At 64.2% G+C, this 57,671-nt stretch carries 47 protein-coding genes, 1 tRNA gene and 1 pseudogene (1 of these 49 running past the window's edge); 29 read left to right on the top strand and 20 right to left on the bottom strand.

Annotated elements, in window-relative coordinates:
* Positions 1 to 1,254 carry the 5' portion of a TonB-dependent siderophore receptor gene (locus tag FFY45_RS11675; protein WP_176340555.1) on the bottom strand. The gene continues 888 nt to the left of window position 1, outside the view, so only the first 1,254 of its 2,142 coding nucleotides appear in the window; its start codon is at positions 1,252 to 1,254; its stop codon lies off the left edge, out of view.
* Between the two features lie 469 nt (positions 1,255 to 1,723).
* A complete protein-coding gene (locus tag FFY45_RS11670) occupies positions 1,724 to 4,132 on the bottom strand; it encodes a penicillin acylase family protein (protein WP_176340554.1) in 2,409 nt (802 codons plus the stop codon).
* A 145-nt stretch (positions 4,133 to 4,277) separates the two neighbouring features.
* On the opposite strand from FFY45_RS11670, the gene bfr reads away from it, so the two are divergent.
* A complete protein-coding gene (gene bfr, locus FFY45_RS11665; protein ID WP_043889738.1) occupies positions 4,278 to 4,763 on the top strand; it encodes a bacterioferritin in 486 nt (161 codons plus the stop codon).
* Positions 4,764 to 5,044: 281 nt separating this feature from the next.
* On the opposite strand, the gene FFY45_RS11660 is transcribed toward bfr, so the two are convergent.
* The 3 genes from FFY45_RS11660 to FFY45_RS11650 form a co-directional block, all read right to left on the bottom strand.
* The gene (locus tag FFY45_RS11660; RefSeq protein WP_176340553.1) at positions 5,045 to 5,701 is read right to left on the bottom strand and encodes a thiopurine S-methyltransferase; all 657 of its coding nucleotides are present in this window, start codon (positions 5,699 to 5,701) and stop codon (positions 5,045 to 5,047) included.
* Positions 5,702 to 6,135: 434 nt separating this feature from the next.
* Positions 6,136 to 8,379, bottom strand: coding sequence for a DNA topoisomerase IV subunit A (parC, locus tag FFY45_RS11655; RefSeq protein ID WP_176340552.1), 2,244 nt, complete (start codon positions 8,377 to 8,379; stop codon positions 6,136 to 6,138).
* A 62-nt stretch (positions 8,380 to 8,441) separates the two neighbouring features.
* Positions 8,442 to 9,293 carry an AraC family transcriptional regulator gene (locus FFY45_RS11650; protein ID WP_176340551.1) on the bottom strand — a complete coding sequence of 284 codons (852 nt, stop codon included), beginning with the start codon at positions 9,291 to 9,293 and terminating at the stop codon, positions 8,442 to 8,444.
* Positions 9,294 to 9,416: 123 nt separating this feature from the next.
* Between FFY45_RS11650 and FFY45_RS11645 the strand changes: the two genes are divergently transcribed.
* The 7 genes and pseudogenes from FFY45_RS11645 to FFY45_RS11620 all read left to right on the top strand — a co-directional run bounded on the left by FFY45_RS11645 (position 9,417) and on the right by FFY45_RS11620 (position 16,454).
* The gene (locus FFY45_RS11645; protein WP_006453275.1) at positions 9,417 to 9,857 is read left to right on the top strand and encodes a MarR family winged helix-turn-helix transcriptional regulator; all 441 of its coding nucleotides are present in this window, start codon (positions 9,417 to 9,419) and stop codon (positions 9,855 to 9,857) included.
* A gap of 23 nt (positions 9,858 to 9,880) precedes the next feature.
* Positions 9,881 to 11,368 (top strand): AdeC/AdeK/OprM family multidrug efflux complex outer membrane factor, encoded by a 1,488-nt coding sequence (locus tag FFY45_RS11640; RefSeq protein WP_176340696.1) that lies wholly within the window; start codon positions 9,881 to 9,883, stop codon positions 11,366 to 11,368.
* 10 nt (positions 11,369 to 11,378) lie between these two features.
* Complete coding sequence (locus tag FFY45_RS11635; RefSeq protein ID WP_115038055.1) at positions 11,379 to 12,572, top strand: HlyD family secretion protein; 1,194 nt, start codon at positions 11,379 to 11,381, stop codon at positions 12,570 to 12,572.
* A gap of 6 nt (positions 12,573 to 12,578) precedes the next feature.
* Complete coding sequence (locus tag FFY45_RS11630) at positions 12,579 to 14,159, top strand: DHA2 family efflux MFS transporter permease subunit (RefSeq protein ID WP_176340550.1); 1,581 nt, start codon at positions 12,579 to 12,581, stop codon at positions 14,157 to 14,159.
* A 729-nt stretch (positions 14,160 to 14,888) separates the two neighbouring features.
* A pseudogene (locus FFY45_RS22310) lies at positions 14,889 to 15,404 on the top strand (serine hydrolase domain-containing protein); the annotation flags it as partial.
* A gap of 91 nt (positions 15,405 to 15,495) precedes the next feature.
* Positions 15,496 to 15,843, top strand: a complete 348-nt coding sequence (locus FFY45_RS22150) for a serine hydrolase domain-containing protein (RefSeq protein ID WP_306432064.1) — start codon at positions 15,496 to 15,498, stop codon at positions 15,841 to 15,843.
* Between the two features lie 38 nt (positions 15,844 to 15,881).
* A complete protein-coding gene (locus FFY45_RS11620; protein WP_176340549.1) occupies positions 15,882 to 16,454 on the top strand; it encodes a hypothetical protein in 573 nt (190 codons plus the stop codon).
* 29 nt (positions 16,455 to 16,483) lie between these two features.
* Here FFY45_RS11620 and FFY45_RS11615 read toward each other — a convergent pair whose 3' ends face one another.
* The 4 genes from FFY45_RS11615 to FFY45_RS11600 form a co-directional block, all read right to left on the bottom strand.
* A complete protein-coding gene (locus tag FFY45_RS11615; RefSeq protein ID WP_255171938.1) occupies positions 16,484 to 17,512 on the bottom strand; it encodes a DUF2884 family protein in 1,029 nt (342 codons plus the stop codon).
* 44 nt (positions 17,513 to 17,556) lie between these two features.
* Positions 17,557 to 17,643: transfer RNA gene (locus FFY45_RS11610), tRNA-Leu, on the bottom strand.
* 142 nt (positions 17,644 to 17,785) lie between these two features.
* Positions 17,786 to 19,966 carry a beta-glucosidase family protein gene (locus tag FFY45_RS11605; protein ID WP_439333528.1) on the bottom strand — a complete coding sequence of 727 codons (2,181 nt, stop codon included), beginning with the start codon at positions 19,964 to 19,966 and terminating at the stop codon, positions 17,786 to 17,788.
* 180 nt (positions 19,967 to 20,146) lie between these two features.
* A complete protein-coding gene (locus FFY45_RS11600) occupies positions 20,147 to 21,916 on the bottom strand; it encodes a M14 family metallopeptidase (protein ID WP_176340547.1) in 1,770 nt (589 codons plus the stop codon).
* A 296-nt stretch (positions 21,917 to 22,212) separates the two neighbouring features.
* On the opposite strand from FFY45_RS11600, the gene FFY45_RS11595 reads away from it, so the two are divergent.
* Positions 22,213 to 23,778: a POT-type proton-dependent oligopeptide transporter gene (locus FFY45_RS11595; RefSeq protein ID WP_176340546.1), complete on the top strand. Its 1,566-nt coding sequence runs from the start codon at positions 22,213 to 22,215 to the stop codon at positions 23,776 to 23,778.
* 7 nt (positions 23,779 to 23,785) lie between these two features.
* Entirely contained in the window at positions 23,786 to 24,394 is a 609-nt protein-coding gene (locus FFY45_RS11590; protein ID WP_006450868.1) for a rhomboid family intramembrane serine protease, read from the top strand.
* Positions 24,395 to 24,541: 147 nt separating this feature from the next.
* On the opposite strand, the gene FFY45_RS11585 is transcribed toward FFY45_RS11590, so the two are convergent.
* Complete coding sequence (locus tag FFY45_RS11585; RefSeq protein ID WP_006450869.1) at positions 24,542 to 24,730, bottom strand: hypothetical protein; 189 nt, start codon at positions 24,728 to 24,730, stop codon at positions 24,542 to 24,544.
* Between the two features lie 227 nt (positions 24,731 to 24,957).
* Here FFY45_RS11585 and FFY45_RS11580 point away from each other — a divergent pair, with 227 nt between their 5' ends.
* The 3 genes from FFY45_RS11580 to FFY45_RS11570 all read left to right on the top strand — a co-directional run bounded on the left by FFY45_RS11580 (position 24,958) and on the right by FFY45_RS11570 (position 26,707).
* Complete coding sequence (locus tag FFY45_RS11580) at positions 24,958 to 25,245, top strand: GNAT family N-acetyltransferase (RefSeq protein ID WP_115038067.1); 288 nt, start codon at positions 24,958 to 24,960, stop codon at positions 25,243 to 25,245.
* Positions 25,246 to 25,294: 49 nt separating this feature from the next.
* The gene (locus FFY45_RS11575; protein ID WP_176340545.1) at positions 25,295 to 26,140 is read left to right on the top strand and encodes a DUF3298 and DUF4163 domain-containing protein; all 846 of its coding nucleotides are present in this window, start codon (positions 25,295 to 25,297) and stop codon (positions 26,138 to 26,140) included.
* Positions 26,141 to 26,206: 66 nt separating this feature from the next.
* Positions 26,207 to 26,707, top strand: a complete 501-nt coding sequence (locus FFY45_RS11570) for a MarR family winged helix-turn-helix transcriptional regulator (protein WP_115038071.1) — start codon at positions 26,207 to 26,209, stop codon at positions 26,705 to 26,707.
* Between the two features lie 99 nt (positions 26,708 to 26,806).
* Here FFY45_RS11570 and FFY45_RS11565 read toward each other — a convergent pair whose 3' ends face one another.
* Positions 26,807 to 29,005 (bottom strand): M3 family metallopeptidase, encoded by a 2,199-nt coding sequence (locus FFY45_RS11565; RefSeq protein ID WP_176340544.1) that lies wholly within the window; start codon positions 29,003 to 29,005, stop codon positions 26,807 to 26,809.
* Positions 29,006 to 29,502: 497 nt separating this feature from the next.
* Between FFY45_RS11565 and FFY45_RS11560 the strand changes: the two genes are divergently transcribed.
* The gene (locus tag FFY45_RS11560) at positions 29,503 to 29,988 is read left to right on the top strand and encodes a glutathione peroxidase (RefSeq protein ID WP_176340543.1); all 486 of its coding nucleotides are present in this window, start codon (positions 29,503 to 29,505) and stop codon (positions 29,986 to 29,988) included.
* A gap of 162 nt (positions 29,989 to 30,150) precedes the next feature.
* Here the strand turns inward: FFY45_RS11560 and FFY45_RS11555 are convergent, their stop codons facing one another.
* Together FFY45_RS11555 and FFY45_RS11550 are read right to left on the bottom strand one after the other, a co-directional pair.
* A complete protein-coding gene (locus tag FFY45_RS11555) occupies positions 30,151 to 30,930 on the bottom strand; it encodes a ferredoxin--NADP reductase (RefSeq protein WP_176340542.1) in 780 nt (259 codons plus the stop codon).
* 201 nt (positions 30,931 to 31,131) lie between these two features.
* Positions 31,132 to 33,012 carry an ABC transporter ATP-binding protein gene (locus FFY45_RS11550; RefSeq protein WP_176340541.1) on the bottom strand — a complete coding sequence of 627 codons (1,881 nt, stop codon included), beginning with the start codon at positions 33,010 to 33,012 and terminating at the stop codon, positions 31,132 to 31,134.
* Between the two features lie 264 nt (positions 33,013 to 33,276).
* Here FFY45_RS11550 and FFY45_RS11545 point away from each other — a divergent pair, with 264 nt between their 5' ends.
* From FFY45_RS11545 to FFY45_RS11530, 4 genes are all read left to right on the top strand, one after another.
* Positions 33,277 to 34,794: a FumA C-terminus/TtdB family hydratase beta subunit gene (locus tag FFY45_RS11545; RefSeq protein WP_176340540.1), complete on the top strand. Its 1,518-nt coding sequence runs from the start codon at positions 33,277 to 33,279 to the stop codon at positions 34,792 to 34,794.
* A gap of 194 nt (positions 34,795 to 34,988) precedes the next feature.
* Positions 34,989 to 35,414, top strand: a complete 426-nt coding sequence (locus tag FFY45_RS11540) for a hypothetical protein (protein ID WP_176340539.1) — start codon at positions 34,989 to 34,991, stop codon at positions 35,412 to 35,414.
* A 14-nt stretch (positions 35,415 to 35,428) separates the two neighbouring features.
* A complete protein-coding gene (locus tag FFY45_RS11535; protein ID WP_176340538.1) occupies positions 35,429 to 36,064 on the top strand; it encodes a glutathione S-transferase family protein in 636 nt (211 codons plus the stop codon).
* Positions 36,065 to 36,251: 187 nt separating this feature from the next.
* The gene (locus FFY45_RS11530; RefSeq protein WP_176340694.1) at positions 36,252 to 36,890 is read left to right on the top strand and encodes a carbonic anhydrase; all 639 of its coding nucleotides are present in this window, start codon (positions 36,252 to 36,254) and stop codon (positions 36,888 to 36,890) included.
* Positions 36,891 to 37,282: 392 nt separating this feature from the next.
* Here FFY45_RS11530 and FFY45_RS11525 read toward each other — a convergent pair whose 3' ends face one another.
* The 3 genes from FFY45_RS11525 to FFY45_RS11515 form a co-directional block, all read right to left on the bottom strand.
* On the bottom strand, positions 37,283 to 38,458 hold the full coding sequence (locus FFY45_RS11525) for a sterol desaturase family protein (protein ID WP_255171937.1): 1,176 nt from the start codon (positions 38,456 to 38,458) through the stop codon (positions 37,283 to 37,285).
* 171 nt (positions 38,459 to 38,629) lie between these two features.
* Positions 38,630 to 39,763, bottom strand: coding sequence for a phospholipase A (locus tag FFY45_RS11520; RefSeq protein ID WP_074057080.1), 1,134 nt, complete (start codon positions 39,761 to 39,763; stop codon positions 38,630 to 38,632).
* A 225-nt stretch (positions 39,764 to 39,988) separates the two neighbouring features.
* Complete coding sequence (locus tag FFY45_RS11515; protein WP_176340537.1) at positions 39,989 to 40,474, bottom strand: DUF456 domain-containing protein; 486 nt, start codon at positions 40,472 to 40,474, stop codon at positions 39,989 to 39,991.
* Between the two features lie 227 nt (positions 40,475 to 40,701).
* On the opposite strand from FFY45_RS11515, the gene FFY45_RS11510 reads away from it, so the two are divergent.
* The gene (locus tag FFY45_RS11510; RefSeq protein ID WP_003483561.1) at positions 40,702 to 40,917 is read left to right on the top strand and encodes a cold-shock protein; all 216 of its coding nucleotides are present in this window, start codon (positions 40,702 to 40,704) and stop codon (positions 40,915 to 40,917) included.
* Between the two features lie 88 nt (positions 40,918 to 41,005).
* On the opposite strand, the gene FFY45_RS11505 is transcribed toward FFY45_RS11510, so the two are convergent.
* Both FFY45_RS11505 and FFY45_RS11500 read right to left on the bottom strand, forming a co-directional pair.
* Positions 41,006 to 41,485: an outer membrane lipoprotein gene (locus tag FFY45_RS11505; RefSeq protein ID WP_006451916.1), complete on the bottom strand. Its 480-nt coding sequence runs from the start codon at positions 41,483 to 41,485 to the stop codon at positions 41,006 to 41,008.
* Between the two features lie 121 nt (positions 41,486 to 41,606).
* A complete protein-coding gene (locus FFY45_RS11500; RefSeq protein ID WP_176340536.1) occupies positions 41,607 to 42,035 on the bottom strand; it encodes a hypothetical protein in 429 nt (142 codons plus the stop codon).
* 75 nt (positions 42,036 to 42,110) lie between these two features.
* Between FFY45_RS11500 and FFY45_RS11495 the strand changes: the two genes are divergently transcribed.
* A complete protein-coding gene (locus tag FFY45_RS11495) occupies positions 42,111 to 42,947 on the top strand; it encodes a tRNA threonylcarbamoyladenosine dehydratase (RefSeq protein WP_176340535.1) in 837 nt (278 codons plus the stop codon).
* A 36-nt stretch (positions 42,948 to 42,983) separates the two neighbouring features.
* Here the strand turns inward: FFY45_RS11495 and FFY45_RS11490 are convergent, their stop codons facing one another.
* Together FFY45_RS11490 and FFY45_RS11485 are read right to left on the bottom strand one after the other, a co-directional pair.
* Positions 42,984 to 43,766 carry a TatD family hydrolase gene (locus FFY45_RS11490; RefSeq protein WP_176340534.1) on the bottom strand — a complete coding sequence of 261 codons (783 nt, stop codon included), beginning with the start codon at positions 43,764 to 43,766 and terminating at the stop codon, positions 42,984 to 42,986.
* Positions 43,766 to 43,981, bottom strand: a complete 216-nt coding sequence (locus FFY45_RS11485; RefSeq protein ID WP_006451920.1) for a DUF6116 family protein — start codon at positions 43,979 to 43,981, stop codon at positions 43,766 to 43,768. Before FFY45_RS11485 ends, FFY45_RS11490 begins: the two co-directional genes overlap by 1 nt.
* 145 nt (positions 43,982 to 44,126) lie before the next feature.
* Between FFY45_RS11485 and FFY45_RS11480 the strand changes: the two genes are divergently transcribed.
* The 9 genes from FFY45_RS11480 (at position 44,127) to FFY45_RS11440 (ending at position 57,257) form a co-directional block, all read left to right on the top strand.
* Positions 44,127 to 44,918 carry a glycine zipper 2TM domain-containing protein gene (locus tag FFY45_RS11480; protein ID WP_176340533.1) on the top strand — a complete coding sequence of 264 codons (792 nt, stop codon included), beginning with the start codon at positions 44,127 to 44,129 and terminating at the stop codon, positions 44,916 to 44,918.
* A 172-nt stretch (positions 44,919 to 45,090) separates the two neighbouring features.
* On the top strand, positions 45,091 to 46,266 hold the full coding sequence (locus FFY45_RS11475) for an acyl-CoA dehydrogenase family protein (RefSeq protein ID WP_176340532.1): 1,176 nt from the start codon (positions 45,091 to 45,093) through the stop codon (positions 46,264 to 46,266).
* A gap of 58 nt (positions 46,267 to 46,324) precedes the next feature.
* Positions 46,325 to 48,892 carry a transglutaminase family protein gene (locus FFY45_RS11470; RefSeq protein WP_176340693.1) on the top strand — a complete coding sequence of 856 codons (2,568 nt, stop codon included), beginning with the start codon at positions 46,325 to 46,327 and terminating at the stop codon, positions 48,890 to 48,892.
* 267 nt (positions 48,893 to 49,159) lie between these two features.
* Positions 49,160 to 49,804: a glutathione S-transferase family protein gene (locus FFY45_RS11465; RefSeq protein ID WP_176340531.1), complete on the top strand. Its 645-nt coding sequence runs from the start codon at positions 49,160 to 49,162 to the stop codon at positions 49,802 to 49,804.
* 40 nt (positions 49,805 to 49,844) lie between these two features.
* Positions 49,845 to 51,785, top strand: coding sequence for an asparagine synthase (glutamine-hydrolyzing) (gene asnB, locus FFY45_RS11460; protein ID WP_176340530.1), 1,941 nt, complete (start codon positions 49,845 to 49,847; stop codon positions 51,783 to 51,785).
* Between the two features lie 258 nt (positions 51,786 to 52,043).
* Entirely contained in the window at positions 52,044 to 52,598 is a 555-nt protein-coding gene (locus tag FFY45_RS11455; protein WP_176340529.1) for an NADPH-dependent FMN reductase, read from the top strand.
* A gap of 220 nt (positions 52,599 to 52,818) precedes the next feature.
* Positions 52,819 to 54,249 carry a replicative DNA helicase gene (locus FFY45_RS11450; RefSeq protein WP_006451927.1) on the top strand — a complete coding sequence of 477 codons (1,431 nt, stop codon included), beginning with the start codon at positions 52,819 to 52,821 and terminating at the stop codon, positions 54,247 to 54,249.
* A gap of 729 nt (positions 54,250 to 54,978) precedes the next feature.
* Positions 54,979 to 56,397 (top strand): cryptochrome/photolyase family protein, encoded by a 1,419-nt coding sequence (locus FFY45_RS11445; protein ID WP_176340528.1) that lies wholly within the window; start codon positions 54,979 to 54,981, stop codon positions 56,395 to 56,397.
* 134 nt (positions 56,398 to 56,531) lie between these two features.
* Positions 56,532 to 57,257 (top strand): YiaD family glycine zipper/OmpA-like lipoprotein, encoded by a 726-nt coding sequence (locus FFY45_RS11440; protein ID WP_023903499.1) that lies wholly within the window; start codon positions 56,532 to 56,534, stop codon positions 57,255 to 57,257.
* The last annotated feature ends 414 nt before the right edge of the window (positions 57,258 to 57,671 follow it).

Genomic DNA, 57,671 nt, shown 5'->3' with positions numbered 1-57,671 from the left:
GTCCAGACCATAGTCGTAGAAGCCGCTGCGCCCGTACACCGGGTTGAGCAGATCGATGCCCGGCACCGGGCCGCGCGTGCGTCCGGTGTCGGCGGTGTTGGCGGTCTGCGCGCGGAAATCCGCATCCAGCCGGTAATAATCCGCGCCCATCAGTAGCTTGTGTTCGATCGCGCCGATGCTGGTGCGGAAGATCGCGTTGACGTTGCTGGAGATCGCATCGTTGTCGCGGAACTGATTGCGCAACTGGCGCGTCATCCATTCGGCGGTGCCGTCGCCATCACGGTCGATCAAGCCCATCGGCTCGTGATAGATCTGATGCTCGTCGTTCTTGAACCAGCGCAGCGCCATGTCCACGTCCCACGCATCCGACGGCGCAAAGCGGTACTGCGCAAACGCCACCTTGGCGCGCATGTCGAGGAAATCGGTGGGCTCGTTGTGGTTCCAGCGACGGTCGGTGAGGAAGTTGCCGGCGTCATCCACCGGCACGCCACGCAGGCGATTGCCGCCCAGGTTCTGGGTGATGTCGGTGTACTGCAGCGTGAGCTCGCCGGTCTGGCCGATGTCGAACGCCACCGACGCATCGCCAATCTGGCTCTGGCTATCGGTGTTGCGGCGAAAGCCATCCTCGCCATCGGCATAAGCACCGATGCGGTAACGGATGCGCCCATCGTCGCGTGCCGGGCCGGTGGCTTCGAACGAGGCCGCACCGAAGGATTGATTGCCTACCTGCAGCTCCACCCGACGCGCAGCCTGATGGCCAGGTTTGCGGGTGACGTAGTTGATGACGCCACCAGGCTCACCACCGCCGTACAACGCACCGGCCGGGCCCTTGAGCACTTCCACGCGTTCGATATTGAACAGCTGCGGCACCGAGAAGCCCGCATACGGATCGCCGCGCAATCCGTCGTACAACACGTTTTCCTGGCGGAATCCGCGCAGGGTGACGCCGGCATAGCTGAAGAAACTGATGCCGCTGATGCTGCGATACAGATCGGTGATCTGCCGCGCGGCCTGGTCGTCGATCAATTCGCGCGGCAGCACCTGCACCGATTGCGGCACCAGCGCCAGCGGCGTATCGGTGCGCGTGGCAACTGCGGCGTCTTCGGACTTGTAGAGTGTTTGCGCACGGCCGATGACATCGACGCCATCCAGGTCGGTGACGGCTGCTGAGGTGCTGGTGTGCTGAGCGAAAGCGGATGGCGAGTGCAGGGCGAGCGCAGCGGTAAGCGCGGTGACAAGGAGCGTGGGGCGCATTGGTCACTAATGGGAATGGTTATCAAATGCATCTTAGCATGATGTGCTCGCTTCGCTGCGTGGACCGCTAGGGCCGGGTGTAGGTGTTGAGCCGGGCGTAGGTTTTGAGAGGTGCAGGGTGGAGATTTGCAGACGTGCAGATTTGTAGAACGCAGAACTTCAGACATGTGGACACGCAGACGTGCAGCGCATCCCTTCTCCCACCGGGAGAAGGTGCCCGAAGGGCGGATGAGGGTGCGAGCGCAGCCGCGTGCCGTCTGTCATGCAGGGAGCCGCTTGACGCTAGTGCAGGATGAGCTGCATCGCATGCAATCGGTAGCACGGCGTGCGCCCGTACCCTCACCCCAACCCCTCTCCCGGCGGGAGAGGGGCTACTGCAGCCCACCTCTTCCTGCGCTTCATTTCTATACTTCTTTTTCTACGCTTCCGCCGAGACCCGTACCCGACAGATCTGACAACGCAATCACGCCTAATTCGGCTGCAGTCGCAGCGTGTAACGCGTAGTCGTCGGCAAAAACGGCGTCGGCCGGCCATGCACCCAATCGTCATGCCCCGCGCCCCAGAAGGGCGACAACGGATGTCCGCTCTGGCCGCCGGGCATATGCACGATGCCGTCGCGTTCGTGGCCGGGCGAGACCACCATGCGTTCGGAGGCGCCGAAGGCCGGGCCTTGTACGCGCGGCATGTCGCGATCGCCGGGCAGTTGATCCGGCGGCATGCACAGCCAGCGCTTGGCGAGGGCAGGCAAGGCGCGCGCGATCGGGTGGCAGATCGCGGCGGTATTGCGCTCGCCCCAGGTACGCTCGCTCAAGGGGCCGTCCTGCGCAGCTAAATCCGTCTGCGCACTGCGTGCAGCATCGGCAAGCAACTGATACCAACTGGTGTACGTGGGCGGCAACAAATGTGCAGGGCGCTGCTGCAGCAACGGCCAGACGATGCCTTCCAACTGCGCGCGACGCGGCGGCAGGAAGTCATCGCCAAGTGCAGCGTTTGCCGGTGCCAGCAGTCCGGCTTCCACGGCATCGATGGTCATGCTGCGAAAACCGCGCACGATGCGATAGCTCACCGAGCCGGTGGACGCATGCCCGTCCCACTGCCGCGTGGCGACTTCGATCTGTTGCAGCGCCGGGTCCTTGCTGTGTTCGACCACGCTGCGCAACAACTGCCACCACCGCGTGAGCAGCACGGCGCGATCGTCGAGCTGGATGGCGAGCAGATCCAGTTCGTTGAAACGCTGTTTGGCGAACAAATCGTCGCGGATCTGCTGCGCGCGCGCGCCCAGGTCGTAGCCGGCATTGCCGAGTGTCGCCAGCTGTTGCGCATCGACGATGCGGCTGTTGGCAGTCCAGAGCCGGTGCGCGGGTGGGTCGATCAAGGCGGGTGCATCGTCACTGCGCACGGGCCATGGCACGCAGCCGGTCGGCGCAGGTTCGGAGGCGACCGCGCCGGCAGCCGCAGGCAACGCCTCGTTCGACTCCTGCGCCGAGGTCCCAAGTTCGGCAATACCGCTCGGGCTGCACCCCGCATTGCGTGCCGGGCGTGCACCGATCAGCCGCCAGGCGATGCGCCCGCTGCGATCGGCCAGTACGAGATTTTGCGCGGGAATGCCCGAGCGATCCGCCACCGCAAAGGCCGCCTGCAGATCCGCCGCGCTGCTCATCTGCGCGAAATCCAGGCGGATTGCGCCGGGAAGCTGCGCGGCCCAGCGCAGTGCGAGCAAACTGCCGTCGGCATTCTCGTGCAGGATCGGGCCCCAGACCGCCTCGCGAACGGGAAAACTTACCGGTGCAGCGCCTGCCACACGAATCGTTTCGGCATGCGTGGTGAGCGCTTGCGGATGCCCGGGCGTGGCTGGCGCAATCCGCGCGAAATCCGCCGTATCGATGTAGCTGTTGGTGAACGCCCAGGCCACGTGCCCATTGCTGCCGACCACCACCGCCGGCAGGCCGGGCAGGGTGAAGCCGGTGACATCCACCTTGCCCTCGGGCGCGCTGGTATCCGGATACCGCAAGCGCGCGCGGAACCAGATGTTGGGCGCACGCAGGCCCAGGTGCATGTCGTCGGCGACGATGGCGCGACCATCGCGGGTGAGGCTGCCGTCCACGGCGAAGTTGTTGCTGCCCGGGGTCGGTTGTTCGGCGCGTGGTGCAGCGGCTGGATGCGGCAAACGGCGCAGATCCAGCGTTGCCGCATCCGGAAGCGCCGCATCGCCCAGTGCCGGCCCGAACAGCGGTGCATCCCAGCTGGAGCCCTGATGATCGAGCAGCGCCGCCAGTGCGGGCGGCACCACCGCGCGGATGCGTGCGATGGCCAGTTCGGTCTGGTTGTCGTTGTCCTGCAGGTCGGCGTACATCGCCATGCCGGTGAGGATGGAATCGTCCAGCGTCCATGCGCGCGGCGTCTGCCGCAGCAGCAGGTACGGCCATGGACGCACACGCAAGGCCGCCAGCCCCGCATTCACGCCGTCGGTATAGGCCTGCAATGCTGCGCGCTGGCTGCCTGCAGCAATGTCCAGGCTGGCATGCACGCGTGCACGCAACCGATGCACGCGATTGCGTTTGTCCAGGTCCAGCGCTGCGGCGCCAAACAGCTCGGAGAGTTCGCCGGCCGGCGCGCGGCGCATCAGATCCATCTCGAAATAGCGCTCCTGCGCGTGCACATAGCCGAGCGCGCGCATGGCATCGACCTGGCTGGCCGCATCGATGGTGACCACGCCCAATCGGTCGCGCTGCACGCTGACCGGCGCCGCCAGGCCGTGCAGTGCGTTATTGCCGTCCAGCTGCGGCAGGCTGCCACGCATCAACAGATACACGGCCAACACGGCCGCCACGACCAACACCACGATTGCCAGCAGCAGCCGGCCCAGCCATTTGCGCATTGTCGATTCCTTGAGCTCGGTCAAAGTGTGGCGCGCCGTCATGACCGTGGCGGGTCTGGTGGCAACGCAACTGAAAGTGATTCCGATTAGATCATTGCCCGGCTGCTTAGGGCACCATGCGCGCATTGCGTCGCTGGAGCACACCATGAAAGGCCATCCCGAAGTCGTCGATTACCTCAAGCAGCTGCTGCGCGGCGAGCTGGCGGCACGCGACCAGTATTTCCTGCATTCGCGCCGTTACGAAGATCAGGGCCTGATGGCGCTGTACGAGCGCATCAATCACGAGATGCAGGAAGAGACCGAGCACGCCGACGCGCTGCTGCGGCGCATCCTGTTCCTGGAAGGCGACCCGGACATGCGGCCGTCTGAGTTTGCGCCCGGCAAGACCGTGGTGGAGATGCTCGAGCGCGATCTGGTGGTGGAATACGAAGTGCGCGCTGCGCTCGCCGCCGGCATGAAGCTGTGCGAAGAGCACGGCGATTACGTCAGCCGCGACATGCTGCTCAAGCAGCTGCAGGACACCGAAGAAGATCACGCCTGGTGGCTGGAGCAGCAGCTCGGCCTGATCAAGCGCATTGGCCTGGAGTTGTACCAGACCTCGAAGATCGACAAGGGCCACGTGGCCGGCTGAGTCGGGCGACTGGGCGCTGCGCAGCCGAAGAGCTGGCGCAGCACAGCTTCGCAGTCGGCAGGTGCCGCGCTGTGCATCGCGATTGCTGCGCGGCCTGCGTCATCTACCGACCGTCTGCTGCGGTGTGTTGCTTGGCGCATCACGCGCGCGTGCAGAACCACCGCGTGGTGCAAGGCCACGCGGTCTCGATTGGCTTGCGACTCGCGCATTGTGCGACGCATGCAGCGGCCGACTGATGCGAAGGCGGCGTTCGGGCGCGACAGCGCGTTCGAACGCAATCGTCAGTTACGTTGCAGGCGATACACCCCGGTCGACAGCGCAGTAACGCCATCGGCACGGAAGCGCGGCTCCTGATCCAGGATGTCGCGGTGTTCCAACGCCTGCACCTGCCACTGCGCGTCGAACAATGCGTACACCTCGGCGGCATCCACCGAGAAGGGTGGGCCGGCTTTTTCGGCTTGCGGATACTCCAACGTGATGAGCAGACCGCAGCAGCCTGTGGACAGGCGCGCATAGACGGTCTCCAGATAGCGCCGACGTAGCGCCGCGGGCAGGGCGATCAATGCAGCGCGGTCATAGACAGCGCTGCAATCGGCCACCACGCTTGCGTCCAGTGCAAAGGCATCGCCGCAGATGATTTCGATCGGGCCGGCAATAAAGTGCTCGCCGGCGCTGCTGGTGTGTCGCTGCGGTTGCAGGCCTGCGTCATCGAAGAACTGCGTGACGGCCAACGGCGATACTTCCACACCCAGCACGCGATGGCCTTGCGCGGCCAACCAATGCATATCCAGTGTCTTGCCGCACAACGGCACCAGCACGCGGGCAGCCTTCGGCAACTGCAACGCCGGCCAATGCTTTTGCAGCAGCGGCATCACCTCGTCCTGATGGAAGCCGGTCTGACCGTCCCGCCACCGCTGCAGCCAGAAATCTGTATCCATGATGTTGTCTTGTTGTCTTGCGTTGACCAGTGAAGTGACGTCGGGGATGGCAGTGACATTGCAGATCGAAAGGAGCCGATCAGAAAGCAGCGCATCGGACAGCCGCGCGACGTGCACTGCTTGCACCATGCAAACCGACCCTCTCGACTGGTCCTTGCCGGCTCACCATCGTGGGACCTTACGCGGCATGGATGCCGCGTAAGAGCCTACATGGACGTACTTGCGGCGTGTCCCGCGATGGTGGGCCGGCAAGGGCCCTGCAGCCAAGCCGCAGATCATCCGCTCTACAACAGACGCATCCGCACCGTTCGATGACCTCTCAAGGCGACGCAGAGCTTGAGCTTCAGCGTCGTTTGGATGTTCCAAGCCGAACTAATCGAGGGCGCGACGACAGCATCGAACGCGCCGCCGCGCGTCGCTTAGGTGAACAAGCGTTACTGCACTTCCAGTCCATCTACTTTCTGCCACCCGCGCGGCAACAACGCCCCGCGGCTCGCACGCGCGCCCACATACGTATCCAGATCCTTGAACGACAGGCTCATGGTGCGTGCGCCGCTGCGTACCAGTAGCGTGTTGCCCGGCGCCACCGCCACCACCGCCACCACGCGCTCGGTGCCGAGCTTGGCCTTGGGGATCTCGATGATCTTGTTGCCTTTGCCCTTGTCCAGCTCGGGCACATCGCTGGCCGCCACCGCCAACAGATTGCCGGCGCTGGTGACCGCGACAATGCGATCGCTCTGCGGGTTGATCACCTGCGCCGGCGTCAGCACTTGCGCGCCGGTGGTCAGATTGAGCATCGCCTTGCCGGCCTTGTTGCGGCCGGTGAGGTTTTCGAAGCGGGTGACGAAGCCATAGCCGTGCGATGAGGCCAGCACAAAGCGGACGGCGTTGTCGGCGCTGGCCATGACCTGGAACGACGCGCCGGAAGCGGGCGAGAAACGCCCGGTCAACGGCTCGCCATTGCCACGCGCCGAGGGCAGGGTGTGCACTGCGGTGGAGTAGGCGCGGCCTTCCGAATCCAGGAACGCCACTTGATGGGTGCTACGGCTGCGCACTGCGGCCAGCAAGCTGTCGCCATCGCGGTAGGACATGCCGGCCGGATCCACTTCGTGGCCCTTGGCCGCGCGCACCCAGCCCTTTTCCGACAACACCACGGTCATCGGTTCACTGGCGACCATTTCGGTTTCGTCGATCGCCTGCGCCGCGCCACGCTGCACCAGTGGCGAGCGACGCGCGTCGCCGAACTTCTTGGCGTCGGCGGTCAGCTCGTCCTTGATCAGCTTCTTCAGCTTGGTCTTGCTTTCGAGAATGGCCAGGATCTGCGCGCGTTCCTTGGCGAGTGCTTCCTGCTCGCCGCGGATCTTCATTTCTTCCAGGCGCGCCAGCTGGCGCAGCTTGGTTTCCAGAATGTATTCGGCCTGTTCCTCGCTGAGTGCGAACTTGGCCATCAGCACCGGCTTGGGTTCGTCCTCGCTGCGGACGATGCGGATCACTTCGTCCAGGTTGAGGAAGGCGATCAACAAACCTTCCAACAGGTGCAAACGACGCTCGACCTTTTGCAGGCGATGGTTGAGGCGGCGGGTGACGGTGTCGCTGCGGAAGGTCAGCCACTCGCTCAGCAACTGGCGCAGATTCTTCACCTGCGGGCGGCCATCCAGCCCGATCACGTTGAGATTGACGCGGTAGCTGCGCTCAAGATCGGTGGTGACGAACAGGTGGCCCATCAGCTGTTCGGCATCGACGCGGTTGGAGCGCGGCACCAGCACCACCCGCACCGGGCTGGTGTGGTCGGATTCGTCGCGGATGTCTTCCAGCCACGGCAGCTTCTTGGCGCGCATCTGCTGGGCGATCTGTTCGATCACCTTGGACGGCGACACCTGATACGGCAACGCGTCGATAACAATGTTCGCGTGTTCTTTTTTGTAGGTGGCGCGCGCACGCACGCTGCCGTGGCCGGTCTCGTAGATGGCGCGCAGGTCGGCCACCGGGGTGATGATTTCGGCGGTGGTCGGGTAGTCCGGACCGAGCACGTGCTCGCACAGTTCGGCGACCGTGGCATCGGGGTTGTCGAGCAGGCGCAGCAGCGCGCTGACGATCTCGTTGAGGTTGTGCGGCGGCACGTCGGTGGCCATGCCCACCGCAATGCCGGTGGTGCCGTTGAGCAGCAGGTGCGGCAGGCGTGCCGGCAACCAGGTCGGCTCTTCCAGGGTGCCGTCGAAGTTGGCGGCCCAGTCGGTGGTGCCCTGGCTGATTTCGCCCAGCAGCACCTCGGCGATCGGGGTCAGCTTGGATTCGGTGTAACGCATCGCCGCGAACGACTTCGGATCGTCGGTGGAGCCGAAGTTGCCCTGGCCTTCGATCAGCGGGTAACGGTACGAAAACGGCTGCGCCATCAGCACCAGCGCTTCGTAGCAGGCGCTGTCGCCGTGCGGATGGTACTTACCGATCACATCGCCCACGGTGCGCGCGGATTTCTTCGGCTTGGCGGCGGCGTTCAGGCCCAGCTCGCTCATCGCGAAGATGATGCGCCGCTGCACCGGCTTCAAGCCGTCACCCAGGAACGGCAGGGCGCGGTCGAGCACCACGTACATCGAATAGTCGAGATAGGCGCGTTCGGCGTACTCGCGCAGCGGCAGCTGCTCGAAGCCATGGAAGGTGGGGCGGGTCAGATCGGTCATTGCGAAGCCAGGTCCTACGAAAGAGGAACCCGCGCGCCAGGCGCGAGCTCGAAGAGCGCCGATTATCCGGATGCGGCGGGGGATGCCAAGCCGGGCGCGTGGCCACCGGCCAGATAACGCGTGGGCGGGGCGCCGAAATGGCGGTGGAACACGCTGACGAAAGCGCTGGGGCTGCTGTAGCCGAGCTGGTCGGCGACCTGTGCCACCGCGCTGCCCTGACTCAAGCGCCGCAGGCCTTCGGCGAGCCTGGCCTGCTGCCGCCACTGCGCGAAACTCAGCCCGGTCTCGCTGCGGAAGTGCCGGCTCAGACTGCGCGGCGACAGCCCGCCCCAATCGGCCCAGGCATCCAGCGCGCGCGGGTCGGCGGGGTTATCGAGCAGCTGGCGGGCGATACGCAGCAGCCGGCGGTCGGCCGGCATGGGCAGGTGCAGGTGGTCGATCTGCACCTGGCACAGCTCGTCCAGCAGCACGGCGGCCAGCCGTTGCTGGGCGCTATCCAGCGGCTGATCCAGCGGCCAGCCGGCCGCGCGCATGATGACTTCGCGGGCGAGCCCGGTCAGGCGAATCACCCCGCCTTGGGCGGGCAGGGCGGCGCAGGCATCCGGCCGCACCACCACGCCCCAGCCGCGCATCGGCCCGGCCAGCTCCACGGTGTGCTGCTGGCCGGGCGGCATCCAGCCGGCGCAGCCCGGCGGCAATGAGAGGGTGCCCTGTTCGGTATGCACGATCAGTACGCCGTGCTCCACATACATCAGCTGGCCGCGCACATGCGCGTGCGGGGCGGTCTCCGGTGCCCATACCGCGTGCAGATCGGCCAAAAAAGCGATCACTTCCGGACCATCGGCCCACTCGAAGCTGGCGCGCACGCCCGGAGGCAAGGCATCGACCGTCGTTGGCGGGTTTTCGATAGTCATTGGCGCAATTGTATTACCAGGCCAGCCAGACCCGCGCGTATCGTGGCGATCCTTGCTTGCGGTTTAATCCCTTTCGACATATTTGCATTGACAAATATATATTTCGGAAGAAAATGGCCGGCCATGAACGATCTCTCCTCCACCTCCCCGTCGTTCGGCTTATTGCTGCGCCAAGTGCGCGACGCGCTGATGCGGCAGCTCGATGCCGAGATGAAGGGCGAACTGCCCGACTTCGGCTTCAGCCACTACGTCGGCTTGAAGATTCTGGCGGTGCGTTCGCCGTGTACGGCCAACGAACTGGCGCTGGCGCTGGACCAGACCCCGAGCGCGGTGACCCGGCTGCTCGACAAGCTCGAAGCGCTGGGCGCGGTGCGGCGCGAGCCGCATGCGCAGGACCGGCGCGCGTTGCAGATCGTCATGACCGAACAGGGCGTGGCCTTGTGGGAGCGCCTGAAGCTGCGCGGCGAACGCGCCATCGAGCACGGCTTGCGCGATCTGGCCGCGCCCGAGCGCGAACAACTCACCTCTCTTCTCATCCGTGTCCGCGATGCACTCAACTCATGAACGCTGCTAGTTCCTCGATCCAGATGTTGCGCCTGCGCTCAACGCGCTTTGCGCGGCCGCTTGTGCTCACCGCCTTGACTTTGGCATTGGCCGCCTGCGCGAGCAGTCGTGGTCTGGCCCCGCAAGGCGCCGTGCTGGAACCGGGTGCGCTGCATGTCGAGCGCACCCTGGCGCAAACCCCCCTGAGCCCGGCGGCGTGGCCGGCCAGCGATTGGTGGCGCGCCTTGGGCGATCCGCAATTGAACGCGCTGATTGCCGAAGGCCTGCAGCACAGCCCCAGTCTGGCGGCGGCCGATGCGCGCCTGCGCCAGGCGCAGGCGCGCATCGGCACCGCGCAGGCCGATCGCGGCCCGAGCCTGTCGGTGTCCGGTGGCTATGCCGGCGTGCAGTTGCCCGAATCGGTGGTGGGCGACGAACGCGGCGGCAAGTTCGGCGGCAACGGCCAGGTAGTGCTGGATTTCCGCTACGGCGTGGACCTGTGGGGCGGCAAGCGCGCCGCCTGGGAAGCCGCAGTGGACCAGGCGCATGCGGCCGATGTGGATGCGCAGGCGGCACGTTTGAACCTGTCGGCGGCGATCGCCGAAGCCTATGCCCAGCTCGATTACGCGTGGCGTCTGCACGATGTGGCCAACGATGAGCTGACGCGCGCGCAGAAGACCCTGGACCTGACTCGGCAACGTCGCGGCGCCGGCATCGATAGTGAACTGCAGGTGCGTCAGTCGCAGGCGCGCGTGCCGGCTGCGCAACAGCAGCTGCAATCGGCGCAGCAGCAGATCGACGAAGCGCGCACGGCGCTGGCCGCGTTGGTCGGGCAGGGCCCGGACCGCGGGCTGGATATCGCGCGCCCCACCTTGAGCAGCGCAGGCGCACTGCAATTGCCAAGTGCGTTGCCGGCCGAGTTGTTGGGTCATCGCCCCGATGTGGTCGCCGCGCGCTGGCGCGTTGAAGCGGCCGATAAAAACATTGCGGTCGCCAAGACGCGCTTCTATCCCAGCTTCAACATCACCGCTTTGGGCGGGCTGGTGAACCGGGATGTCGGCCAGTTGCTGGAAAGTGCATCGCTGTTCGGCGTGGTCGCCCCGGCCTTGAGCCTGCCGATCTTCGATGGCGGCAAGCTGCGCGCCAATCTGGCCGGCAGCGATGCGCAATACGACCTGGCGGTGGCCGACTACAATCAGAAGGTGCTCGATGCGCTGCGTGAAGTGGCCGACCAGGTCAACGCAGTGCGTTCGCTGGAGCAGCGCGCACGCTCGCAGGACGAGGCAGTGCAGACCGTCACTGCCGCCTTCGATCTCGCACAGCAGCGCTACCGCGCCGGCATCGGCAGCTATCTGGAAGTGCTCAGCGTGCAGGAGCAATTGCTGCTCGCACGCCAGCGCATGGCCAGCCTGCAATCGCAACAACTGTTGGCCTCGGTGAGGTTGCAGCGCGCCTTGGGCGGCGGATTCACGCCGGAACCTGCGCGCGATACCGCACACGCCGCGACCACTTCCGCACAACCGAATTCCTGAGACAGCGACGATGAGCCAGACGACTGCAACTTCTTCCCAACCTGCGCCGGCCGCGCCCAGCAAGCGCCGTGCGGCGCTGCGCATCGTGGCCATTGTGGTGATCCTGGCGATCATCGGTCTTGTGGTGTGGTACTTCCTGGTCGGCCGCTGGCACGAAGACACCGACGACGCATACGTGCAGGGCAACCAGGTGCAGATCACCCCGATGGTGGGCGGCACCGTGGTCAGCATCGGCGCCGAAGACGGCATGCGCGTGGAACGCGGCCAGTTGCTGGTGCAGTTGGACCCGGCCGATACCGCAGTCGCACTGCAGCAGGCCGAAGCCAACCTGGCCAAGACCGTGCGTCAGGTGCGCGGTCTGTATCGCAGTGTGGAAGGCGCGCAGGCCGAATTGTCCTCGCGCGAGGTCACGTTGCGCAGTGCGCGCGCCGACTTCGCACGGCGTAAGGATCTGGCTGCCAGCGGCGCGATTTCCAACGAAGAACTGGCGCATGCCCGCGAAGAACTCGCTGCTGCCGAAGCGGCGGTGAGCGGTTCGCGCGAGAGCTTCGAACGTAATCGCGCCTTGGTGGATGACAGCGCGGTGGCCAATCAGCCGGACGTGCAGACGGCCGCCGCGCAGCTGCGTCAGGCCTATCTCAACCACGCGCGCACCGGTGTCATCGCGCCGGTGTCCGGCTACGTGGCGCGTCGTTCGGCGCAGCTCGGCCAGCGTGTGCAGCCCGGTAGCGTGCTGATGGCGGTGGTGCCGCTGGAGCAGGTGTGGGTGGAAGCCAATTTCAAGGAAACCCAGCTCAAGCACATGCGGCTGGGCCAACCGGTGGAACTGCATTCGGATCTGTACGGCGGTGGCGTGAACTACACCGGCCGCATCGAAAGCCTGGGCCTGGGCACCGGCAGCGCGTTCTCGCTGTTGCCGGCGCAAAACGCCAGCGGCAACTGGATCAAGATCGTGCAGCGCGTACCGGTGCGCATCGCGGTGGATGCCAAGCAACTGGCCGGCAATCCCTTGCGCATTGGCTTGTCGATGAAGGTCGAGGTCAATCTGCACGATCAGCAGGGCAGCGTGTTGCCGACCAAGTTCGCCAATGGCGCGGTGTTCTCCACCGACGTCTATGCGCAGCAATTGCAGGCCGCCGACGCGGACATCCAACGCATCATCCAGGACAACCTGCCCGCGCAGGCTGTTTCCAAGGCGGGCTAAGCCAGCATGTCTTCGCAAGCACCCAGCGCGCCCGGCGGCCCCTCGGCGCCTGCGCCCGCCGCCGGCTTTCGCCCGGCGAGCGTGGCGTTGTGCACCGTGGGCCTGGCGATGGCCTCGTTCATGCAGGTGCTGGACACCACCATCGCCAACGTGTCGTTGCCGACCATCGCCGGCAATCTCGGTGCCAGTTCGCAGCAGGCCACCTGGGTCATCACCTCGTTTGCGGTCAGCACCGCGATTGCCTTGCCGCTGACCGGTTGGCTGAGTCGGCGTTTTGGCGAGACCAAGTTGTTCGTGTGGTCGACACTGGCCTTCACCGTTGCTTCGTTGCTGTGCGGGCTGGCCCAGAGCATGGGCATGCTGGTGGTGTCGCGTGCGCTGCAGGGGTTTGTCGCCGGGCCGATGTACCCGATCACCCAGAGTCTGCTGGTGTCGATCTATCCACGCGAAAAACGCGGGCAGGCGCTCGCCTTGCTGGCGATGATCACCGTGGTGGCACCGATCGCCGGCCCGATCCTGGGCGGCTGGATCACCGACAACTACAGTTGGGAATGGATCTTTCTGATCAACGTGCCGCTTGGCATCATCGCCAGCAGCATCGTCGGTTCGCAGTTGCGCCATCGCCCCGAGCAGCTTGAAAAGCCGCGCATGGATTACATCGGTCTGATCCTGTTGGTGGTCGGTGTCGGCGCGCTGCAGCTGGTGCTGGATCTGGGCAACGACGAGGATTGGTTCTCCTCCGACAAGATCGTGGTGCTGGCCTGCGTCGCTGCGGTGGCGCTGGTGATATTCGTGATCTGGGAGCTCACCGACAAGGACCCCATCGTCGATCTCAAGCTGTTCCGGCATCGCAATTTTCGCGCCGGGACATTAGCGATGGTGGTGGCGTATGCGGCGTTCTTCAGTGTGAGTCTGCTGATCCCGCAATGGCTGCAGCGCGACATGGGCTACACGGCGATCTGGGCTGGCCTGGCCACCGCGCCGATCGGCATCCTGCCGGTGCTGATGACGCCATTTGTGGGCAAGTACGCGCTGCGGTTCGATCTGCGCATGCTCGCCACCGTTGCCTTCATCTTTCTGTCGTTCACCAGCTTTTTGCGCTCCAACTTCAACCTGCAGGTGGACTTCAACCACGTGGCTACCGTGCAGTTGGTGATGGGCGTGGGTGTGGCGTTGTTCTTCATGCCGGTGCTGCAGATTCTGCTGTCGGATCTGGACGGGCGCGAGATCGCGGCAGGCTCTGGCCTTGCCACCTTCCTGCGCACCTTGGGCGGCAGCTTTGCCGCATCGTTGACCACCTATCTGTGGGCACGTCGCACCCAAGTGCACCACGCGCACATCACCGAGCACATTTCGGTGTACACGCCGGGCATGCAGGAGCAGGTCGCCGCAATGGGGCAGGGCGACCTGCAACGCGGCGCGGCATCGCTCAACAACATGATCAATCACCAGGCCTCGCAGATGGGCTTCAACGACATCTTTTATCTGCTCGGCTGGACGTTCCTGGCGATCATCTTCTTCCTGTGGCTGGCCAAACCGCCGTTTGGTGCGGGTGCCGGTGGTGCGGCGGCGGCTGGTGGGCATTAGGCGCGGCTGACAAGGCGCGCAGCTGTATTACGAGCGGCTAAGAAAACGACTACACGCTGGTCTACTGCAGAGCGGGTGATTTGTGAGTTGGCTGCAGGGCCCTTGCCCGCCCACCATCGCGGGACACGCCGCAAGTACGTCCGTGCGTGCTGTNNNCGCCGCAAGTACGTCCGTGTAGGCTCTTACGCGGCATCCATGCCGCGTAAGGTCCCGCGAGGGTGAGCGGGCAAGGACCAGTCGAGATGGTCGGTATGCATGTTTTTAAAGCAACCGACTCACTCTCTGGTGAGGACACCGCGCCCTCGACTCACCCTGGCTTTGACTGTTGATCTGGCGCTTGGCTGCAGGGCCCTTGCCCGCCCACCATCGCGGGACACGCCGCAAGTACATCCTTGTAAGCTCTTACGCGGCATCCGCGCCGCCTAAGGCCCGGCGACGGTCCCGCGACGGTGGGCGGACAAGGGCCAGTCGAGATGGTCGGCGTGCATAGTCGGTGTGCGTGGATCTTCTCAAAGCAATCAGCAAACCGCGTGGAGCGGTCAGGGCACCGCAGCCTGGACCAGGTCAGTGTTTGACTTGGGCTTCCGACTGCGTCCAACAAGATTCGGCTGACAAAACCACTGCGCACCACCAGCCGGGGGGCTCGCTACGGTTTATGAGCCGTTCCAACAATCGTGCTGTGCCTGTCAACACCCTCTAGACTGATGCTCTCCAAGTGGGAGCAGTCCAATGGCAGTGACGCCTTCTAAGACCGGTTTACCGCAGTCCTTCTGCCTCATGGATGCGACGCAGCGCCAAGGCAGGCGCACGCTGGATCAAGAGGTCCATCGTCATCGTGAGTTACGACCTGCAGCGACGGCGATGGGACGTCTGTTGCAGACTGTGCTCCTTCTGTGGCTGTGTTTGCCGTTGATCGCGGCGGCCGATGCATTGAGCGACAACGTGACACGGCAGATGCAGCTCAATCGGCAGCGCTACGGCATCGTAGGGCAGGCTGTGTACGTCTCCCACAACGGGAAGCTGCTGTTTTGCGGTGGCGATGGGCTTGCCGATCTCGATAGCCAACAGCCGGTCACGCGCGAGCAGATCTTTCCAGTGTTCTCGGTAAGCAAGCTGTTGGTCAGCACGCTGATCATGCAGCTGGTCGAAGCTGACCAGATCGATCTGGATCGACCTGCACGGGTCTACCTGCCAGAGTTGCCGCAGCGCTGGAACAAGATCACGGTGCGCCAGCTACTCAACCACACCTCCGGGTTGCCCGAGTACTTTACCCAGGAGCAGGTGAGCGGCTCGCCGGAGGCCAACGCATCGTTTCCTGCAACTGCGCACGCTGTCTTTGCAACGCTGGGGCAGTCAACCGTTGCTCTTTCCACCCGGCAGCGACACGCGCTACATCAACACCAATTATCTGGTGCTGTCGCAGCTGCTTCAGGCGCATTACCGCAAGCCGTATTCGCAGATCGTGTCCGAGCGGATCATCGAGCCGTTACAGCTGGCGCATACCTTCCTCGGACGCTCCCGATTGCCGGCTGATGAGGTGGTCAGTGCTTACGTTGGCAAAGACGGAAAGCTGCAGAAACAGCCACAGATCGCCTGGCCCGATTACGCCCTCGGGCATGCCGAGCTGTACACCGGCATCGACGATCTGGCTACTTTCATGGACGCGATGCGCACCGGGAATTAGTCGGCAAGGCAACGCTGCAACAGCTCTGGCAACCGCAGGTGTTGCCCAACGGACAGCGTGGCTGGTTTGCCAGCGGCTGGGAGCGTGGGGCAAGTGATGCCTACCAGTATGTTGGTCATGATGGCGGCGCGATGGTGAGAGTGCGGTTGCTGTTCGCCGGTTCTCTGGATGACGATAGCTACACCATCCTTTACCTGACCAATGGCAGCGCGCGTGGTGTGTGGTCCAGGGTGCTGGTCGACAGCATCATGGCCACCATCGCGCCGCAGATGTTTCCCGCCGAAGCTGTGTCGGAGAAACTTATCGCCTTCGCGCTGCAATCGCCTGCCGATCACGACACGCAACTGGTGGCCGATGCGCTGCGTGCCGACAAGAGCATCCCCCTGAATCAACTCGAGGCCGTGGTCAACACGACGGGCTACACCGTTCTGTCCAATCTCGGCGCAGAAGCGGCGATTCGTGTGTTTGCACTGAATGTGCTGCTGTTTCCAACGTCCAGCAATGCGCTGGACAGCCTTGCCGAGGCATATGAGGCAAATGGGGATCTCATCCGTTCGAGCGCCATCAGGCAGACCATCAAGAGCATATCTGCCACGCCTGACAATCAATGATGTGCCTGAGCCCATTGCGTAAGACATCATCAGTTCGTTATCGGTTGCACTTCGATTGCCTTGTCCGGCGGTGCGTCGCCGTTGTCGGATGGTGATCCTGAATTCCCGGTGTCATTGCGCGACTTGTCTTGCTGCAGCGGTGCAAGCATTTGCAGCGGCTTGCCTTGATAGCGGAACTCCAGCGCGTCCTGTCGCTGGCGTAGTTTTTCCACCTCGGTGCAGAGCGCGTTAGCTTTGGCCTCGATGGTGGATGCTTGGGCGTCGAGCCTTGCATCCAGTTGGCCTTCCATCTGCTGGGCGCGTTTGTCGATTCCGTCCGAGCGCCCAGTGACGATCTGCCAGAGCAGATGGCGCGCGATGCTGCCTTTGAACTCTTCGGCTTCATGTTCGACGTAGTTCGCGAAGTTGCCGTCGAACGCCTTCTGATCCCAACGCCCTTTGCCCAGGGTGCCGTCGACATACGCGCTTGCGCGTTTGCGCAGCCTCTCGATCTTGCGGGCATTGAGCGCGCTGCCTGTCATGACCTCGATGACACCGCCGAGTGCGTCGTAACTGAGGTCGATCACGTCGTGCGCAATGCCGGCGACCTGCGGCATCAGTGCGCGGGTCTGCTGTTCCATCTCCCACAAGCGTCGTGCATCGGCCGCACTGATCTGCTGCACCTTGTGGTCGATGCTCAGTTCGCCGCCGTGGAAGAAAATTTCGCGCGGCCAATCGCTGTCGCGGTAAAGCCAGATACCGCCGCTGTCGGCGAGCACATTGAACGGCGTGCTGAGACCGCATTGGTGCGAAGACACATGCGCGCGATGGCGAGGAGCATCGTGCTTGTCGGTCTGGTCTGCCCGTGCATGCGGGCTGAAAACGGCAGCTAGCAAGGCAAGCCAGAGGAGGGTGCGCATGGAGCGGGCTGCGGTCGTGAAGGCGTCAAGCATCGTCGCCAAAGCCGCAACAGGTGGTCGCGTGTCGAAAGTCACTGCCAGCGCAGTCCTGGCGCTGCCTATCGGCATGCTCAGCAATGCCGACAGACCATCGTCCACCATCGTATGGATCAAACGCAAAAAACCCCGCCTGAGCGAGGTTTTTTACGATCTACCGTGAGTCGTGGTGCCCAGGAGAGGACTCGAACCTCCACGAAGTTGCCCCCGCTAGCACCTGAAGCTAGTGCGTCTACCAATTCCGCCACCTGGGCGACTCAGGGGGCGAATTGTGCAAGTTGCGCACGAAGCTGTCAACGCATCTCGCACAAATTCTTCGTGGTGGCTCGCGCCTGCCGGCGACGTGAGAAGACGGCGTGGCGGACGCGCGCAATGCACGCCCGCCGCGACGCCGGTTTACGGCAGCTGCGCGGCCTGCAACGTGACCTCCGCACTCTGCACCGGTTCGCTTGCCGAACGCGCCAGCTGCACGCGGTAGGTGCCGGCCGCGATGTTCAAGTGACGTGCCTTGGCATCGAAGTCGGCCAGCGTCTTCGGCTCGGCGATCACCTGCACGCTGCGCTTTTCGCCCGGCTTGAGGGTGAGCTTCTGCCAGCCGATCAGGCGCAGCGGGGTGGCATGACCATCGGGCAGGGTGACGTAAAGCTGCGGCACGGCGGCGCCTTCGCGCGGGCCGATGTTTTCCACTTCGAAGCTCGCCGTGAGCTGGCTGCCGTTGGCCTCCACGCGCAGCCCGCCCATGCGGAACTGGGTGTACGACAGGCCGTGGCCGAACGGGTAACGCGGGGTCAGCTTGCGCGCGGCGAACCACTTGTAGCCGACGTTGGCGCCTTCGATGGCGTAGTCGATGGTGTCTTCGCCCGGCTTGGCCGGCTTGAAGCCCAGGCCCGGGATCGACGGGCGCGGCAGCTGCGATTCGTCCACCGGCCACGTCACCGGCAGATGGCCGGAAGGATTGACCTTGCCGGTCAGCAGGTTGGCGATCGCCTCGCCGCCGCCGATGCCTGGATACCACGCCTGCAACACCGCCGGCACGCGCTCGGCCCACGGCATGCGCACCGGGCCGTTGGTTTCCAGCACCACGGTGGTCTTGGGGTTGGCCTTGGCCACCGCTTCGATCAGTGCGTCCTGGTTGTCGGGCAACTGCATGTCCGGCAGGTCTACCGATTCGGCGGCCCATTGGGTGGCGAACACGATGGCCACATCGGCGGCCTTGGCGGCGCGTACAGCGGCAGCGCGGTCCTTGCCGTCGACATAATCGATCTGCACGTTCGGCAATGCGGCGCGCAGCGCCTGCAACGGCGAGGACGGGTGGATGATCACCGGGCCGGGCCAGGTGGTCGGGGTGAGGCCGGGCACCGCGTTGCCGCCGTTGATGGTGTAGTCCACCCGCGAGGAACCGCCGCCGGACATCACGCCCTTGTCGGCGTACCCACCGATCACAGCGATGCGGCGCACGTCCTTGGACAGCGGCAAGGTGGCCTGCTCGTTACGCAGCAGCACGCTGCCTTCCTCGGCAACATGCTGCGCGGCCAGCAGCCCGGCCTTGCCATCGATCGGCTGGCGCTGGGTTGGGTGATCGAACGCGCCATGCGCGAACAGGCTGCGCAGCACGCGCTTGACCATATCGTCGAAGCGCGCGCGTGGCACCACGCCGGCCGACACCGCCATCCGCAGCGGCGCATCGAAGAACACCGCCGCATCGAACACCTCGCCGGCCGATTGTTGGTCCAGACCGGCCAGCGCCGCCTTGGAGCCGCTGTGCACGCCGCCCCAGTCGGACATCACGTAACCGGGGTATTTCCATTCCTGCTTGAGCACCTGATTGAGCAGGTAATCGTGCTCGCAGCCGTAGATGCCGTTGATCTTGTTGTAGGAGCACATCACCGATGCGGGGTCGCCGATCTTCAACGCGATCTCGAATGCCAGCAGGTCCGATTCGTGCATCGCCTGCTCGCCGATCTCGGCGCTATGGAAGTTGCGCCGGGTTTCCATATCGTTGAGCGCGAAGTGCTTCATCGTCGACAGCACGTGCTCGCTCTGCACGCCGCGAATCGATTCGCCGACCATCGTGCCGGCCAGCAGCGGGTCTTCGCCGGCATATTCGAAATTGCGCCCGTTGCGCGGGTCGCGCTGCAGGTTGACGCTGCCGGCTAGCAGCACATTGAAGCCCTGCTGCCAGGATTCGCGGCCCATGGTCTTGCCGCCGGCATAGGCCAGCTGCGGATTCCAGCTCGATGCCGTGGACGGGCCGGATGGCATCGCAGTGGCGAAGTCGCCCTTGCGAATGCCGCCCGGATTGGTCACGCCCACGCCAGCGTCGGCCAGCTGCTGCGCCGGGATGCCCAGGCGCGGGATGCCGGGCACGTAGCCGGCCGAGCCCAGCGCGCCTTCGGGCTTGGGAATCTTGTCGGTGCCCAGGCCGAAGTAGCTGCGCAGCATCCGGAATTTTTCGTCTTCGCTCATCTGCGCCAGCAGGCGGTCGGCGCGCTGGTCCGCAGTCAACGCGGCGTCCATCCACGGCTGCGCTGCAGCGGCGGGTTGTGCGCTGAGCGGGGCGGCAAACGCGACGCTCATACCGAGTGCAATGGCGAGCGCGAGACGGCGCGGCGTGGTGCGTGTAAACGTTTTCATATCAGGGTGTGGCACGGGTGGTCCTTGTGGTGCGGTTGCAATCAGGGGAGGGCACCGCAGTGCCCAAGTTCGAATGGCGCGCGTGCGCGCCGAATCAGGGGGTTGCCGTAATCGGGCGCTGCATCAGAACTGCGTCTGTGCCGTGCGCAACACCGGATACAAGCGGTAGCGCTCGTCCCAGGAGGAATGCAGGCGGGCGAAGAATTCCAGCCTTGCCTTCGGGTCGGCGGCGAAGGCGGCATCGCTGGCCAGGCGTTGTTCGAATTGCGCCTTCACTGCCGGGTCGCGTTCGAGCATGTCGCGGGCGACATCCTCGGCGACGTAGTCTTCCATGTATTCCTTGCGCTCGAATGCGGTGTTGAACACACCCCACTGCAGCAGCGAGTCCGGCGCCTGCGGTTCCAGCATCGCCATCACCAGGCGCGACCTGGCCTGGGCGATCGGGACGAACAGCGAGCCGGCTGGCACGCTGCGGGTTTCATCGCGCCAGTGGCCGGCGATTTCCAGGTTTTGATGGCCTTCGTTGGAGCGTGCGGCAAATGTTGCCTTGTCGGCACGGAAGCTCTGCACCGGATACTCGCCAGCAGTGGCGATGGTGTCGAAGGCGATGCCGTGCAGGCGTAGTTTCTCCGCCACCAGAGCAGCTTGCGCGGCAGGTACCAGATAGCCGCCGCGCGGCGCGTCGACCACCACGTCGGGGGTGATCTGATCGCGTAACGGCACCTTCCAGATCTGTGGTTTGGTCTCGTCGTAGCGCGTCATCAACGCGCCGGAAATCGGCGAAGGCGTGCGCGTGTAGGCGTAGCCGCGGAAGGCAACAGTGCGTGCGGCCGGGCCGGCAGCGAAGCTCAATGGCTCCATTTCGTTAGCCAGTTTGGTGGCACGCTGATCGGCTGCCAGCGCATCGGCGCGCCACTTCGTACCGTTGCGCGCGGTCTGCTGCAGCACCGAGACGATCGCGTTGCGGGTGACGCGCACACGCACCGGGTAGGTCTTCCACGAATGCGTTTCCACCAGCATGCCGAAGCGGTTGCGCAGCAGGAAATAGCCATGCGAAAAACGCGGCGGCGAGACGTCGTCGGCAAAGCCGGAGGTCGGGTCGTCTTCGTGCACGAACGAGGGGTAATACGGCAGCGGCAGCGAGCCCTGTTTGGCCAGATCGGCAATCACCGCATCGCGCCAGCGCGTACCGTCGCGTTGCAGCATGGCATCGCCGGCATGCACCGGCTCCACCTGCACCGAGACATCGTGTTCGAACTTGGCGCCATCGGTGACATGCAGGTCCACGTACATCAACGGATCCCACTGCTGCACCAGCCGAAGCATCGCCTGCATTTCGGGTGCGTCGGCCTTGAGGTAGTCGCGATTGAGATTGAGGTTCTGCGCGGTGGTGCGCCAGCCCATCTGTTCGGGGCCGCGCTGATTGGGGCGGTTCCAGGCGCCGAAGCGCTCGTGACCGTCGACGTTGAACACCGGCACGAACACCCACACCAGCTTGTCGAGCACGCCTTTGCCGGCCTTGCCGTCCAGCAACTCGCGCAGCGCCAGAAAGCCCGCATCTTTGCCGTCGATCTCGCCGGCATGGATGCCGCCTTGCACCAGCACCACCGGCAACTTGCGCTGCGCGGCACTGGTCGCATCCAGCGCGCCGCTGGTGGAGACGATCAGCGCCTTCATCGGCCGGCCTTCTGGGGTGGTGCCGAAGTCGATGCAGCGCACCGCCTGCGGGTAGCGCTGGGCGAAGGCATCGCACAGCGCGATGACTTCATCGTAGCGTCCGGTTTGCGCAAAGCCGCTGCGCTCGGCCTGGGTGGTCAGCGGTTCGGTGGCCAGTGCGGCGGGGGCGGTGGTCAGCAGCAACAGGCTCAGGGCCAGGCGGGTGAAGCGGGGCATCCAGCGGTCCAGTGTTCCAGGAAAACGTTTGCAATGTAGCCGAGCCGGCGCAGCAGGCCAATCTGCACTGCGTCATGACTTGCGCGTGATCGGCTTGGCGGCGGAGTTTCGATACGTGTTTTTCAGCATGCGCCTGGCCGGACGACTTTCCGAACTGAGCCACGACCGTAGCAACGGCCGCAGCGGGGTCGACGCATGCAACGTCCTACACCGATGCCTTATCCAATGGTCGCGATGGCGGCCAGCCACTGCCCGCCGGTACGATAGCGCGTGTTTTCTGCTCGACCGGACTGCCTTTGACCACTACCACCTTGCCGGGCTCTACTGCCGCGGCGCAACTGCCGCGCCAGATTCCTTTCATCATCGGCAACGAGGCCTGCGAGCGTTTCAGCTTCTACGGGATGCGCAACATCCTGGTGCAGTTTCTGATTACCTCGCTGTTGTTGCAGGAAGTCGGCGGGCCCGGCCGCGAGGCCGAGGCCAAGCACATCCTGCACAGTTTCATGATCGGGGTGTTTTTCTTTCCGCTGCTCGGTGGCTGGTTGGCCGATCGCTTCTTCGGCAAATACAACACCATTGTGTGGTTCAGCCTGGTGTACTGCGCCGGCCATGCGTGCCTGGCGCTGTTCGAGGGCAGCCGCAACGGATTTTTCGTCGGGCTTGGCTTGATCGCATTGGGCGCGGGCGGCATCAAGCCGCTGGTGGCCTCGTTCATGGGCGACCAGTTCGACCAGTCCAACAAGCACCGGGCCAAGGTGGTATTCGACGCCTTTTACTGGATCATCAACTTCGGCTCGTTGTTCGCTTCGTTGTTGATTCCGCTGGCGCTGAAACATCTGGGCCCGGCGTGGGCGTTCGGCATTCCCGGCATCCTGATGTTCGTGGCCACGCTGGTGTTCTGGCTGGGTCGCAAGCGTTACGTGCGGGTGCCGCTGCCGCCGACCGACCCGCATGGCTTCGGCGCGGTGATGCGCACCGCCTTGCTGGCGCATGCGCCGGGGCAGGGCCGTCCCGGCCTGATGCTGGCAGTGGTGTCGGTACTGCTGGCGCTGGCCTGCTTCGCGCTGGTCGAACAGCTCGGCATCGTCATCTGCCTGTGTATGGCGCTGGTGTTGCTGCTGGCGGGCATCGGTGGCGGCACCTGGTGGCAGCTGGAGCGTGCACGCGGTATCCATCCCGATACGGCGGTCGAAGGCGTGCGTGCGCTGCTGCGGGTATTGGTGATCTTCGCGCTGGTGACGCCGTTCTTCTCGCTGTTCGATCAGAAGGCTTCGACCTGGGTGCTGCAGGGACGCGAGATGACCATGCCGGCCTGGTTCACCGCCTCGCAGATGCAGGCGCTCAATCCGCTGCTGGTAATGCTGCTGATCCCGTTCAACAACCTGGTGCTGTATCCGCTGCTGCGGCGTGGCGGCTGGGAGCCGACTGCTTTGCGGCGCATGACCTGCGGCATCGCCTTCAGCGGCCTGGCCTGGATCGCGGTCGGTGCCATCCAGATCGGCATGGACGGCGGCGAGCCGATGCATATCGCCTGGCAGATTCTGCCGTACGCGCTGCTGACTTTTGGCGAAGTGCTGGTGTCGGCCACCGGTATCGAATTCGCCTACAGCCAGGCGCCGCCATCGATGAAGGGCGTGGTGATGAGCTTCTGGTACCTGACCACCACGGTGGGCAATCTATGGGTGCTGTTGTCGAACGTGGCGGTGCGTAACGAGACGGTGACCGCGCATATCGCCGATACTGGGCTCAGCGAAGCGGCATTTTTGATGTTCTTCTTCGCGGCCTTCGCGTTTCTGGCGGCACTGGCCTTCGGCCTGTACGCACGCCGGTATCGCATGGTCGACAATTATCGTTCTGCCTGAGGTCCGCATGATTACCCTGATCCTGATCGCCATCACCGGCATCGTCTCGTGGATGGCGTTCAACAACCGCAAGCTGGCCGACCGGCTGGTGCTGTGGCCGCCGGCGCTGGACAAGCAAAAGCAATACGACCGCCTGGTGACCTATGGCTTCATCCATGCCGACCTGGGCCATCTGGTCTTCAACATGATCACGCTGTTCTTCTTCGGCCGGTACATCGAAGACGTGATGACGCGGCTGAGCGGCAGCGTGCTGACCTATCCGTTGTTCTATCTGAGCGCCTTGGTGGTCTCGATCCTGCCCAGCTATCTGAAGAATCAGAAGAACCCCAATTACCTCAGCCTGGGCGCTTCCGGCGCGGTGTCGGCGGTGTTGTTCGCCTTCATCCTGCTCAAGCCGTGGACGATCATCCTGGTGCTGTTCATTCCGGCGCCGGCGATCATCTATGCGGTGTTCTACGTGGGCTACAGCTTATGGATGGACCGCCGTGGCGGCGATCGCATCAACCACAGCGCGCATCTGGCCGGTGCGGCCTTCGGTGTGATGTTCATGCTGATCATGGAGCCGCGGGTGTGGCAGGTGTTTCTGGAGCAGCTGTCCAATCCGCGCTTCGGATAAGCGCGTCGGTCTAGCAAGGCTTGCCGAAGGAAAGCGTGGCCGTCAGGCGGCGCGGCGGTGATCGGAAATCGTGATGGCTGGGTTGCCTGAGGCAACCGGCCAGGGCCATCGATGCGATTGGCCCTGGCGGGTAACGCGACGCGTGGCTCAGGCCGCGTTGCGTTCCTGGTCGGCAACGGCCGTGCTGCCGTAGGCCTGCTGCAAGCGCTCGTACACCGTATCGTTGAGTTGCGCGAAGTCCGGGTTGTGGGTATCGCCGTTGATGGCGAACTGGAACAAGCCCTCCAGCAACGAGCTATCGCTGTCTGTGCTGTGTCCTGCCGAATCGTTGTTCATGCGGTGACTCCTCGTAGGTAAGGCGAAGACGTCGGCAGATGGCCGGCAACCCGTGCCAGCCGGCCATGCGCAGCGAATGCCTTCGGCTCAGCTATCGGCGCTACGCGAACGAACTTAAGTGCGCCTTCGACGCGCTGCGCTACGTGTCACAGCATCGATTCATTTTCACGCAGGCGCGGCGCCGCGCTGGTCACACTCATCGTCACATTCACTGCCAGACGCAGACCATGATGGAGGCCGCGACAGTGCAGGCAGAACACGATCCGACCCAGCAACGCTTCAGCGTAGACACCGATGGACAACGCGCCGAACTGGCCTACCGTCTTGAGGGCGAGCGCATGACCATCACGCATACGCATGTGCCGGAGGCGATCGGTGGGCGCGGCATCGCTGCCGTGCTGGTCGAGGCCGCTTTGCATTACGCGCGCCAGGCGGGGTGGAAGGTCGTACCCGAGTGCAGCTACGCCGAGGCGTATGTACGTCGGCATCAACAGTTTCAGGATCTGCTGGCCTGATCGCCGGCAGCGTGTCTTTGCAGCGTGACTTCGATGAGGGGCAGGTGGGATGGGGCGGTTGTTTGCAGTGAATGGAGTGCGGGGCGTGCTGATGCTGGCTCTGCTGGCGGGGTGTACACAGCGCGCACCTACAACGGCAGAAACGACGGAGCCGGCAGCGGACGCAACAGCGCAAGCGATGCCGGCTCCGGAGCCCGTTGTCGTCCAGAGCGGCCCATTGGAAGATGTGATCGAGCATGCGCCTGCCTATATGGTCGGCATCAGCTATCCACGTGGGCTGGATGCGTACCCGGAATTGGCCGCGCTGATCCGCAGCTATTCGCAGGACGCGCGCACCGAATTGATGGAAGCCGTCTCTGGTCTTGGTAACGACAAACCTGCCGCACCCTATGAGCTGTCGCTGGCGTTCGAGACCGTGCTGCAGACTGCCGATCTGATCGTGGTGTCTGCCGATGGCAGCCGCTACACCGGCGGCGCGCATGGCGAGCCGTTGGTGGCGCGCTTCGTCTGGTTGGTCAAGGAGCGCAAGCAACTGACGGCGCAGGCGCTGATTCCCGATCCGGCGGGCTGGGAAAAGATCGCACGCGAGGTCGCCGCGCAGTTGCATAACGCTGCCGCCCAGCGCGTGGAGGCCGATCGCGTACCGGTCGAGGAGCAGGCCGAACAGGTGGCCTCGGCCGATCGCATGATTGCCGAAGGCACCGCGGCGCAGGTCGACAACTTTGCGCAGTTCGTGCCGGTGCTGAACCCGGCAGGGCAGATCACTGCGCTACGGTTCGTGTTTCCGCCGTATCAGGTGGGGCCGTATTCGGACGGCACGCAGACCGCCGATGTCGCTGCCTCCACATTATTGGCCTGGGTCGCGCCGGAATATGCACATCTCTTCGCTCGCTGAGATGTCACCCCGCAGATGATGTGATTGAATGGCTTGGCCATTCAGTAATGTAATCAAACGGGTGATATGAGTAGTTTCGATCCAACCGCAAGTCGCGTGGACCACACCTGCGTGCGTTACCCGGCGTTCCCACGGGAGCCGGCTGTCCTGGTGAGGTTGATCAAGCATCTCTACAAGCGGCTGCATACGCAGGGCTGCATAACGCTCAAGCCGTATGGGATCAGTCCACCGGAATACGAAATTCTGATGATGCTCTACGGCACGCCGGAGCAGGCGATCACGCCTACTGAAGTGGCCGAAGCGGCCAGCGAGAAGCCGGCCAACATCACCCGGCTCACCGATCAGCTCTGCGAAAAGGGCTTGATCGCGCGTGGCAGCAGCCCCGACGATAGGCGCAAGATCGTGTTGACGTTGCAGCCGGCAGGCCTGGCCTTGATCAACAGTCTGCTTCCCGATGCCTGCACGCTGTTGAATGCAGAAACTGCCTGCATGAGCGAGGCCGAGCAGGTGCGTCTGGAAAAACTGCTGAGGAAACTGTTGGAAGGTGTGGATGCTGTCGAGCTCTGAGCAACAGGCGTCTGGCTTGCCGCAGGACGCGCCACCGCACGCATGAAAAAACGCCGCCCGGATCGCTCCGGGCGGCGTTTTTATTTTCTGCAGGTCCCTTTACGGCTTGGACTGCGGTGCTTCCGGCGTAGCACCATCGCCGCCTTGCGCGCTCAGGCCGCGCTTTTCGAGCAGGGGCTCGATCTGCGGCGCATGCCCGGCAAAGTTCTGGAACAGCTCCATCGCATCCACGCTGCCGCCACGCGAGAGCAGGGTCTGGCGGAAACGATCGCCATTGGCGCGGCTCAACCCGCCATGCTGCTTGAACCACTGCTGGGTGTTGGCGTCGAGCACTTCTGACCAGATGTAGGCGTAGTAGCCCGCCGCGTAACCGCCCATGATGTGGCTGAAATACGGGGTCTTGTAGCGCGGCGGCACCGGCGCGTAGGCAATGCCGTCCTGCTGCAGGGCCTTGGCTTCGAAGGCCATGACGCCGGCTGCGTCGGGCACCTGGTTGGCGCTGAGTTGGTGCCAGTTCTGATCCAGCATCGCCGCACCCAGATATTCGGTGGTGGCAAAGCCCTGGTTGAACTTGGAGGCAGCAATCACCTTGTCCAGCAATGCCTGCGGCATCGGCGTGCCGTTCTGGTAATGCTTGGCGTAGTTCTTCAGGATGGATGGCTCATCGGCCCACATTTCGTTGACCTGCGAGGGGAACTCGACGAAGTCGCGCGGCACGCTGGTGCCGGAGAAATACGGGTATTTGACGTCCGAGAACATGCCGTGCAGCGCATGGCCGAACTCATGGAACATGGTGGTCACTTCGTCCCAGGTCAGCAACGTGGGCTGGCCGGCCGGCGGCTTGGGAATATTGAGGTGATTGGCCACCACCGGCTTGAAACCGGTCAGATCCGATTGCGAGACATACGAGTTCATCCACGCGCCGCCGCGCTTGGATTCGCGTGCGTACATGTCGGCGATGAAGATCGCCAACTGCTTGCCGTCGGCATCGAACACGTCGTAGACGGTGATGTCGTCGCGATAGGTCGGCAGGTCGGTGCGCTGCTTGAAGGTCAGGCCGTATTCCTGATTGGCCGCATAGAACACGCCGTTTTCCAGCACGTTCTTCAGCTCGAAATACGGCTTGAGCTGCGACTCGTCGAAGTTGTACTTGGCCTGGCGCACTTTCTCGCTGTAGTAGGCCCAATCCCAGGCTTCGAGCTTGAAGCTCGGCTTGCGCGCGGCTTTTTGTTCCTTGTCGATCATCGCCTGCAGATCGGCCGCTTCGCGCTTGGCATTGGCCACTGCCGCCGGCGCCAGCTTGCCCAGCATCGCGTTGACCGCTTCCGGCGTCTTGGCGGTCTGGTTTTCCAGCGAATAGGCGGCGTAGGTGGGGAAGCCGAGCAGCTTGGCCTTGTCTGCGCGCAGCTTCATGATGCGTGCGACCAGCGCGGTGTTGTCGTACTGGCCGCCGTGGCTGCCACGCGACACCGACGCGTCGTAGATCTTCTTGCGCAGCTCGCGATTCTTCAGCTGGGTCAGCGGCGGCTGGCCGGTGGTGTTGAGCAGCGCGATTACATACTTGCCATCGAGCTTGCGCGCCTTGGCGGCTTCGGCGGCGGAGGCGATCTGCTCGTCTGACAGGCCATCGAGCTGCTTGACGTCATCGACGACGACTGCGGCGGCATTCACTTCGGCCAGCACGTTCTGGCTGAAGGTGGTGCCCAGGTTGGCCAGCTCGGCATTCATCGCCTTGAGCGTGGTCTTGTCGGCATCGGAGAGCTTGGCGCCATCGCGCACGAAATCGCTGTGGTACTTCTCGACCAGGCGCAGGCCTTGCGCGTCCAGGCCTAGTTTGCTGCGTTGGTCGTACAAGGTCTGGATGCGCGCAAACAGCTTGCTATTGAGCGAGATCGCGTCGCGGTGCGCGGCGAATTTCGCCGAATAATCGGCCTGCAGTTTCTTGCGCGCATCGTTGGTGTCGGCACCGACCAGGTTGAAGAACACCGTGGTGGCGCGATCGAGCGTGGAGCCGCTTTTTTCCAGCGCAATGATGGTGTTGTCGAAGCTCGGCTTGGCTTTCTGGTTGGCGATCTTTTCCACTTCCTTCAACTGCTCGGTCATGCCGGCGTCGAAGGCGGGAGCAAAATCGCTGTCGGTGATCTTGTCGAAATGCGGGTAATGCAGCGGCAGCGTGCTGTCGGCAAAGAACGGGTTGGCTTGGGTGGCGGCCTGCGTGGCGGCAGGTGCGGCGATGCTGTAGGACGGCATGGCAAGTCCCAGGGAAGCGGCCAGGGCAAAGGCGAGACGGGTGGTCAAGAGAGTGGCTCCAAAGTGCGAACCGCCGAGGCTAACCCAGTCGGGCCGGACAGGCGTGTGACAAAAGGCATGGCTGCAAGGTCATCGTGTAGCCAATCCGCGAACGTGGCCGGTGGACCAGGCCGAGCTCGACCAGCTGGTCGGCGGCAGTGCACGCGGGCTCTGCCGTTAGCTGGCGCCGCTGGACCGCGACTCACAAGACGCTGCGTTACCGTGAAATGCCGTAGTCAAACGCTGCGGCGAAGTGCGCCATCTGGGCTGGTCCAATGATGGCTCGCTTGGTTCTCGTTCGCTTTGTGAGGCCGCCTGGCGTTTCACCTGCGGCGCCAATAATGATTCGGAGACATTGGATGAAATGTGGGGATGGCCCCAACAGAGCGTCGATCTGTTGCGCCTTTCTGCTGGTGCGCGCGTGCTGAGCACGCGCAGTGCGGATGCAGTGCCGCAATGCCGACAGCTGGGCTACGCTGCCGTTTCCCTGAGCATCCGAGCACGCCATGAGCGACATCTCCACGTTTGAATTCACCGACCTGGAAGGTCGCACGCAGTCGATGCGCGACTACGCCGGCAAGGTGCTGCTGGTGGTGAATGTCGCCTCGAAATGCGGCTTTACGCCGCAATACGCAGGCCTGCAGGCGCTGTGGCAGCGCTATCGCGAACGTGGCTTGGTGGTGATCGGATTCCCGTGCGATCAGTTCGGTCATCAGGAGCCGGGCGACGCGGCGCAGATCCGCCAGTTCTGCTCGCTCGATTATTCGGTGGATTTTCCGCTGGCCGAGAAGATCGAGGTCAACGGCAGTGGCGCGCATCCGCTGTGGCAGCACCTCAAGCACGAACAGCGCGGCGTCCTGGGCTCGGAAGCGATCAAGTGGAATTTCACCAAGTTCCTGATTGGGCGCGATGGCCGCGTGCTGGAGCGTTATGCGCCGACCACCAAGCCGGAAGCGTTGGCTGCAGATATCGAGCGCGCGCTGGGCGCGTGATCTTGCAGGGCGTGTTGCTAAAACGTAGGAGCGCCCTTGGGCGCGATGAGGCGTTACCGGGAATGCTTCATCGCGCCCAGGGGCGCTCCTACGACGCACGCGCGCTGGCGATGCGGTCTACGTAACACGCCGCACCATCGCTGGCGTTTCACGCGCGCCGCATCACTTCTCTACAAACGCGCGCTCGAAGACGTAATGCCCCGGCGTGCCGATGCGTGGCGAGGTTTCGAAGCCGCGCGCATCCAGCACGTTGCGCAGGTCGGCCAGCATCTGCGGGCTGCCGCAGATCATGAAGCGGTCGTTGGCCGGATCCAGCGGCGGCAAGCCCAGCGTCTGCTGCATGCGGCCGTCTTCCATCAGCTCGGTCAGGCGGCCCCGGTTGGCGAAGGCTTCGCGCGTCACCGCCGGGTAATACAGCAACTTGTCGCGCAGGAGGTCGCCGAGAAATTCGTGCTGCGGCAGCTCGCGCTCGAAGTAGTCGCGGTAGGCCAGATCCTGCACGAAGCGCACGCCCTGGGTCAGGATCACCTTGTCAAAGCGTTCGTAGGTTTCCGGATCCTTGATCACCGACAGCCACGGCGCCAGACCGGTGCCGGTGCCCAGCAGATAGAGATTGCGTCCCGGGTGCAGGTCGCTGATCAGCAGCGTGCCGGTGGGCTTCTTGCCGACCAGTACCTGGTCTCCCGGTTTGATGTGCTGCAGCCGCGAGGTGAGCGGGCCGTCCGGCACCTTGATACTGAAGAACTCCAGATGTTCTTCCCAGTTGGCGCTGGCGATCGAGTACGCACGCAGCAACGGGCGCGTCTCGGTTTCCAGGCCGATCATCACGAACTGGCCGTTCTCGAAACGGAACCCGGCATCGCGGGTCGTGGTGAAGCTGAAGTAGGCGTCGGTCCAGTGACGGACCTCGAGCACCGTTTGGGCGCCGAAAGCGGAAGACATGCCGGTGAGTGTCGTGGGAAGAGTACCTGCCAATTCTACCTCAAGCCGGCCAAATGAGATGAACTCTCATTTAGCTAGCCGGGAGTCGGGAGTCGGGATTGGTGATTCGCAAGAGCGGATCCTTGGGTCCTGGACGTTCTCGGGCCCGCGATGGACCTGCAGCTCAGGCCAATCCCCAATCTCCAATCCCGCATCCCCGCCTCACCGATACCCCGCCGCCTGCAGCTCGAACAACTCCGCATACCGCCCACCCTGCGCCATCAACTCCGCATGCGTGCCGTTGGCCTCGATGCGGCCAGCGGCCAGCACCAGGATGCGGTCGGCCATGCGCACGCTGGAGAAGCGGTGCGAGATCAGCACCGCGGTGCGGTTGTCCGACAATTCCTTGAAACGCTGGAATACCTCGAACTCGCTGCGTGCATCCAGTGCGGCGGTGGGTTCGTCCAGGATCATCAGCTGCGCATCGCGCATGTAGGCGCGTGCGATGGCGATCTTCTGCCATTGCCCGCCGGACAGATCCACGCTGTTCTTGAAGCGTCGGCCGATCAATTGATCGTAGCCATCGGGCAGGCTGTCGATGAGCTCGCCGGCCATCGCGCGCTGGGCGGCGGCCTGGATGCGCGGTGCATCGTCCATCGCATCGACCTGGCCCACGCCAATGTTCTCGCCAACGCTCAAGTGATAGCGCACGAAGTCCTGAAAGATCACGCCCAGGTTGGCGCGCAGATCGTCCAGATCGTAATCGCGCAGGTCCTGCCCATCGAGCAGGATGCGGCCTTCGTCCGGGTCGTACAGCCTTGCCAGCAGCTTGACCAGGGTGGTCTTGCCGGCGCCGTTTTCGCCGACCAGGGCCAGCACTTCGCCCGCCCGCAGCTCGAAATCCAGGTGCCGCACCGTCCACTGTTCGGCGTCCGGATAGCGAAAACCCACATCCTCGAACACGAAGCCCTGGCGGATCGGTCGCGGCACCGGCAGTGCATTCGGGCGCGAGCGGATTTCCGGCACGATGTTGAAGAACGAATACAGATCGTCCAGATACAAGGCCTGGCCGGCGACCTGCGAAAACCCGATCAGCAGGCCTTCCAGCAACTGGCGCAGGCGCAGGAAACTGCCGGCCAGAAAGGTCAGATCGCCGATGCTGAAATCGCCGCGCACGGTGCGCCAGGCGATATAGCCATAGGCCATGTAGTAACCCAATGTGCCCAGCGCAGCCAGTAGCGCGCCCCACAACGCACGCTTGCGCGCCAATGCGCGATTGGCCTGGAAGAACTTGTCGGCCAGCCGGCGATAGCGTGCGATCAAAAAGCGGTGCAGGTTGAGGATCTTGACTTCCTTTGCGGTCTCGACGCTGGCGCCGACCTGGCGCAGGTAATCGAGCTGGCGCCGCTCCGGCGTCCACTGGAAGTTGAGCGAATAGCCCAATGCGTTGAAATGCGCCTCGCCGATGAAGGCCGGGATCAGCGCGATGGCCAGCAGCAGGATCAACCATGGCGCATACACCACCAGGCCCACCGCCAGGCTGACCACGGTAATGGCGTCCTGCACCTGGCCGAACAACTGGCTCATCAGGTTCATGCGGTTCATGGTCTGGCGCCGCGCCCGATCCAGCTTGTCCTGCCGGTCGGGGTCTTCGAAATCCTCCAGATCCAGCTGTGCGGCGTGTTCCATCAGGCGCACGCTGGCGGCGTTGTTGAACAACTCCGACAGCAGCGCATCGGCGTAGCCGACCAGCCGGCCGAGCAGATCCGAACCGATTGCCAGCGCCAGTTCCAGCGCCAGCAATTCCAGCAGCCGGTTCAGGCGGCCGCTGCTCAGCGCCTGGGTCAGCGAATCGAAGGCCGGCGGTTGGCCGACCAGATGGATCGCCTCGTCGATGATCAGTTTGCCGATGTAGAGCGTGGCCACCGGCATCAACGCGCGCAGCACGCGCAGGCCGATGCTGCTGGCGCTCAGCCAGCGGCTGGTCTGCCAGATCTGGCGCAGGAACGGTGGCAGGTTACGCAACGCATTCAAGCGCTCGCGCAGGGTGGGGCCGGTACGGGGTGCGGCGGGCGCGGTGGCGCCGGAACGGGATGCTGACATCGCGCTAGTGTGCAGCGCTTTGCGTAGGCGTGAAGTGTTGGATGGGCGCCAGCGAGCATGCCGGCATCGGCGCGCGATCAGTGCTCTACCGCTGACTGCGAACTCGCAAATCGGTGCGGCCGGTGTATCGCAGGGCACCCGGGCGTTGGGTCAGGCGCCACGCAATCCTTGGCTGGTCAATCGCAGCCATTGACGCGGCCGCAGGACGCGCTGGAAGTTTGGACTAAAATGCCCGGATTGCCCCCGCCAGCCGTAGAGCCAGCCGTGACCTCGATCAAGCAGGAAGACCTCATCCAGTCCGTCGCCGACGCGCTGCAGTACATCAGCTATTACCACCCGGTCGACTACATCAAGAATCTGTCCGCCGCTTACGAGCGCGAAGAGTCGCCGGCCGCCAAGGACGCCATCGCGCAGATCCTGATCAACTCGCGCATGTGCGCCGAAGGCCACCGCCCGATCTGCCAGGACACCGGCATCGTCACCGTGTTCCTGGAAATCGGCATGAACGTGCGCTGGGACGACGCCACCATGGGTGTGGAAGACATGGTCAACGAAGGCGTGCGCCGCGCCTACAACCACCCCGATAACAAGCTGCGCGCCAGCGTGCTGGCCGACCCGGCCGGCAAGCGGCAGAACACCAAGGACAACACCCCGGCGGTGGTCAACACCAAGATCGTGCCTGGCCACCATGTCGAAGTGATCGTCGCGGCCAAGGGCGGCGGCTCGGAAGCCAAGAGCAAATTCGCCATGCTCAACCCGTCCGATTCCATCGTCGACTGGGTGCTCAAGACTGTGCCGACCATGGGCGCCGGCTGGTGCCCGCCGGGCATGCTCGGCATCGGTATTGGCGGTACCGCCGAAAAGGCCATGCTGCTGGCCAAGGAAGCGCTGATGGAGCCGATCGACATCGTCGATCTGCAGGCCCGTGGCGCCTCCAATCGCGCCGAAGAATTGCGCCTGGAGCTGTACGAAAAGGTCAACGCGCTCGGCATCGGCGCGCAGGGGCTGGGCGGCCTGACCACGGTGCTCGACATCAAGGTCAAGGATTACCCGACCCACGCCGCCAACCTGCCGGTGGCGCTGATTCCCAACTGCGCCGCCACCCGCCACGCGCACTTCACCCTGGACGGCAGCGGCCCGGTGATGCTGGACCCGCCGTCGCTGGAAGACTGGCCCAAGCTCACCTACAACCCGACCAACGCGCGCCGGGTGAATCTGGACACCATCACCCGCGAGGAAGTCGCCAGCTTCAAGCCCGGCGAAGTGGTGCTGCTCAACGGCAAGCTGCTGACCGGCCGCGACGCCGCGCACAAACGCATGATCGACATGCTCAACAAGGGCGAAACCTTGCCGGTCGACTTCACCAACCGCTTCATCTACTACGTCGGCCCGGTCGACCCGGTGCGCGATGAAGTGGTCGGCCCGGCCGGCCCGACCACTGCCACCCGCATGGACAAGTTCACCCGCCAGATGCTGGAACAAACCGGCCTGCTTGGCATGGTCGGCAAGTCCGAGCGCGGCGATGCGGCGATCGATGCGATCCGCGACAACAAGGCTGTCTATCTGATGGCCGTCGGCGGCTCGGCGTACCTGGTGTCCAAGGCGATCAAGGCCGCGCGCGTGCTGGCGTTCGAAGATCTGGGCATGGAGGCGATCTACGAATTCGAGGTCAAGGACATGCCGGTGACCGTCGCTGTGGATTCCACCGGCGAGTCGGTGCACAAGACCGGGCCACGTTTGTGGCAGTCGCGCATCGGCAAGATTCCGGTGGTGGTGGAATAAGCTTGGCCTGGAGCGGCGACGCAACTGCACGGCGTCGCCGCGTCCCGCAAACAAGTTAATACGCGTAGGTCCCCGTCATCAGCCGGTGTCTGTCTATCGGGATGAAGACGGCCTGCCGGATCGACCACGCGGCCAGGCAACGCCGAGCGACAACCCGTTTTGCTCGGCGTACTGACGGTCACAGGAGAACAGGAATGCTCCGACTCATCTGCATCGCGTTGTTGGTCTGTCTCAGCCAGGTTGTGGCAGCGCAACAGAAGACAGCACCGACGGTGCTGTTTCCTTCCGGCAACTACGCGCCAAAACCGGCCGCGCCGGTGCCGTTTGAAGAAAAAAAGCCACTCAGGCCAAGCGAGCCCTCCACACGATTCAGCGGGCCCGCAGCGTCGGACCGTTGCATCGCGCAGTGCAACCAGAGTGCCAGGCAATGCCGCGCCGATCGGCCTAGCGAGAGCAGTTGCAGCGCCTCGGTGGCGCCGCGCGGAAAACGCTGCGATGACGTGCAGAATCCGGCACAGCGGGCCAATTGCCTCGCGCAGGTCTTCGATTGCAGCCAACAGAGCGACGACAATCGCTGTGAACCACGCAAGCTCGCCTGCCTGCGCGCCTGCACCAACTGACTTCAGGAATCCGTATGACCACAACGCTTTATCACTCCCCCAGCACCGCAGCCCTGGTCGTGCATTGGCTGCTGATCGAACTGGATGTGCCGCACGTGCTGCATCCGCTGGATTTCGATCGCGCCGAGCAGAAATCGCCTGAATACCTGGCACTCAATCCGGCCGGCGTGGTGCCGACACTGGTGCTGGACGGCCAGGTGTTGACCGAAGCTGCAGCAATCGTGCTGCATTTGGCCGACCTGTATCCGCAGGCCGGGCTGGCACCGCAGGTCGGCACGCCTGCGCGTGCGGACTACTACAGGTGGATGTTCTTCTGCGCCAACACCTTGCAGCCGGCGTATCGCGCCTGGTTCTACCCGAGCGAGCCGGCGGGCGCTGCGCATAGCGATGCGGCGCAGGCGCAGGCACGGCAAAAACTCGAAGCGGCCTGGGCCCAGGTCGATGCGCACCTGCAAGCCAATGGTCCGTATCTGCTCGGCCAGACGCTGTCGGCAGCCGATTTCATGCTGACCATGATGATGCGCTGGTCGCGCAATATGCCCCGGCCCAGCGATACCTGGCCGGCGCTGCACGCGCATGCGCAGCGAATGAAAGCCCGGCCGGCGTTTCAGGAAACCTATCGCCGCGAGGGTCTAACGGACTGGACCTGAATCTCCAGCCGCAGCAGGCGTTGTGCGGCGTCCATCAGCGCGCTTCAAAGCGTTCCGCTGCGCTTGCCGCGTAGTACGATCGCGACACCAACCAGAGAGCAGGGGCTCGTCCATGTCGCATTCCGCATCCCGTCGAAAATTGCTGCAATGCGCCTGTTGCGCGCCGGTCGCGGCCGCCGCCGCGTCACTGCCATTCGCTGTGCGCGCCGCGCCGTCGAAGAAAACCGATCTAAACGCCGAGCAGGCGTTGCAGACCCTGCGTGACGGCAACGCTGCGTTTGTCGAGAACCGTCCCAAGAAGGTGATCTCCGACGGCAAGCGCCGGCTGGAACTGGCGCTGGGTCAGACCCCGTTCGTGATCCTGGTGTCGTGCTCGGATTCGCGCGTGCCGCCGGAACTGCTGTTCGGTCGCGGCCTGGGCGAGATGTTCATCGTGCGCAACGCCGGCAACACCGTCGATACCACTGCATTGGGTTCGATCGAATATGCGGTGAGCCAGCTTGGCGTGCCGCTGGTGGTGGTGATGGGCCACGAGAGTTGCGGCGCGGTTGCCGCCGCGGTGTCGGTGGTGGAGCAGGGCGCGTTCTTCCCCGGCGCGATCGGCTCGATGATCGAGCCGATCGTCCCCGCCGTGCTGACTGCCAAGAGCAAGGGCGGCGCTGACTTGCTGGCCGACTCGGTCAAGGCCAACGTCAAGCGCACCGTCGACCGCCTGCGTGCCGCTTCCGAGCCAGCACTGCTGGAACCGCTGCGCGCAGGCAATGTCCGCGTGGTCGGCGCGTATTACACCCTGAAAGACGGCAAGGTAGATTTCTTCGACGTCTGATGGTTATTGCAATGGTTCGGGCAATGACAGCGCAGGATTATCTCCTGCGCTGTTTTCATATATGCGGTGCGGTGCGGTCGTCAGCTCTGACACAACCGCCCGCACACTGTATCGATGGCGGCAACGTGTCGCGTTCGTTGAGCGAATGGAGTGATGTCTGGAATGGTAGTGACATCGATCAGATCGCAGGCGCTGATCAAACCGCAGCTCATCGGACAGCCGCGCCGCATCCACTGCTAGCAACCATGCACACCGACCATCCCGACTGGTCCTTGCCCGCCCACCATCGCGGGACCTTACGCGGCATGGATGCCGCGTAAGAGCCTACAGGGACGTACTTGCGGCGTGTCCCGCGATGGTGGGCGGGCAAGGGCCTGCAGCCAGGCCGCAGATCAGCCGTTCTGCACGTGATTATCTGCGCTGGGCAAACACTCCAACGCAAACCGTATCTCAAGTTTTTGGTCCACATAATCGTCGAACGTCTTGCGCCGACGGAATGGCATCAGGTGCTGGCGCATCAGTCCCTTGGGCACCGTTTCCAGTTTCATGACGCCGTATTCTTGCGGCCACGCATCGCGACTCGGCGGCAGTTTGAACGTGCCCATCAACATGTCCACCAAGGGCAGATGGATGGCGTAGTTGACGTCGATATAGTCCTGCTGGCGCGCATGATGCCAATGGTGATAACGCGGCAAGACCAGCACGTATTCCAGCCAGCCAAAACGCAGGCCGAGGTTGGAATGTGCGAGCACCGCCTGCAGACCGACCAGAATCACGTACGCATTCACCGCCGGGGTCGAAAAACCGAGAATCAACAGCGGCAGCAGCACCGCACTGCGGGTCAGCACGATTTCCACAAAATGGATGCGCGATCCGGCCAGCCAGTCCATCTCGCGGCTGGAGTGATGCACCGCGTGGAAGCGCCACAGCCACGGGATGTTGTGATACGCCCGATGCAGCGATGCCTGCGCCATGTCGGCAACGAAGACTGCGATCAGAAACTGTCCCCACACCGGCAGGGACTGGATTGCCGCTTTCAGCGATGGAAACGCGGCCAGCCCGGCGATACCCGACGTGGAGGCGGTGACCAGGATCAGGATGAACTGCACCAGCACATGGCTCATGAAAAAGTAGCCGATATCGGTGCGCCAGCCCTGGCGTAGCGGCGAAATGCGGCGCTTGCCCAGATAGCGTTCCAGCGGCACGAACACCAGCGCCGAGAAAAACAGCGAAATCACAAACCAGTCCAGGCCAAGCGAATAGGGCGTGCGCCCGATCGTATCGAACTGCACATTGGTGCCGCCGAACAACACCGCCAACGTTGCGCTGCCCACACCAACCATCGCAATGCGCTTGTTGCGGTCACGCAGAATGGCGAAGGTACCCAGCAAGAACGCGGCAACCAGCCCGACTAGCAGGAGATGGCGTGCGAACTGCTCGTTATAGGCGGCGCGGAACTCGCGGCTGGTCAACAGATCGGGAAAGTGGAAACACACCACACCCATCAGACTGAGCACGCCCAGCAGCGCAGAGGCATGGGCGAAGAAGGAGCGGTGCGGGCGAGCCATGGGACGTCCTGTCGACGGGGCGGCCTGCTTGGCCGTGCACGGAGTGCGTGCATCCATGCTCCCAGTACGCGTGCTCGGCCGCAAGCGTTTTGCGACGGGCACGCCAGCTCCGATCAAACGTCGACGCTGGCGACTGGCCGGCACTGCGCCGGCCAGTGAAACGGCACGCGGTTAGAACCACTCCAACAACGACACACCCAGGCCGATATAGGTCGCCTTGTGGTTGTAGTCGATCAGGCTTTCGCCGTAGCCGTCGAACACCTGCACATGGCCGCGCAGCAGGTTGGTGATCGGGAAACCGTAGTCTAGCTGCACCGAGCCGTGCGAGCGATCGCCACCACGCAGCGAATGCCGTGCGATCAATGCGAATTCGTGGCCGTCCTTGTTGTAGACCAGGGTCGCGTCGCCGCGGCCCATGTAATCCTCGATATCGGGATTATTGTCGTCGGCGCGGTCTTCCTTGATGCGGAACCACGGACGCAGCGTCAGTGCCCAGTTCTCGCGATCCAGACCGATGTTGAGGATCACCCGGTTCCAGGAACGCGACAGCGGGTCCTCGCGGCCGTTGGACATGTGATTGATGCTAATGCCGCTCATGCGGCCCTTCCAGCCGAACAGGCTGTAGTTGTTGCGGAACACCAACATCGCCTCCGGCTCGTAGTTGGTTTCGCGGAACGGGCGCGATGCATCGGTGTTGTAGGCCTGCCAGCGCGAGCTCTGGGTGTAGCCCATCCAGATATCGCCGTTGTCGCCGAACAGATCCTCGACCACCTTGGTCTTGAAGCTGAGCTGGAACTTCAGCTCGGCACTGTCCAGTTGCTGCGGGGTGGACACCGAGTTGGCCGGGTTGGGCGACTGCGGGGTGCGGTTGGAGTCGCTGGTCCAGAACGCCGGCAACAGATACACCGGCTTGTAGCCGCGCAGCTGGAATGTGCCCAGCTTGGAATCCTTGGCCAGCTCCCAGCGGCGATCCAGCAGCGAGCCACGGCCGGCATTGGCGACCGCCTCGGCCTTGGGTTGGTCCTGTCCATCGGCGCGGAAGAAATCGCCGACGCGGCTGATGGCGCGTTCGTCCTGTGGCTTGGCCTCTTTCTGCTTGGCCAGTTGCGCGGCGGCGTCGGCTTCTGCGGTCAGCTGCGGGGTGTAGCCCAGCGCCTGGTCGTAGCACGCCAGCCGCGCCGCATCCGAGGTGACGGAGGTGCAGGCCTGCGGCGAGGCGGGGGTTGCGGCGATTTCCTGCGCGTGCGCCAGCGGCGCGGCCGCCAGCGCAATCAGCATCAAGGGACGGGTGCGGTGCTTTGACATGGGCAGTCTTGCCGAATGAAGGCGCCAGGCAGGCGCAGAGGTTTGTAGCTTAACGGTCGCGCCTGCATACGCGGTGTGTACACGGCGGCATAACATTCGTTCAGGCGGCTACGTCGGCGGGGCAGCGATAGGTCAATACCTGTCCGCGCTGCCAACACCGAAACAGCCGTCTGGCTCAAACATCCGTCTGGCGCCACCAACGTCAGTAGTCGCTAGAGCGACTGACTAGAAAAACCAGGCGATCGCAAACACGCCAAGCATGCACAGACCCAGCGCCAGCTTGCTCGCGGTGCCCAGCATGATGCCGATCCAGGTGCCGATGCCGACCTTGGTGGCCTGGTCGGATTTGCGGGTCTGCCAGTATTCGCCGATCCACGCCCCGGCAAACGGGCCGACAAACAAGCCGATCGGCATGAAGAAGATGCCAATGATCGAACCGATCACCGATCCCCATAACGCCATCTTGCTGGCGCCGACGCGCTTTGCGCCGTACACGGTGGCCAAAAAGTCGATCGCGAACGACAGCGCGGTGATCAGGCCCAGGATCACCAGCGCGACCCAGCCGACGTGGGTGAAGCCATCGGCCCAGGCGGCCACCAGCAACCCCACGAACACCAATGGCAGGCCCGGTAGCGCCGGCAGGATGACCCCGGCCAGGCCGATCAGCACCAGCACGCCAGCCAGGATGTAATAAACGACGGTGGTGTCCATATGGTTTAGACATGTCCTGTTTCAGGCTTGACAAAAATACGCAAGGGATTCTTGAAAAATCGTTTTGTGCGGGTTAAGTTGCCAGCGCTGCTGTTTGCAACGGTCACCGTGAATCGTGGCCTGATGCGGCAGATCGTCCGATCCGCTACATCCTTGTACCTCGGCTCCTCCTTGCAATCACAGCGACCACCGCCAGTCCACCACAGTGTCGTAGGGAGTCAGTCGAGATGTCCAACATCGAACGCGAGAATGGTGTCGTGAAGTGGTTCAACGATGCCAAGGGTTTTGGATTCATCAGTCGCGAAAACGGCGAGGACGTGTTCGTCCATTTCCGCGCGATCCAGATCCAGGGTTTCAAGAGTCTCAAGGAAGGTCAGAAGGTCAGCTTCACCGTCGTGCAAGGGCAGAAAGGCCTGCAGGCCGACGCGGTACAGGTGGTCTGAGCGCAGCGCAGCACTTCGAGCCACCATCCAAACAGCAGAAAGGCCCGTCGCCGGGCCTTTCTGTCATGTCACTCAGCGGGTAAGCCGATCAGCGCAGCACGACCTTGCCGTTGACCACGCGCACATAGGCGTTTTCGCGTACGCCGGCCAGGTCGCGCTGGTTCACCACGATCACGCGCCCATCATCCATGCGCACCTGCACATCGAAGCTGTCGCTGGTGACGTTGTTCTGGATCGCGTTGCCTGCCAGCGCGCCAGCGGCAGCACCGGCTACGGCCGAGACATTCTTGTTGCCCTTGCTGCCACCGGTCTCCTTGGAGATCTGACGGCCGGCCACCGCGCCGACGATGCCGCCGAGCACTGCGCCGGTGCCGGTGGGCGCGCTGCGGGTGGGGCCGACTTCATCGATGCGGGTCACGATGCCGCAATCCACGCAGCGCGCCTGCTGCGACTGCCCCTGGTCGTAACCGCGGTCGCCGCGATAGCTGCCGTACTGAGGTTGAGAGGTGGCGCAGCCAACCAGGGTGGCGGTTGCAGCCAGGCCAATGACGAGCAGTCGGGTCTTCATGAAATCTCTCCGGGGTGGTTCGAAAAGCGGTCAGGGCCGCGGCGACGTCATCCTGTGGTGGTCCAGGTGAACGGTCTGCCAACTGGATCGCTCCAGGCTTAACGAAACCCGAGCGCGTTCTTCATCGAAAGTCACGGTGGCAGGCGTCGCAGGCGTCCGACAGCGGTGTTTTGACTGCAGCAATCGCGGCGCAATCGTGCAATGGCGCGCGCTGCGCCTGATCCAGCGCGGCACGCAGCGCCTGCGCATGCTCGCCAAAGCGGCGGTCTTCGCCGATGTCTGCAAATGCGGGTTCCAGTTCGTCTGCAAGCAGCCGTAGCGATTGCAGTCGTGCCTGCTGTTGCGTCGGGTTGCAGGCCTCGCCGGCAGCGGCTTGTAAAGAGCGCAATTGATAGGCCATCACCTGCATCAAGCTGTCCGGCACCGGGTTGCGCCTGGCCTGCAGCGCGCGCGCCACCATCACGCTGCAGACCAGGCCGATCAACAAACCCAGGATCAGCATGAACGCGTAGCGGGACGCACGTGATTGGTGAGGGGGTGTAGCGGACATGGCGGCTCCACTGAAGGCCCGGTGAGGGCGCGGGGTAAGCAAGCGCTTGTTGAGCGGCGCGCGTAAAATAGGCCGATGAAAGCACAATGGCGTGAACGCTTTGCCGGTATCGACCGGCTGTACGGAGTCGGCACGGTGGAGCGGCTCTCGGCCTGCCGTGTGGCCGTGGTGGGGATGGGCGGCGTGGGCTCGTGGGCGGTGGAGGCGCTGGCGCGCACCGGCGTCGGGCACATCCGCCTGATCGATGCCGACGATCTGTGCGTGTCCAACACCAATCGGCAATTGCCGGCATTGGCCGGGCACTACGGACGCAACAAGGCGCGCGCGATGGCCGAGCGCTGTGTGGCGATCAATCCGGAGATCGCCGCCGACGCGGTGGAGTCGTTTCTCACCGCCGGCAATATTGAAAGCCTGCTCGGCGATGACTTCGATCTGGTGATCGATGCCTGCGACAGCTTCCGGGTGAAAGTGGAAACCATCGCCTGGTGCCGCCGGCGCAAGCTGCCGTTGCTCACGGTGGGCGCCGCTGGTGGGCGCACCGATCCCACGCTGGTGCGCGTGCGCGATGTCTCGCGCACCGAGCACGACGCGATGCTGGCGCTGATCCGCAAGAAGCTGCGCAGCGAGTTCAACTTTCCCAAGAATCCGCAGCGTTACTTCGGCGTGCCGGCGGTGTACTCGCTGGAGAACGTCAAATACCCGCAGGCCGACGGCAGCGTGTGCGGCATTCGCCCGCAACTGGATGCCGATGCCACGCTCAAGCTGGATTGCGGGGCAGGGCTGGGCGCCGCCACGCATATCACCGGCACCTTCGCGTTTGTAGCAGTGGGCAAGGCGTTGGAGATGTTGCTCAAGCCGAAGGTGGCTGCCGCCGCTGCGTCGCCGGCCGCCGAGGTGGCTGCAAGTTCGTAGCGTTTGTACATGGCGCGCTTCGGCAGCGCGCCTGCGTCAGCCGGGCAAAGCCAGGTCAGGCAATCCGAACAGCTGCCGCGCGTTGGCGCTGGTCTGCGCGGCAATGCGCTCTTCCGGCTCGCCGCGTAGCTGCGCAATGCAGGCCAGCACCGTGCGCAGATACGCCGGCTCGTTGCGTTGGCCGCGGATGCCGGCGTCGGGCTGATCCGGCGCATCGGTTTCCAGTAGCAGGTACTGCAGCGGCATCGTCGCGGCCAGGCCGCGCAGGCGGTTGGCGCGCGGGTAGGTCACCGGGCCGCCCAGGCCGATCATGAAATCCAGCTTCCACAGTTGCTGCGCCTGTTCGGGGCTGCCGGCAAAGCTGTGCACCACCCCGCGCAGGCCGCCCACCGCCTTGATGCGGGCGATGACTTCTTCGGTGGCGCGGCGCGCATGCACGATCAGCGGCAGGTCGAAGCGCTTGGCCAACTGCAATTGGCCTTCGAAGTAATCGCGCTGCAGCTGCGCGTCCAGGCCGTCCAGATAGAAATCCAGCCCGCACTCGCCGATGGCGCAGGGGCGCTCGCGCTCGATCCACTCGGCCAGCAGCTCCAGATGTTCGGGACGATGCTGATCCAGAAAGATCGGATGCAGCCCATAGGCGGGGTAAAGCCCCGGTGCCTGGGTGCAGACGGTGCGCAGGTCCGGCCAACTGGCGGCGGTGATCGCCGGGATCACCTGCTGCCCGACACCGGCGGCCTGCGCGCGTGCGATCACGGCGGCGCGATCGTGGTCGAACTCGCCGGCATCCAGATGGCAGTGGCTATCGACCAGCTGCATCAATCGCGGCGGACTGGGGCGGGCAGCGGCGCCTTGCGCGTTTTCCAGTTGGCCAGCAGCAGCGTGGTCAGGCCGAACAACAGTTCGTCCAGGAACGGGATCGGGTCCGGGATCACCAGGTCCACCAGAAACAGCGCGGCCGCCAGCTTGAACAAGGTGGGGTAGCGCAGCTTGCTGGCCCAGTCCAGGGCGCGCGAGGTCAGGGGATTTCGCATGCGAATGCTCCGGCTGTTAGAAGTGCATGAAGTAACCGCTAGCTGAACTTAACGACGGCATTCATGAGCGAGGGCGTTTTCGTTCAGGGTTCACGTGCTGGAATCACGCCGTCAACAACGCGGCGTGTCCGCACGGAGCTGGATCATGAAGAGCAATACGACAACTATACTGGTCGCTGCTGGTGCGTTGCTGGTCGGAGGCGTGGCCACGGCCGCCTTCATGAACAATCGCCCGTCGTCCGGCGATTTCGTCGCCAACGGCGAGCCGGCACCGCGCGGTCTGGAATACGCCGACGTGGTCAAGGTCGCCCCGATCACCGAGCGCGAGCCGCAGTACGCGCAGGTCGTCAACAGCGCCGCCATCCGCGAAACCACCACCAGCTCCTCGCCGCGCGAAGTCTGCCGCGACGTGGTGGTGCAGGAACGTCTGCCCGAGCGCGACGGCAATGTCGGCGGCACCGTCGCTGGCGCGGTGATCGGCGGCCTGCTGGGTAACCAGGTCGGCGGCGGCAATGGCCGCAAGCTGGCCACGGTGGCCGGTGCGGTCGGTGGCGGCATGGTCGGCAACCGTGTGGACCGCAACCATGTCGGCGGCCGCGTGGTGGACCGCACCGAGCGCCAGTGCCATACCGAAAATGCCAATTCGCAGTCCTCGCGTGTGGTCGGCTATGACGTGACCTACCGCAACGCCGATGGCACCACCGGCACCATGCGCATGGACAGCAAGCCGGGAGAGCGCATCTCGCTGGGCGATGCCGACAACGTGGTGGCCTACGACGTGACCTACCGCTACGACGGTTTCGAGAAGACCGTGCGTATGAACGACAAGCCGGCCAGCGATCGTCTGCCGGTGGTCGACGGTCAGCTGGTGACCCAGACCGCTTCGACGGCCGGTGACAAGGGCGTTCGTGTGGAGACGGGCAGCACGCGGCAGTAAATCGCTGGCAGTCATGCGCCCAGGATCGCTGCGATAGCAAGAAAAGAGCCGGCATTGCCGGCTCTTTTCGTTTTCAGGCACTGCCTGCGACCAGCGGATGCAAGCGGGCGCGCTGAACACGTCGGCGCAATGTTCGGCCGGCAACTGGCAGATAATCGCCGCTTCTTCTTTGGTGGAAGCCAGCATGCCGGTGCGCCCTGATGATCTGTTCGATGTACGCGCACTGCTGACCGATGAGGAGCGTGCGGTGCAGGACGCGGTGGCCCGCTTCACCGACACACGGGTGTTGCCGGCGATCGGCGATGCCTTCGATGCGGGGCGCTTCCCCAGCGAATGGGTGCCGGAACTGGCAGAGCTGGGATTGCTGGGCGCCAGCCTGCCAGTGCGCGATGGTGGCGCAGGCTTGGGTGCGGTGGCCTACGGGCTGATCTGCCAGGAACTGGAGCGCGGCGACAGCGGCCTGCGCAGTTTCGTCAGCGTGCAATCGTCGCTGTGCATGTATCCGATCCATGCCTACGGCAGCGACGAACAGCGGCAACGCTGGTTGCCGGAGATGGCGGCGGGCCGTTTGATCGGCTGCTTCGGATTGAGCGAAGCGCAGGGCGGCTCGGATCCGGCGGCGATGACCACCCGTGCGGTGCGCGAGGGCGATGGCTGGCGCTTGAACGGGTCCAAGATGTGGATCACCAACGGCAGCATCGCTGGCCTTGCGATTATCTGGGCGCATACCGACGATGGCGTGTGCGGCTTTCTGGTCGAGACCAGCAGCGCCGGTTTCAGTGCGCAGGACATCGCCCACAAGATGAGCCTGCGCGCGTCGGTGACCTCGGGTTTGTTCCTGGACAATGTCTACGTGCCGGAGCAGATGCGGTTGCCGAACGCGGCCGGTTTGAAGGCGCCGCTGGGTTGCCTCAACCAGGCGCGCTACGGCATCGCCTGGGGCGCGATCGGTGCGGCGGTGGCCTGTCTGCGCGAAGCGCTGGCTTATAGCGGGCAGCGCATTCTGTTCGGCCGGCCGCTGGCGGCCACGCAAAGCGCGCAGATCAAACTGGCCGACATGGCCCGGCGGATTTCCACCGCGCAATTGCTGGCGTTGCAGCTGGGGCGCCTGAAAGAAGCCGGTACGCTGCGGCCGGAACAGATCTCGCTGGCAAAATGGAATAATTGCCGCATGGCGCTGGACGTGGCACGCGAGTGCCGCGATCTGCTGGGTGCGGCCGGCATCACCACCGAGCATGTGGCGATCCGGCATGCGCTGAACCTGGAATCGGTGATCACCTACGAGGGCACCGAAACCGTGCATCAGTTGGTGGTGGGGCGTGCGCTGACCGGACTCAATGCGTTCTGACAAGGAGTGGATGTTGATCAGCAAGGATGTGACGCGACGCCTGCGAGGCGTGTTCTGGATGCTGTGTGTGATCGCTGCAATCGCAGTCGTCTCGCCGGTGCAGGCCGACGAGGCGCCGAACATGGCGCCGCCGCCGGCCTGGGTGGTGGCCGATGCAGTGCCCGACAAGGTGCCTGGCGCCAACGGTATGCGCTATGAGCTGGTGTCCGATCAGATCGATCTCACCGGCGCCGCGCCGCAGGCGTATCGCCGCCTCAGCTATAGCGTGCAGCGCGCCAAAAGCCTGGACGAAGCCGGGCAGATTTCCATCGATTACCAGCCGCAATACCAGCGCCTGGAACTCAACAGCCTGGATGTCTGGCGCGACGGCAAGCGCATCGACATGCGCAGCCGCGCGCACTACGCCAGGTTGCGTCGCGAGAGCGGGCTGGAACAAGGATTGATCGATGGCGCGTTGACGCTGTCGATCACCTTGCCGGACCTGCGCGTCGGCGACCAGGTCGACTATGCCGTGACCACCACCGGCAGCAATCCGGTGTTCGGCAAGGGCTATTACGACGTGTTCGAGGCGCGCTATGGCGTGGCGCTGGGCGAGCGCCGCGTGCGCGTGCGGTATCCCGCCGCCATGCCGTTGCAGTGGCGGGTGAGCGCGCCGGGCTTCAGCCGCAACGTCAGCCGCGCCGGTGAGGTGGCCACGCTGGAGATCGCCGCACGCAACATCGCCGCCGTGCAGGAAGAAAAAGACGCGCCGGACGATGTCGATGCCTATGGCTTGATCGAACTCTCCACCGCCGGCAATTGGGAAGCGGTGGCGGCATGGGCGGCGCAGCTGTATCCGCGTGCGTTCAAGGATGCGCAGGTTGCCGCCAGCATGGTGCGCAGTCTGCAACTGCGCAGCGACGACCCGCAGGGCGCGTTGTTGCGTGCGGTGGCGTTCGTGCAGGGCGAGATCCGCTACGTCGGCCTGGACATGGGCGAGAACTCGCATGCCCCGCACGCACCGGAAGTGACGCTGCGCAATCGCTATGGCGACTGCAAGGACAAGGCGACGCTGTTGATCGCGCTGCTGCAACTGGCCGGCATTCGCGCCGAACCGGTGCTGGTCAACAGCGACCAGGGTCATGGCCTGGATGCACGGCTGCCCAGTCCTTACGCGTTCGATCATGTGGTGGTGCGCGCGCATCTGCCGCAGGGCGAGGTCTGGGTGGATGCCACGCGCGATCGCGAAGACGGCGTGCTGGCCCAGCGCCGGCCATTGCCGTTCGTGCGCGGGTTGCCGGTGCTGGCCGGGCAGAGCGGATTGGTCGCAGTGCCATCGCCGATGCCGACGCTGCCGCAGATCGAAGTGAACGAGGAGGTGGAAATCTCACTGCGCAAACCGCAGCGCGTGGCGAGCTTTACCGTGGACACGCGTTATCGCCAAGGCCGCGGCGATCGCGTCTCTGCCAGCTTCGAAGACCATGGCGCAGAAACGGTTGGTGAGCACTATCTGGAGTTCATGCAGAAGTACTACACCGCGCTGACCCAGGTCGACGTGCCCAGCATCGACGATGCCGATGCGCTCGATGTGCGCACGCACGAAACCTATCGCCTGGAGTGGCCGGCTGAGGAGGGCGACGAGATCGGTTTCCCGCTGTTTCAACTCGGCGAGTGGATGGATGCCTTGCCGAAACAGTCGCGCAAGCGGCCATTGGCGCTGGGCGGGCCGCAACGGGCGCGGCAGACCGTACGGGTGCAGACCGATCCGGTGATACGGGTGAAACCGGAAGAACAGATCGTCGCCAACCCGTGGTTCCGGTTCTCGCGCACGGTCTCCATGCACGATGGGCGCATCGTCATCGTGGGCGAATGGCAGCGGTTCACCGACCGCATTCCCGCCGATGGCGTGGCGCGCGCAGCGGCCGACATGGAGCGTGCGCGCGACCTGCTGTACTTCAATCACGATTTCAAGCCGCAGCGGCGCAGGCCTGAGGCCGACTGGAGTGCGCTGAGCTATCCGGCGGCAGGGCTGCTGGTGTTGATCGTGTTGCTGCTGGCGTGCCTGGTGTGGTGGCGCGGCGGTGGCCTGGGCGGGATGGTGTTCGATCCATACGCCACCGCGCAGCGCATGCCGCAGCAGGCTGGTTTGCGCTGGAGCGCCTGGAGCGTGTTTGCGCTGGCCACGCTGTTGTCGGCCTGGATGGGGCTGCATGCCTTGCCGTGGTGGGCCAAGGCGCTGGGTGTCGTGACGGTGGTGGCGATCGCCGTGCTGAGCTGCGTGTTGCTCAGGCAGGTGCTGCGCTGGCTGGGGTGCGTGGCGCAGGTCGGGCGGTTGTTGCCGGCCGTGCTGGGCTGCGCCTTGCCGTGGCTGGTCTGCCTGCTGGCGGCGTTGGTCGCACTCGCCGGCAATGTGGCGTTGCTGCACACCGGCGCAAGCGATCCGGCCGGCGTGGCGCAGCTGGCGATGTGCGCGCTGTTGCTGATGCTGGGGGTGCTGTGGTGGTCGGTGTGCGCGGTGCAGGCGGTGGCGGGTGCGGTGGGCTGCGGGCGTGCACGCGCATTCGGCGCAGTGGCATTGACGCTGTCTGCGCTGGGCGTGCTGATTGCGGTGCTGGGTGTGCCGGTGGCCTTGGTGGCGATGTACTGACACGTTGCGCTTGCATCCCATCGTGTCGGCGGCGGTGTGCCGAGCCGTCTGCGGCTTCGGCATACGGCAATCGGATGCCCTGGTCACACTGCGGACGTGTCGGCATGGTCTGCGTTGCGTAATCGTCAGCGCTGGCGCGCCCGCCAGCAGACGCATCGGTCCAGATACCCGTTGTGCGGCTGTGCCGCGCAATCCGGCAGGGCTTTGCAAAGATGCGCCGGGCTGTGACACTGCCAGCCCCCTCGTTGTTGCCGCGGAGCCAGCTTGATGTCGACCGTGCGTCCCCCGTTGACCGTCCATGGCATGTCCAGTTCCGGCAACTGCTACAAGGTGCGGCTGTTGCTGGAGCAACTGGGCAGCCGCTATCACTGGGTCGAGGTCGACAGCGCTGCGGGCGAAACCCGCACGCCGGAGTATCTGGCCAAAAATCCCAACGGCAAGGTGCCGATGGTGGAGCGCGACGACGGCCGCGTGCTGACCGAATCCAACGCGATCCTGTTCTGGCTGGCCGAAGGTACGCCCTACCTGCCCACCGACGCGTGGCAGCGCGCGCAGGCCTTGAGCTGGATGTTTTTCGAGCAGTACAGCCATGAGCCGTATGTGGCGGTGGCGCGTTTCATCAGCCTGTGGACGCCACGCGATGCGGCGCGCCGGGCCGAACTGCCGCAGCTGCGCGCACGTGGCGAGCAGGCGCTGGCGGTGATGGAACAGCATCTGCAGCAGCATGCCTGGTTTACCGGTGGCGAGTACGGCATCGCCGATATCGCGCTGTTCGCCTATACCCATTGCGCCGAAGACGGTGGCTTCGATCTGGAACGCTGGCCGGCGATCGGCGCCTGGCTGCAGCGCGTGCAAGCCTTGCCCGGTTTCATCGCGATGCCGGCGCCTGCATCCGCCTCGGTGCCGGCATGAGCAGCGCGCGCGCGATGCGCAAGCTGCAGGAGCGCTGACGATGTGCGGATTGGCAGGACTGCTGCTGGCGTCGCCGCGCCTGCATGGCGAACAACTCGACGCGCTGGTGCGGCCGATGGGCGCGGCCTTGCGCCATCGCGGCCCCGACGATGCCGGCACCTGGTGCGATGCACAGGCGGGCGTGGCGCTTGCGCATCAGCGGCTGAGCATTCTGGATCTGTCGCCGCTCGGCCATCAGCCGATGCGCTCGGCCGACGGCCGTTACGTACTGGCCTACAACGGCGAGATCTACAACTTCGCGCAGCTGCGTGCGGCCTTGTCGGCGCTCGGGCATCGTTTCCGTGGCCACTCCGATACCGAAGTGCTGTTGGCTGCAGTGGTGGAGTGGGGCCTGGACGACACCCTGACCCGCTGCAACGGCATGTTCGCACTCGCCCTGTGGGACGAACGCGACACCTGCCTGTCGCTGGCGCGCGACCGCGTCGGCAAGAAGCCGCTGTACTACGGCTGGGCCGGCGACACGCTGGTGTTCGGTTCCGAGCTCAAGGCGTTGTGGCAGCACCCGGATTTCGACAACGGCGTGGATCGCGATGCGCTGACCTTGCTGCTGCGGCTGGGTTACATCCCGGCACCGGCCTGCATCCATGAGCGCACCTTCAAGCTGATGCCGGGCCGGGTGCTGCGGCTGGATGCGCAGGCGGTGGCGGCTGGCGCGGCGGCACATCGGCCGGATCAGGCGCAGCAACCGTTCTGGAACGCGCGCGAAGCGATGCAGCGCGCCCTGGCTGCGCCGTTCACCGGCAGCGACGCGCAGGCCGAAGAACAACTCGATGCGGTGCTGCGCGATGCGGTGGCGCTGCGCATGGTGGCGGATGTGCCGGTGGGCGTATTCCTGTCCGGCGGCACCGATTCGTCGATCGTCACCGCGATGATGCAGGCGCAGAGCAGCCAGCCGGTGCACACCTTCAGCATCGGATTCGAAGGCTCGCACCACGACGAAGCACCGCTGGCGCGCGAAGTGGCCACGCACCTGCACACCGACCACACCGAGCTCTACGTTAGCGGTGCCGACGCCTTGGCGGTGGTGCCGAGCTTGCCGGACATGTTCGACGAGCCGTTTGCCGATGCCTCGCAGGTGCCCACTGCGCTGGTCGCGCGGCTGGCGCGCGGCGGGGTGACGGTGGCGCTGTCCGGCGACGGCGGCGACGAATTGTTCTTCGGCTACGGCCGCTACCAGCGTGCGCTGCGCAATTGGCGCATGCATGGGCTGGTACCGGGCCCGCTGCGAAAGCTGATGGCGGTGGCTGCGCGCCGCAATGGCGAATCCTCGCGTACCGGTGGTTTGGCCGCGCTGGTAGCCGAAGCCGGCGCACGCGGCATCGGGGATATTTATCGCAATCGCATTTCGCGTTGGCGCGACCCGGCCGCAGTGGTGCTGGGCGCGACAGAGCCGGACAGTTTCTACAGCCTGGCCGACCCGTTGCATGGCTCCGGCACCCCGGCCGACGCGATGATGCTGGCCGACTTCGCCGCCTATCTGCCCGACGATCTGCTGTGCAAGGTGGACCGCACCACCATGGCGGTGGGGCTGGAAGCGCGCGCGCCGTTGCTGGACTGGCGTGTGGCCGAGTTCGCCTGGTCGCTGCCGCTGTCGTTGAAGTATCGCGACGGGGTCAGCAAATACCTGCTCAAGCGCGTGCTGTGCCGCTATCTGCCCGATCCGATGGTCTACCGCGGCAAGCGCGGCTTTGGCGCGCCGGTCAGCGCGTGGCTGCGCGGCGATCTGAACGGCTGGGCCGACGATCTGCTGGCGCACGGCACGCTGGAGCGCGAGGGTGTGTTTGCTGCCGACACCGTGGCCGGGCTGTGGCGCGACTTCAACGGCGGCGAGCGCAAATGGCATACGCATCTGTGGACGGTGCTGATGTTCCAGGCCTGGCAGGCGCACTGGCGCGCGCAGCGGGCGGCGATGACGCGCTGATCTTGGTCAACGTGTTGATCTTGCGCGCGGCGACCAACCGTTGCGCGGTGTGCGAGACCGCGCTGCCGTTGCCGAGTTGTTTCTGACGCTTGAAGCTGCCGCTCGGACATCAGGCCGGGTGGGGCGTTAACGCCTTGCAGATTGAGACACCGCCGTGTGCGTGCATCTGCGGGTGATCGCCCGGTGTCGGGCGGCACTTCACCGGCTCTGAGCATCGCGCTGGGTAGGGTGGGGCCCTGTTTCCACGGAGCGTCTCCCATGAGCAAGATCACCATCGCCGTCCTGGTCGGCAGCCTGCGCGCAGCGTCCTACAACCGCCAGTTGGCGCGCGCGCTGGAGCACCTGGCCGGCGACAAGGCGGTGTTCGAGTATCTGGAGATCGGCGATATTCCGCTGTACAACCAGGACAACGATGCGGATTTCCCGGCTCAGGGCACCCGTTTCAAGCAGCAGGTGCGTGCCGCCGACGCGGTGTTGTTCGTGACCCCCGAATACAACCGTTCGATCCCCGGCGTGCTCAAGAATGCCATCGACACCGGCTCGCGGCCGTATGGCGATAGCGCGTTTTCCGGCAAGCCGGCGGCGGTGGTCGGCATCTCGGTCGGAGCGATCGGTACGGCGACCGCGCAGCAGCATCTGCGCAATGTGCTGTCGTATCTGAACATGCATGTGCTCGGCCAGCCGGAAGTGTTCCTGCAGTACAAGGAAGGCTTGTTCGGTGCCGACGATCAGATCGCCAACGCCGACAGCCGCGCGTTTCTGCAGGGCTTTATCGACACGTTCCTGGGCTTGATCGAGCAGCTCAAGCGCTGAGTCGCAGGTGATGTGGTCCGCCTGACGCACTGCGCCGGGCGGGCCCGGCCACGCGGCCAAAACGCAGGCGGGGCAGGGGTCGCGGCTGCTGCGACAGCCGGCGAGTAGAACGTGATGCACCGGCTGTGCACCGGTTATCCACAGAGTTGTGCATGGTCGTCGACGCCGTCGATGTCTATGCTTCCTGCCCTCATCCCCCTAGCGTCAGGTTTGTTTGTCCATGTCCGCTCGTCCTGGTTTCCGTTCCAAACGCAATCGCGATCGCGACGACGACGATTACGATCGTCCCGAGCCGCGGCTGGACCAGCTGCGCGTGCCGCCGCATTCGGTCGAGGCCGAGCAGGCTGTGCTTGGCGGGTTGATGCTGGCGCCGGAGGCGTTTGACCGGGTCAACGACCAGCTCACCGACAACGATTTCTACCGCCGCGACCACCGGCTGATCTACCGCGCGATTCGCGAATTGAACGAGAAAGACCGCCCATTCGATGCGGTGACGCTGGGCGAATGGTTCGAATCGCAAGGCAAGCTGGAGCAGGTGGCCGATGGCGCCTATCTGATCGAGCTGGCCAGCACCACGCCGTCGGCGGCCAACATCGCCGCCTATGCCGAAATCGTGCGCGACAAGGCGGTGCTGCGGCAGTTGATCGAGGTCGGTACCACCATCGTCAACGATGGCTTCCAGCCGGAAGGCCGCGAAAGCGTGGAGCTGCTGGCATCTGCGGAAAAAGCGGTGTTCAAGATCGCCGAGGCCGGCGCGCGCGGGCGCACCGACTTCGTGGCGATGCCGGGCGCGTTGAAGGACGCCTTCGAAGAGCTGCGTAACCGTTTCGAAAATGGCGGCAACATCACCGGCCTGCCGACCGGCTACACCGATTTCGATGCGATGACCGCCGGCCTGCAGCCGACCGATCTGATCATCCTGGCCGCACGTCCGGCGATGGGCAAGACCACGCTGGCGCTGAACATTGCCGAATATGCCGCGATCAAGTCCAAGAAAGGCGTTGCGGTGTTTTCGATGGAAATGTCTGCCTCGCAGCTGGCGATGCGCTTGATCTCGTCCAATGGCCGCATCAACGCGCAGCGCCTGCGTACCGGTGCGCTGGAAGACGAGGATTGGGCGCGCGTGACCGGTGCGATCAAGATGTTGAAGGAAACCAAGATCTTCATCGACGACACGCCGGGCGTGTCGCCGGAAGTGCTGCGCTCCAAGTGCCGCCGGCTCAAGCGCGAACACGACTTGGGTCTGATCGTCATCGACTATCTGCAGCTAATGTCGGTGCCGGGCAACAGCGAAAACCGCGCGACCGAAATCTCGGAGATTTCGCGTGGTCTCAAGGGACTGGCCAAAGAACTCAACGTGCCGGTGATTGCGCTGTCGCAGCTTAACCGCTCGTTGGAAACGCGTACCGACAAGCGCCCGGTGATGGCCGACTTGCGCGAATCCGGCGCAATCGAGCAGGACGCCGACATGATTGTCTTCATCTACCGCGACGATTATTACAACAAAGAAAACTCGCCGGACAAGGGCCTGGCCGAGATCATCATCGGCAAGCACCGCGGTGGTCCTACCGGCTCGTGCAAGCTCAAATTCTTCGGCGAATACACCCGTTTCGACAATCTGGCGCACGATTCGGTGGGCAGTTTCGAGTAAGCGTTTTGTTTTGGTTCGCCAAAAAGCTACTGCGCTCAGCGCTATGCGAGCGCGGCCTGCGTTGTGGTTCCCATCCGTACACGATCACGTTGGCAGGTGCGATGCCCTTACCGCTTGCGGGACCGTGTGGCGGCATGGATGCCGCCACCGAGCCTACATGGACGTACTTGCGGCGTGTCCCGCGAGCGGTGAGGGCATCGCACCCTCGACCTACTCGGTTGGGAACATCCAGACGACGCTGAAGCTCAAGCTCTCGGGCGCCTTGAGGGCTGCTCGAACCATTTGGATGCGTCGGTTGTAGAGCGGATGATCTGCAGTTTGGCTGCAGGGCCCTTGCCCGCCCACCATCGCGGGACACGCTGCAAGTACGTCCATGTAAGCTCTTCTGCGGCATCCATGCCGCATAAGGTCCCGCGACGGTGGGCGGGCAAGGACCAGTCGAGAGTGTCGGTGTGCAGGGTTGCGAGCAGTGCGTGCAGCGCGGCCGGTTGATTAACTGCGGTCTGATCAACTCAGTTCGATCTGAATCGGACAGTGTTGCTGTTGTCCACGACATCCTCCACTGGTCAACGAAGGCTGGTGTGGCCAACCACGCTGCCGCCATCGCTACAGCGCTCGGGAGGTTTTGTAGCCGCTCTTAGCTGGACCAGGAGTGCTCACCTCTGCATCGCGCCATCGTTGCACCTGCTGGCTTATGCTGCGCAGCCTTATCGTCGCTGCCGAGTTCGTATGTCCTACGCCATCGTCTGGTTCCGTCGCGATTTGCGCCTTCAGGACAACCCGGCCTTGCGCGCTGCGCTGGATGCCGGGCATGCCCCGATTCCGCTGTATATCGATGCGCCGCACGAGGAAGGTGAGTGGACACCCGGCGCCGCTTCGCGCAGTTGGCGGCATCGCTCGTTGGCTGCCTTGGACGCTGCATTGCGAGCGCTCGGCAGCGGCCTGGTGATTCGCGCGGGCGACAGCGCCCAGGTGCTGGATGAGGTGATCGCCCAGACCGGTGCGGTGGCGGTGTATTGGAACCGCAAGTACGAACCGGCCACCCAACCGCGCGATGCGCAGATCAAGCGTAGCTTGCGTGAGCGCGGCATCGAAGTGCAGAGCTGCAATGCCTCGCTGTTGATGGAGCCGTGGCAGTTGTCAACTCAGCAGGGCGGCCCGTACAAGGTCTTCACTCCGTACTGGCGCAACGCACTCACGCAACTGCAGTTGCCCGCTGCAGTTGCTGCGCCACGCAGCCTGCCAGCGCTGCCTGCGACGTTGAAAAGCGCTGCGCTGGAGACGCTGGAGTTGGTGCCGAAACTGGACTGGGATCAGGGTTTCTGGGAGCACTGGCAGCCTGGCGAGGCCGGTGCGCACGAGATGCTGGAAATTTTCATCGACGGCGCGCTGTCCGGCTATCGCGAAAACCGCGATCGGCCCGATCGGGTCGGCACTTCGCAGCTGTCTCCGCATCTGCATTTCGGCGAGATCGCGCCATGGCGGATCGCCAGCACGCTGGAAGCCAACCGCAACGCGCGCAACAGTGCAGAGATCGATGGTTACATCCGCCAGTTGGGCTGGCGCGATTTTGCCTATCACCTGTTGCATCACTTCCCGGAAACCACCAACCAGAATCTCAATCCGCGCTTCGACGGATTCGATTGGGCCAAGGTCGACCCGGTCGCGTTGCAGGCCTGGCAGCGCGGTCGCACCGGCATTCCGATCGTCGATGCCGGCATGCGTCAGCTCTGGCACACCGGCTGGATGCACAACCGTGTGCGCATGATCGTGGCGAGTCTGTTGTGCAAGCATTTGCGCATCCACTGGATCGAAGGGGCGCGCTGGTTCTGGGACACGCTGGTGGATGCGGACCTGGCCAACAACACCTTGGGCTGGCAATGGGTGGCCGGTACCGGCGCGGATGCGGCGCCGTATTTTCGCGTGTTCAATCCGGTGACGCAGGCGGAGAAATTCGATCCGCAGGCGGCTTACATCACACGCTGGGTGCCGGAGCTCGGCAAGCTTGCGGTGAAGGAGCGTTTCGCACCGTGGTTGTCTCCGTTGTCGTTGGCGCGATTTGCGCCGGAGTACCCGCGCACGCCAATTATCGGATTGGCCGAAGGTCGCGATGCGGCGTTGGCGGCGTATGCGAAGACGCGGGGATAACCGGAAACGTTTTCCTGAATGCAGTACCTGTCGCAGGCAATCTGCGGCCGCTTTCATCATGTGCCAGTCGCGTTGGTCTGTTTATCCTCGCCGACACGATTGAGTGCCGGATGGTCCGGCCACAGGAGAACACCATGTCCCCAGCAGCCACCAAGAGTCTCGCCGTTGCCCTGGCCAGCGCCATTGCGCTGTCCGCTTGCGCCACCGGCGGCTCGTATGTGCAGCGCGACCAGTACGGCGACCAGACCCAACAGCAGAACCGCACCGGCCGCAATGCGCTGATCGGCACCGCCATTGGTGTCGCTGCAGGGTTGCTCACCGGCGACAGCGCCACCGAGCGCCGTCAGCACGCGATGGTCGGCGCAGGGATCGGCGCGTTGAGTGGCGCGGCCGTGGGTCAGTACCAGGATCGTCAGGAGCGCGCATTGCGCGAGCGTACCGCCAACACCGGTATCGAAGTGCAGCGCCAGGGCGACAACATCACCTTGAACCTGCCCGACGGCATCACCTTCGACTTCGGCAAGTCGGCGTTGAAGCCGCAGTTCTACACCGCGCTCAATGGTGTGGCGTCCACGTTGCGCGAGTACAACCAGACCATGGTGGAAGTGGTCGGTCATACCGACAGCGTCGGCAGCGATGCAGTGAACCAGCGTCTGTCCGAAGAACGTGCCGGCGCAGTTGCGCAGTATCTGACAGCACAAGGCGTGCAGCGCGAGCGCATGGAAACGATGGGCGCCGGCAAGCGTTACCCGATCGCCGACAACAACACCGATGCCGGTCGCGCACAGAACCGTCGCGTGGAAATCCGTTTAATTCCGCTGCGCTCTGAGGGCACTGGTAACAACACGGGTATGCGTTGAGTTTGACGCAGTGGATCGTGGCGAGTCGATTGACGAAACCGCGATGGCAAAAAAAACAGGTCGCGAAAGCGGCCTGTTTTTTTGCGCTACGGATTTTGTTGGTTAAGTGCGGCTGATCTGAGACTTGGCTGCAGGGCCCTTGCCCGCCCACCATCGCGGGACACGCCGCAAGTACGTCCGTGTAGGCTCTTACGCGGCATCCATGCCGCGTAAGGTCCCGCGACGGTGGGCGGGCAAGGACCAGTCGAGAGTGTCGGTGTGCATGTTTTCAATAAAGCAACTTGCCAACTGTCTGGCGAGGGTGCCGCGCCCTCAACCGACTCGGCTTGTGACTTAGAATTTGATTGCATCTAAACGACGCTACGAATCGACATCTCGATTGTCTTGTAGTGACTGAACAGTGCGGATAGATCA

Origin of the sequence: Xanthomonas hortorum (genome assembly GCF_011305375.1) — a bacterium.
GTDB classification, from domain to species: Bacteria; Pseudomonadota; Gammaproteobacteria; order Xanthomonadales; family Xanthomonadaceae; genus Xanthomonas; species Xanthomonas hortorum_E.
Note: the sequence above shows the minus strand (reverse complement) of the source record. Positions and strands in the feature narration are given on the sequence as shown.

Coding starts and splice junctions, on each gene's coding strand:
- FFY45_RS11670 (WP_176340554.1), bottom strand. CDS start 4,132: ATGCGCAAATGGCTGGGCCGGCTGCTGCTGGCAATCGTGGTGTTGGTC.
- bfr (WP_043889738.1), top strand. CDS start 4,278: ATGAAAGGCCATCCCGAAGTCGTCGATTACCTCAAGCAGCTGCTGCGC.
- FFY45_RS11660 (WP_176340553.1), bottom strand. CDS start 5,701: ATGGATACAGATTTCTGGCTGCAGCGGTGGCGGGACGGTCAGACCGGC.
- parC (WP_176340552.1), bottom strand. CDS start 8,379: ATGACCGATCTGACCCGCCCCACCTTCCATGGCTTCGAGCAGCTGCCG.
- FFY45_RS11650 (WP_176340551.1), bottom strand. CDS start 9,293: ATGACTATCGAAAACCCGCCAACGACGGTCGATGCCTTGCCTCCGGGC.
- FFY45_RS11645 (WP_006453275.1), top strand. CDS start 9,417: ATGAACGATCTCTCCTCCACCTCCCCGTCGTTCGGCTTATTGCTGCGC.
- FFY45_RS11640 (WP_176340696.1), top strand. CDS start 9,881: ATGTTGCGCCTGCGCTCAACGCGCTTTGCGCGGCCGCTTGTGCTCACC.
- FFY45_RS11635 (WP_115038055.1), top strand. CDS start 11,379: ATGAGCCAGACGACTGCAACTTCTTCCCAACCTGCGCCGGCCGCGCCC.
- FFY45_RS11630 (WP_176340550.1), top strand. CDS start 12,579: ATGTCTTCGCAAGCACCCAGCGCGCCCGGCGGCCCCTCGGCGCCTGCG.
- FFY45_RS11605 (WP_439333528.1), bottom strand. CDS start 19,966: ATGAGCGTCGCGTTTGCCGCCCCGCTCAGCGCACAACCCGCCGCTGCA.
- FFY45_RS11600 (WP_176340547.1), bottom strand. CDS start 21,916: ATGCCCCGCTTCACCCGCCTGGCCCTGAGCCTGTTGCTGCTGACCACC.
- FFY45_RS11590 (WP_006450868.1), top strand. CDS start 23,786: ATGATTACCCTGATCCTGATCGCCATCACCGGCATCGTCTCGTGGATG.
- FFY45_RS11585 (WP_006450869.1), bottom strand. CDS start 24,730: ATGAACAACGATTCGGCAGGACACAGCACAGACAGCGATAGCTCGTTG.
- FFY45_RS11580 (WP_115038067.1), top strand. CDS start 24,958: ATGATGGAGGCCGCGACAGTGCAGGCAGAACACGATCCGACCCAGCAA.
- FFY45_RS11575 (WP_176340545.1), top strand. CDS start 25,295: ATGGGGCGGTTGTTTGCAGTGAATGGAGTGCGGGGCGTGCTGATGCTG.
- FFY45_RS11570 (WP_115038071.1), top strand. CDS start 26,207: ATGAGTAGTTTCGATCCAACCGCAAGTCGCGTGGACCACACCTGCGTG.
- FFY45_RS11560 (WP_176340543.1), top strand. CDS start 29,503: ATGAGCGACATCTCCACGTTTGAATTCACCGACCTGGAAGGTCGCACG.
- FFY45_RS11555 (WP_176340542.1), bottom strand. CDS start 30,930: ATGTCTTCCGCTTTCGGCGCCCAAACGGTGCTCGAGGTCCGTCACTGG.
- FFY45_RS11550 (WP_176340541.1), bottom strand. CDS start 33,012: ATGTCAGCATCCCGTTCCGGCGCCACCGCGCCCGCCGCACCCCGTACC.
- FFY45_RS11540 (WP_176340539.1), top strand. CDS start 34,989: ATGCTCCGACTCATCTGCATCGCGTTGTTGGTCTGTCTCAGCCAGGTT.
- FFY45_RS11535 (WP_176340538.1), top strand. CDS start 35,429: ATGACCACAACGCTTTATCACTCCCCCAGCACCGCAGCCCTGGTCGTG.
- FFY45_RS11525 (WP_255171937.1), bottom strand. CDS start 38,458: ATGGCTCGCCCGCACCGCTCCTTCTTCGCCCATGCCTCTGCGCTGCTG.
- FFY45_RS11520 (WP_074057080.1), bottom strand. CDS start 39,763: ATGTCAAAGCACCGCACCCGTCCCTTGATGCTGATTGCGCTGGCGGCC.
- FFY45_RS11515 (WP_176340537.1), bottom strand. CDS start 40,474: ATGGACACCACCGTCGTTTATTACATCCTGGCTGGCGTGCTGGTGCTG.
- FFY45_RS11510 (WP_003483561.1), top strand. CDS start 40,702: ATGTCCAACATCGAACGCGAGAATGGTGTCGTGAAGTGGTTCAACGAT.
- FFY45_RS11505 (WP_006451916.1), bottom strand. CDS start 41,485: ATGAAGACCCGACTGCTCGTCATTGGCCTGGCTGCAACCGCCACCCTG.
- FFY45_RS11500 (WP_176340536.1), bottom strand. CDS start 42,035: ATGTCCGCTACACCCCCTCACCAATCACGTGCGTCCCGCTACGCGTTC.
- FFY45_RS11495 (WP_176340535.1), top strand. CDS start 42,111: ATGAAAGCACAATGGCGTGAACGCTTTGCCGGTATCGACCGGCTGTAC.
- FFY45_RS11490 (WP_176340534.1), bottom strand. CDS start 43,766: ATGCAGCTGGTCGATAGCCACTGCCATCTGGATGCCGGCGAGTTCGAC.
- FFY45_RS11485 (WP_006451920.1), bottom strand. CDS start 43,981: ATGCGAAATCCCCTGACCTCGCGCGCCCTGGACTGGGCCAGCAAGCTG.
- FFY45_RS11480 (WP_176340533.1), top strand. CDS start 44,127: ATGAAGAGCAATACGACAACTATACTGGTCGCTGCTGGTGCGTTGCTG.
- FFY45_RS11470 (WP_176340693.1), top strand. CDS start 46,325: ATGCTGTGTGTGATCGCTGCAATCGCAGTCGTCTCGCCGGTGCAGGCC.
- FFY45_RS11465 (WP_176340531.1), top strand. CDS start 49,160: ATGTCGACCGTGCGTCCCCCGTTGACCGTCCATGGCATGTCCAGTTCC.
- asnB (WP_176340530.1), top strand. CDS start 49,845: ATGTGCGGATTGGCAGGACTGCTGCTGGCGTCGCCGCGCCTGCATGGC.
- FFY45_RS11455 (WP_176340529.1), top strand. CDS start 52,044: ATGAGCAAGATCACCATCGCCGTCCTGGTCGGCAGCCTGCGCGCAGCG.
- FFY45_RS11450 (WP_006451927.1), top strand. CDS start 52,819: ATGTCCGCTCGTCCTGGTTTCCGTTCCAAACGCAATCGCGATCGCGAC.
- FFY45_RS11445 (WP_176340528.1), top strand. CDS start 54,979: ATGTCCTACGCCATCGTCTGGTTCCGTCGCGATTTGCGCCTTCAGGAC.
- FFY45_RS11440 (WP_023903499.1), top strand. CDS start 56,532: ATGTCCCCAGCAGCCACCAAGAGTCTCGCCGTTGCCCTGGCCAGCGCC.